Source organism: Cupriavidus sp. 2TAF22, assembly GCF_052115045.1.
In the GTDB taxonomy this organism is placed as follows: Bacteria; Pseudomonadota; Gammaproteobacteria; order Burkholderiales; family Burkholderiaceae; genus Cupriavidus.
This window is the reverse complement of the sequence record NZ_JBFRFX010000001.1, coordinates 450,342-506,320: the sequence shown is the minus strand read 5'-3', so window position 1 is coordinate 506,320 and position 55,979 is coordinate 450,342. Positions and strand designations below refer to the sequence as shown.

Sequence of the window (55,979 nt, the reverse complement as noted above, 5' to 3'; positions counted from 1 at the left end):
TGTTGCCGCCACGGTTATTGGGGTTGCGCAGCAGCTCGAGCTTGAGCAGCGCATCGGCAAGCATACTCTTAAGACGGGTGTTTTCCTCCTGCAACTCACGCAGCTTGCGGCTTTCGCCCCGCGCTTCCCCTCCCGCGCCGTGCGCGTACTTGATACGCCAGCCGTAGAAGGACGCATCACTGAAGCCATAGCGCGCGCACAGTTCGCGCACCGGCACGCCGGTCGCCGCTTCCGCAAGGTAGCCGCGGATCTGCTCCTCCGAGAATCGTCTGTTCACTGCCTGCCTCCGCTAGCAAAGGCCGCTCGCGCCCGGCAGGCGCGTGCGTGGCCAGTTCTACCCCTGCCGCAAAGTTACCACCCGCACCGCAAAAGGCAATTCAGTGTGTTCATGACGCGAGTTAAGCAATTTGGAGAACCACGCCGGCGTGACGCCGGCACATCCCTATCGCCCCAGCCCCACCTGACCCGGGCAAACCTTTAAGAATAACACTACGGAAACGGAAGGCAATTAAACATTTTCCACGAGTGAATTCAGTTCTTTTTAGATCCACCCTTCGCGGCTGGACGCGTGAATATCCGATGACAAAATCGATCTCAACTTAATTGACGAATTATTTTCCCGAATTGCGGAGTGAACCGGGAGTGACATCGCCATCGCCACTGAAAGCGCATGAAAAACAACCGGATAATGAAAGCCTTGCGCTATTTTATGCCGCCACCGGCACCCAGGAGACCCGCAGTTATGATTCGCAGAACACATGCATTCTTTATTGTCTCTATGTCCGAACAACATGAATTAGATGATGTATTTTTTATAATCCCAACGAAAGGACCCCTGGCAAGTTTCAAAGTTATGTATTAATCTTGTCTGGCATTAACTAAATTTCGATCGCCGGTTGCCGGGCTCCATGCCCCGTGCAAAACAGGCGACAGGATCCCTTCGCCAAGCCGGGTCGGCTGCAGTTTTTTCAGCGAACGGGTCTTTATACCGGGCCATCATTCTGGAGAAACACTTCTTCATGGATCCCGCATGCGCCGGGACATCTGGAGAGGCAACGTATATGGCCCAGGCTCCGCTTCATCCCGGTACTGGCTCGGGGCCATGACCGGCCACGGCAACATCACGAACAAGAAAAAACTAAAAAAGAAAAACCAAGTTTCAAATCGGGAGAAGCTACCATGCGGCACGTCAGCACCAAGCTTTTGCACGTCTTCGTTCTGCTGATGGAATATCGAGACCTCAGCGCCGTCGCCGCCTGCACGCAAGGCCGGGTTCCGACCATTGCCTACAGCCTCGCGCGGCTGCGCGAGATCACCGGCGACCCCCTCTTCATCCGCCGCAACGGCACGCTGGAACCGACCGCGCACGCCCTGCGGCTGGAACAGACCGCACGGCAGATCCTGTCGAAATGGTCCCACCTGGTGCGCCCCGCCACGCCAGCCGCCGAAGCAGCCAGCCCGCAACGGCGCATCTCGATCGGGTTTTCGCCTTCGATCGGCGATCCGGTCATCACCGAAATCCTCACCGCGCTGTGCGAGCAGTTTCCCGAAGACCGCTTCATGACGCGGCCGGTCTTTGCCGACGCCGCGCTTGCCGCCCAGCTGGACAGCGGCGAACTGGATTGCGCATTCGTGGTGGACAGCCATTTCGTGCCCGACCAGGTGGCATTGCACAGCATCATGGCCACGCCGCGCCGCCTGGTCAGCGTGATCCGGCCCGGCAGCCCCGAGGAAGCGGAAGGCAGGAACGAATGGATCCTGCTGCAGGAAGACACCGAGCCGGGCAGCCCGTTGCACGGTTTCCTGAACCGGCTTGCCCACGATCCGGCTTACCGGGAAACCGTGGTGCCATCCTGGCATACCCAGGTAGCGCTGCTGCTCGCGGCGGGCGGCACCTGTCCGCTGCTGGACTTCAATGTGCCGCTGGTCACCCGCAACCAGAAGACGCGCTTGCTGGCGCCGCCGAGCAGCTTTCCCGAATGGGCCGCCCTGCATTTCTGGGCGCCGGCGCGGGCCAGCACAGGCAACGCCTTGCGCGGCATCCTCGAGATTGGCAGCGCGGTCCTCCACGATCCGGTCGTCGCCATCGACCGCCGCCACCGGGCCCAGGAAAGCCGCACCGCGTACGCGGCCTGACACGCGCGCAAGCCGCCTGGCAAGCCATCCCCGGATGCCCCGGCGGCTGGCGGCCGGCCAGCGTCAAGCCCGGACTTTTCGGCTCCAAATTGAGAATAGTCTCAGGCCATATGCCGAAAGCGACGCTTATTCTGCCTGGGCACCCGCAGCGCGGAAACCGCGCGCCCGCCCAGGAGCGTTGCCATGCCATTGAAAATCCTGATTGCCGATGACCATCCTGCCATCGCGCTGGCGGTCAGGTGCCAATTGCGGGGCCAGACCGGATGGGAGATCTGCGCCGACGTGCGCGGCGCCGCCGAGTTGCTTCAGGCCACCCGTGTATTCCGCCCCGATATCGTGGTCACCGATTACCACATGCCCTGTGCCAACGCGGGTGACGGCATCCGCCTGCTCGCCAGCCTGCGGCGCCATCACCCGGCGCTGGGCGTGGTCGTCCTCACCATGATCACCAACCCGCTCGTGTTGCGCGCAATCCTCAACACCGGCGCCCACGGCCTGTTGCTCAAGGATTCCCAGCTGGACGAACTGGTCACCGCTATCATCCGCGTCGAGCGCGGGCTGCGCTTCATCGGCGAATCCGCCGCGCGCGTGCTGGATCAGTCTGGCGCGCACTACGCGCCGGGCCGCGCCGGCGCCGTCAATCTGTCGGTACGGGAATCCGAGGTCCTGCGCCTCTATCTCAGCGGCAACTCCGTCACCGGCATCGCCGAACAGCTGTGCCGCAGCGTGAAGACCATCAGCCGCCAGAAGAACAGTGCCATGCACAAGCTGGGAGCCAGCAACGAGCGCGAGCTGTTCGACTTCGCCGCGCAGCAGGGCCTGGTGCTGCCGCTGCACGCCGACGCCGACGGGCCCAGCCATACCGAGTGGCTATAATCGCAGCGCCGCGGCATGCCGGCCACGCACGTGCCCGGCATGCGCGCTCCGCCCTTCGATTTTCCTCACGGCCCTCGTCATGTCTGCCCCCTCACCCGCCTTCGCTGGCAAACCATCCCCCGACGCCGGCAGCCTGCGCGTGCCAGCCCTGCTGGTCGCGGCGCCGGCCTCGGGGCAAGGCAAGACCACGGTCACCGCCGCGCTGGCGTGGCTGCACCGCCGCCAGGGCCGCAAGGTCCGCGTCTTCAAGAGTGGCCCCGACTACCTGGACCCGTCGATACTGGCGGCTGCAAGCGGCGCGCCGGTTCACTCGCTCGACCTGTGGATGACCGGCGCCGAGGACGCCGCGGCGCGCCTGGCGCAGGCTGCGCGAGAGGCGGACCTGATACTCGTGGAAGGCGTGATGGGCTTGCACGACGGTACGCCGAGCAGCGCGGATATTGCGCGTCATTTCGGGCTGCCTGTGCTCAGCGTGATCCAGGCCGGCGCGATGGCGCAGACCTTCGGCGCGCTGGCCTTCGGGCTGGCGGGCTATGGCCAGCCGCTGGTTTCCATGCAGGTGCTGGCCAATGGCGTGGCCTCCGCACGGCATGCCGAGATGCTGCGCGAGAGCCTGCCGGCGCATATCGGCTGGGCTGGCGGGCTGGCGCGCGACAAGGATGCCTCGTTGCCGGAACGTCACCTCGGCTTGCATGCCGCCGACGAGCTTCCCGATCTTCCCGCCCGCCTCGACCGGCTGGCCGACGCACTGGCCGGGCAGCCGATCGCCGCCTTGCCGGCGGCCGTCGGGATTGCAGCCGCACCACCGCTGCCACCGCTGCCGCCCTTGCTGGCTGGCAGGACCATCGCCGTGGCCCGCGACGCAGCCTGCCGCTTCCTCTATCCCGCCAATCTCGACACCTTGCAGGGGCTGGGCGCCCGCCTGGTCTTCTTCTCGCCGCTGGCGGATGAAGCCCTGCCTGCCTGCGACGCGCTTTGGCTGCCCGGCGGCTATCCCGAACTGCACGCGGCGCGCCTCGCGGCCAACGGCGGCATGCTGGCCTCGCTGCGCGCCGCCCACGCAAACGGGTTGCCGATGCTGGCCGAGTGCGGCGGCATGATGATGTTGTTCGACACGCTGGTGGACAAGGCCGGGCAAGCGCACAGCCTGGCGGGCCTGCTGCCCGGCACGGTCGCCATGCAAGCGCGGCTGGCCGCGCTGGGGCACCAGTGGCTGGCGCTCCCGGAAGGCACGGTGCGCGGCCATACCTTCCATTACTCCAGCGCGCAGACGCCGCTGGCGCCGTACTGTCATGCGACCGTGCCACGCGATGGCTCGCGTGGCGAGCCGGTGTTCCGGCATGGCGCGCTGACCGCTTCTTATACGCACATCTACTTTCCGTCCAACCCGCAGGCGGTGGCGCGACTGTTCGGCGCCACGGCGGGGTAGCCGTCGTCAGGCCGCGTCGGCCTTGTCCTGGGCGCCGCGCTGCACGGCAAGGGCGATGCCCGACTCGAGTTGCTCGAGGCCTTTGGACAGATTGCGCATGGTGGTCTCGGAAACGTTCTCCAGCACGTCCTGCAGGAAGGACGCGCGCTGCGGCAGCGCCTGCTCCACGATGCTCAGGCCCAATGCCGACAGCGTGACGTTGGTCACGCGGTTGTCGCGTTCGCTAGTGTTGCGCTCCACCCAGCCCAGCTCCTGCAGGGCCTTGAGCTGGCGCGTGAGCGCGCCCGGATCCATGCCCACGCGATCGGCCAGCGGCTTCTGCGCGATCGGACCGGCATGGCCGTGCAAGGCGTAGAGAATGCGCCAGCGCGGCAAGGGGTGCCCGATGCGTTGCTCGAACGCGGCCGCATAGGCCCGGTAAGTCCGCCCGAACTGCTGTAGCACAGCCAGGCTTTGTCGCTCCAGTTCCAATCCACTCTCCCGTCTGGGCCCGCCGCGCGTTGCGTGCGCACGGCGGCTTCACAAACCATCGGACCTGTCCGGCACCCCGGCATGATCCGGGGCGTTCCCCGGACGGCCCAGGGCAAAATCATTCCGCGGCCATGACCTGCTGCTTCACGGCGCGCTCCAGCTTCACGGGCGGCACGCGGCGCGAGCGCCACAGGCCAACCACGGCAATCACCGCCGCCAGCGCCAGCCCGATATGGATCGCGCCGACCAGCGACAGCCTGGCCTGCTCCAGCAGCAAGGCGCCATTGTGGCCGGCCGCCTGCAATTGCGCCACGAGGCTGGACTGCCCGGCGCGGTCGATCAGGATCTGCGGGTCCGCCATGCGCGCCTGCCATTCGCCGGCACCGGCGCCTTGCAGCGCATCGCGCACACCGCTGATGTAGCTGCGCGTGACCAGCGTCCCGACGATGGCCGTGCCCACCATGCCACCCACCATGCGCAGCGACTGCAGCATGGCCGTGGCGATGCCTAGATGCTCGCGCCCCGCCGTCTGCTGCGCGAACACGGTCAGATTCGGCATGATGAAGCCCAGCCCGAATCCGCCCACCAGCATGATGCCGAGCAACAGCTGGTGCGGCATCCCGCGCGTGGCCTGCGACAGCCCGAGGCAGGCCAGCGCCAGCATCGCGAAGCCGGCATACAGCATATTGTTGGGCTGGCGGATGCGCGTGATGATACGGCCATTCAGGATACTGCCCAGGGTGATGCACACGACCAGCGGCGTCACCAGCACGCCCGCCTCCTTCGGCGAATAGCCGAAGCCCCCCTGGAACAGCAGCGGCGCGTAGAGCAGCAGCGAGAACATCGTGAAACCCACGAACACCGCGAGCACGAACAAGGGCGCCAGGCCAGGATTGCGGAACATCTCCAGCGGCAGGATCGGGTTCGGCGCACGGCGCTCCCATTGCCACAGTCCCACCAGCGCGCACACCGACGCCACCAGCAGCCCCCCTGTCAACCAGCCAAAGCCGCGCTCCGGCATCAGTTCCACGCACAGTTGCAGGCCGCCAAGGCCCGCGCCGATCAGCGCCGCGCCCAGCCAGTCCACCTTGATCGCACCCGCATGCGCCTGCTGGCGCAGGTGCGGCAGATAGCGCCAGGCAAACAGCAAGCCCAGCACGCCCACCGGCAGGTTCACATAAAACACCGCGCGCCAGCCGTAGGCCTCGGTCAGCAAGCCGCCGAGCGACGGCCCCACCGCGTTGGCAATGCCGAACGCCGCGCTCATCATTACCTGCCAGCGCAGGCGCACATGGGAATCGGGAAACAGATCGGGAATGCACGCAAAGGCCGTGCCCACCAGCATGCCTCCGCCGATGCCCTGCAGGCCGCGCGCCAGCACCAGGAACAGCATGCTCGGCGCCATCCCGCACAGCACCGAGGCCGCCGTGAACACCACGATCGACGCCATGACGAATGGCTTGCGGCCGTAGTAGTCACCCAGCCGCCCGAAGATCGGCACCGTGATCACCGAGAACAGCAGGTAAGCCGTAGCCACCCAGGCGTAGTACTCGAATCCCTGCAGTTCCGCCACCACGGTAGGCAGCGCGGTACCGACCACGGTCTGGTCGAGCGCCACCAGCATCACCACGAACGCGATGCCCAGCATCGCCAGGAGGGACTCCCGGAACGGTAGCACTTGCCCGCTGCTATGCGGCGGGTGAGGCTGCGATATCATTTTTGTTGCCCAATCAATGATTGTAGTGTCAACCATTATAGGACAGCACCGGGGAAATGGGGGCCGGGTTGGTGCGGCGACAAGAGAGAGGCCGAGATTTCACCGTCGTCGTCGAACACGATGCGCGATGGGCAAATTCCTGCGCGGAGCGGATATCAAACAGCCGAGTGGCGCGGTGCGCGTCGTCCAGCCATTGCTGCGCCTGGGCGGCGTTCCCTCAGCGCTCGGCCGGAGCCTCCGCGATTGTCCGGGCATAGATCGCGTGCAGCGCCGTGGCGTCGAGCAACTTCACGCTGCGATGGCGAATTTCGATCAGGCCGGCATCGGAGAGCCGCGAGAACAGTCGACTGACGGTTTCCAGCTGCAGGCCGAGATAGCGCCCGATCTCCTCGCGCGTCATGCGCAGCCGGAACTCGCTCGACGCAAAGCCGCGCGCCGACAGGCGGACCGACAAATCAAGCAGGAAGCAGATCAGCCGCTCCTCCGCGCTCATCACGCCAAGCGTCGAGAGCATCCGGTGGTCGCGCTGCACCTCGGTGGAGAGCAGGCGCAGGATATTGTTGTGCAGCGACGGCAGGTTACTGGCAAGGGCCCGCAGTGCCGGCACATTGATGCGACACAGCGTGTTACCCAGCAGAACGCTGCATTGGTGGAAGAATCCGCAGCCGCAGCGCAATCGCTGGAGGAACAGGCGGAGCGGATGAGCGACGCCGTCTCGGTCTTCCACGTCCCGGCCACACGCGGAGCATTGAGTGCATATTGAGGCCGTCCGGCCAGACTCGACACATTCTTGACCTCAAGCAAATCACCACCTGGTCATCTCGATCAAAGAAGTCGATATTGGAGGAACTGATCCTTCTGACCCCCTTTGGGATCAGCTTTTTCCCGGGGACCGCGGCCGCGGTCCTTTTTTTTGCGTGGGCGCCGAACGCGGAGGTTGACAGTGCCTTCATGCCGGCGCGCTCCCCATCTGCGAATCCACAAATCCCCGGCCCGGCACAGCCCTACGGCTTTCTCTTTCCGCGCGGCGGGCTGGCCGGCCTGGTCCATGGCACCTTGCTCCCCAGGATATCTTTCGCACCAAGCAGATTTGGCGTCTGGTCATATTTCATGACGGCGAGCCGGGTACTCACATCGTCCATGAGTTGCGTGAAAGTCGGATTCTTGTTCTTGGCGCGGGCAGCCCGGAGGCTGGCCGCAAGGCAGAAGGTAAATGCGCCATAGGATTGCGCGCCGTCGCGATACTCGTAGGAGAGCTGGCTCTCCTGGCAAGCTTCCATGAGGACGGGAAGGTATGGGCCGTGGTGTTTGAGCTTGCTGCGCACGCTGTCATAGGTCTTCTGGGGCAGCGTGCGCAGGCGGATCGCCCGCCCCATCCGATAGGTGGCGCCGTCGGAGCCGAGGAAGTCGACCCCCTGCCTGCTGTCCGTCAGCGACGGATTTGGACTTGGCAACGGACGGTCCTCCCACACCTGAAGACTGGGGTTCCAGCGCAGCGCACGGTGGCGGATGTCGTCGGGCGGCGTGAGGCCTCGCACCCGGCGTCCGCCTTCGCGGGTCATGCCGCCGGCGTGGCAGCAGTCGAAGATGGCGGCGAAGTAGGCATCGTAAGGAATCTGGCTGTAGAGCTCCGCGAACTGCTTGTCGGTGACGGCGTGCTGGGGGGTCCAGTCGAAATCGTAGGGAACCAGGCATTCGTCCATGTGGTCGACCTCGTCACTGGGCCCGTAGACCGGCATCTGCGCGCCATGCCCGGAGTAGAAAAGCACGCGCTCATCCCCGGCCTTGATGCCATCCAGCAGCCACTTGAGCCGATCGAGGATCGACGCCGCCGTGGCACGCTCGTTCAGGACGATGCGAATGTCTTCCGCGGCCAGGCCGCATTCCTGCAGCACGGCACTCATCAGGAATACGTCATTGACGCAACCTTCGAGCCGGTTGGCGGGGTCCGGGTAGTCGTTGATGCCGATCAGCAAGGCACGGCGAGTCGGTTTGACGCTGAGGCTGCGATACTCCTTCCCGCCACGGGCCAGTGTCCTGGCCACCTTGGCGCCGGAGATGTTTCGCCACACCGTCGCGCGCGTGTTCTGATGCCCCAGGTACCAGATGGCACTATGGTTGAGCACGTCGTTGGGGATGTCGAACTTCGTCCCGATTTCCTCGAAGTTCTCCGCGGAGAGGCGGATATCGGCGGTCAGCACGTGATCGTCCGGGTTGAACAGATGGAACCACGTAGTGGCCTGGGGCAACGCCACGATTCGTCCGGCGAAAATGTCGCGCACAAAGGGATTGCCAATCTGCGAGCCAAAGGAGACGAAGTACATGTCCTTTACCGCGGCCGGATTCCTGATGAAGGCGTCATAGCAGATCAGCGATCCCAGGCTATGGGCACAAACGACGTCATAGCTGCCCGCCTTTAGCTTTGCGAGGACGCTATCGCGCGCGTCGGCTCTGAGTTGCTCGTCACTCACCCACTGCGCTGTCATGCCGGCGGTCCAACGCAGCGTTTCGGGGATGTCGAACAGGCCACGGTCGCGCGTGAACAGGTCACCGATGCCGTGGACGACGCCGCTTTCCAACAGGCCGGCAAAGGCTTTTGCGTAGGCGACCGGATTCTGAGGCGCCTTTTCGAAAAGCGAGTCGTACAGTAGAAAGTCGCAGGTGACGGCGCCATCCAGCGCCGGGTTCCACGCTACCAGTCCGTCGTGTATCGCGCTGGTCCAGCCACCTTGCAGGTCCGGATCGGCGTCGCCATGACCGACGCCATGCACACATAGAACAGAGATCGTCTTGGCCATCTGTTGTCCCTTCCTGCTCTGCGTGGATTCGCGATAAGAGGCATGAGTGCGAACCAGCTTAGGCCGGATGCGGGCGCACAGAATCAGCCAGAAGGCGGATGCGGCGTATCAATATATTTATGGCTGATTTAAACGCCGCTGAATACGCAAGGAAAGTCGAGCCCGGCATCGCGGAAGCACAGGGTGAAGTGCCACCAATCCTTGCATGGGTTTCCTTCGGCGTCACCCACCAGCTCAAAACTCAAACTGCGTACATGCGGCAGCATCCGGAAGCCTTGCATCGCATCGAGGGCGACATCCCCCAGCGCGAATACTTGCGTGCGGTGCTTGCCCCGATCGCTCAGCAGTGTTCCGCCTGGATCGAGCGAACAAGGCTCACACGCTGGCCGGCCGATCCAGGAACACGGAGAAGTTCTTCTCGATTTCCGTCAGCAAGCGGTTGGCCGCCACCGACAGCGGCCGTCCCTGGCGCACGAACAGCCTCACCTGTGCCGTCTGGCAGAGTGGGTGCGCGAGTTCGAGCGCGACCATCTGGCCTGCCTCGATTTCGTTGGCCGCGGCCAGTCCCGCGCCGATGAATGTCACGCCATCGGTCGATCGCACGAAGCGCTTGAGCGCCGTCACCGAGTTGCTGCGCAGCGAGGGGCGCAGCTTCACGTGCTCGGCGTACTCGAGCATTTCCACCAGCCGCTCGACGCCGTAGCCGGGCGGCATCAGTGCCAGCGGAAAGTCGAGTATCTGGCTTAGATGCAGCGGAGCGGCGATCCGGGTCAGTGGATGCCCGGCCCTCACCATGAGCTTGGCCGGCGCCGGCGCGCTCATCACAAAATGGAGCAGCGGATCGGGTTCGGGATTGTAGGCAAGGCCGATGTGCGCCGTGTCCTCGATCACCGCATTGTTCAGATCGCTCGCGGGCTGTGCATCGAGTTCGACCGATAGTTTCGGATGCGCTTTGCAGAACGGGGCAACGATCTGCTCGGTAAGGCCGTCGATAAACCCCTCGCTCACGACGATCCGGACCATGCCGGCATCCATGGACTCGATCGCGCGCAAGCGCTCGGCAAGCTGCTCCTGATGGGCCTGGCAAGCGCGCCAGTACTCGAGCAGATGCTCGGCGGCGTCGGTGGGAACCACGCCGCGCGCCCGCCTCTCGAACAGCGTGAGGCCGATTTCCTCCTCTAGCAAGGCGACCTGCCGCGTGATGACCGAGGGCGCCGTATTGAGCGCTTCCGCGGCGCCACGGATCGAGCGGTGCACCAGCACCTCATGAAAGTACTTCAGCCGCTTCTGATTGATTTCTCGCATGGTGTGCCGTCCGCGTTCCGTTGCCCATATAGCAACGATTTGTCTGATTAATTGCTGTTGCTCGAACGAATATTACAGCCAACAATGGTCCTCACCAACCAATTCGCGTCATGCGCGCGATGCCAATAAGAGAGCCGAGGACGACATGCAAGACCAAGGACTATCCCCCCTCAGACACTGGGTGGCGCTTAGTGCCGCCCTCCTGGGGATTGCGCTGGCCAGTGCGCCGGCGTCCGCCGCCGACGCGTTTCCCACCAAGCCGGTATCGATGCTGGTCGCATTCCCGCCGGGGGGACCCGCCGACGTGCTTGCGCGGGCCATGCAGCCAACCATGGCCAAGGTGCTCGGCCAGCCCGTGGTCATCGAAAACCTGCCCGGCGCCGGCGGCGCGCTGGCGGTGCAGCGGCTGCTGAGCCGCCCGGCCGATGGCTACACGCTGATCATGGGTTCGCCCAACGAAGCCATCCTGACGCCGCTGGCGCTCGCCAGCGCCAGGTACAAGTCGGAGGAACTGGCGCTGCTGGCCCCGGTCTCGATCCACCCGCTCGTGGTCATGGTTCGCAGCGACCTGCCGTACAACTCACTCGAACAGATCATTGCGGCCGGCAGGCAGCCGGGCAGCCCGAGCCTGACCTTCGGCAATCCGGGCTACGGGACCATGTACCACATCGTCGCCGAGTACATGGCGCAGCTGACCGGCGCCAGGATGCTGCAGGTGCCGTACAAGGGCGCCACGCCGATGCTGGCGGACCTGACCGGCCGCCAGATCGACATGACGATCCTGCCGAACCTCGGTGCCTCCACCCAGTTGCTCGAGGCACACAAGATCAAGGCCGTCGCGGTGCTGGACACGCAGCGCATGCGAACCTTGCCCGATGTGCCAGCGATCTCCGAAACCAGCGTCGCGCGCAAGTCCGAGTTCGTCTATTCGATCTGGCTGGGGGTCATGGGCAGGACCGGCATCCCCGCAGAACGCGCGCGCCTGTTGCTGGAAGCATCGCAGCAGGCGCTGCGCTCCGCCGAACTGATCAAGGCGCTTGAGCTCTCCGGCGTGCAGCCGATGAAGCCGCAGACACTCGAGGCCTCCGCGGCGTTCTACGTCGACGAGACTCAGAAGTTCAGGAAGCTGGCCCACTCGATCAAGCTGACGCCGCAATAGTTTCCTCCGTCACGGCAATGCCCATGGCGGCGCCAGTCCCGGCGTCGCCATGGGCATTGCTTCGTTCCAGCACTCCGATCCAGGAAGGTCTCCCTTGAATATCCTAATAGCCGGTTTCCAGCACGAAACCAATACGTTCGCGCCAACCATGGCCACCTACGAGAGTTTCGTCCGTGGCGAGGATTTCCCCGCCATGGTCCGCGGCGAAGCGATCTATGACCTGCTGACGGTGAATGTGCCGATCAGCGGCTTCATCCACCACATGCGCGAGTACGGTCACACCGTCACGCCGGTGATCTGGGCGGCCGCCGGCGCCTCGGCCCACGTCGCGGCCGATGCCTACGAGCGCATCGCAGGCGAGATCGTGGAGGCGGCAAGGACAGCCTCGTACGACGCGATCTATCTCGACCTGCATGGCGCCATGGTGGCCCGGCACCTCGACGATGGCGAGGGGGAATTGCTGGCGCGCATCCGTGCCGTGGCGGGCCCCGACATGAAGATCGTTGTCTCGCTGGACCTGCACGCCAACGTCACCGGGCAGATGCTCGCCCTCGCGGATGGCGTGGTGGCATACCGCACCTACCCGCACGTGGACATGGCGGCCACGGGCAAGCGCGCGGCCGAACTGCTGCTGGAACTGAGCACGCGGCAGACGCGCGCGCATCTGGTGGCACGGCGCGTGCCGTTCCTGATCCCGGTCAACAGCATGTCCACGGAGATGCAGCCCGCCCAAGGCATCTACGCCTTGCTCGAAGAACTGGAGCAGCAAGGCGTGCTGTCGCTGTCGTTCACCCCGGGCTTTCCCGCGGCCGACTTCGCCGAGTGCGGCCCCGTGGTTTGGGGCTACGGATTCGACAAGGCGCGCATCGAGCAGGCCGTCGACACACTGTTCGCGCGCATCTGCGAGCCCGAGAGCCAGTGGGCCGTGCAGTTCGAGGAGCCGGATGCGGCTGTGCAGCGTGCCATGCGGATCGCGCAACAGGCCGTGCGGCCGGTGATCCTCGCGGACACGCAGGACAACCCCGGCGTCGGCGGCGATGGCAACACCATGGGCATGCTGCGCGCGCTTCTCAAGGCTGGCGCGCAGGACGCCGCGATCGGCATCATCTGCGATCCCGCCGCGGCCGCGGCCGCGCACCAGGCCGGTGTCGGCGCGAAGCTCGATATCGCGCTTGGGGGCTGCCCGCAGGTGCGCGAGGATGCCCCGCTGCGGGCGACCTTCGAGGTCGAAGCGCTGTCCGATGGCAAGTTCGTCTACGGTGGGCCGATGATGCATGGCAAGGCTGCCGACATGGGGCCGATGGCGCGACTGCGGATCGACGGCGTGCTCGTCGCCGTCAGCTCGACCAAGGCACAACTGCTAGACCGCAACATGTACCGCGCGGTCGGCATCGAACCGGCGCAGATGAAGATCCTCGTGAACAAAAGCTCGGTGCATTTCCGCGCCGACTTCGCCGCGATCGCGGAAGACATTGCCGTGGTGCGTGCGCCCGGTCCGTTCATGGCGGATCCGGCGGACCTGCCGTGGAAGCATCTCAAGCCCGGCATGCGCCTGAAGCCGGAGGGTCCGGCATTCGCGCCGGCGCCGGGAGTCTACGACAAGCTCGCGCAGCTCGGCATCGAACTGCCCAAGGCTTCCGGCCCGGCGGCGGCCTACGTGCCAAGCGTGCGATCCGGCAACCTGATCCATTTGTCCGGCCATCTGTCTCGCCTCGATGGCCAGGTTCGCACCGGCCGCTTCGGCGACGACCTGCGCACCGCCGACGGTATCGCGGCGGCACGCCTGGTCGCCATCGACTTGCTCGCCACGCTGCATGCCGCCACCGGCGATCTCGATGCGATCGTGCGGATCGTCAAGCTGACGAGCCTCGTCCATTCGACTGCCGACTTCACCGAGCAGCACCTGGTGACCAACGGCGCCAGTGAACTGTTCGCCGAGGTGTTTGGCACGCGCGGCCAGCACGCGCGCAGCGCGTTCGGCGTACCGCAGCTGCCGCTCGGCGCCTGCCTGGAAATCGAACTGATCGTTGAAGTGGCGTGATTGCATGGCACGGCGCGAGCGGCGCCGTGCCATGCTTTCTCTTTCTATGACGAGGGGATTCGCCGGGCTCAGGCCCGGCGCGCCGGTCGCCAGCGCGAATCGCGCTGGCTCATGCGCTGGCGCACGCGCACGGCCCGACAGAACCGGGCCACGGCGAGGACCTCACGAAGGTAGCGCAGGGGTTGCCGATCGACCTCACGCATCGAAAGATGCAGCCTGGTCTCCCGGCAATCGGCAGAGTGGCCGGCGCGCAACAACCGTCAGGAACATGCGGGTGCGCTCGCCACGGAAACGGATATCGGTAAAGCCGGCATCCCCGCGCAACGCGCCAGGATGCCTTGTCGTCGTGACGAGTCAGTCCGGTAGCGGCTCACGGCTAAAGGCATCCAGCTCCCTTGCCAGGCTCGCCGCCGCCATCTTCACCAGTTCAGCGCCTTTTTCCGGCGTCGCCTGAGCAGGGTCGGAACCCATTCGTCCGTCCGGGTAGCGCGCGCGAAAGTCGAGCGCCTCGCGGATCGGGCCCGAGGCGGCAATCTGCGGCGTGTAGCTGGCCGATTTGATGGTGTCGGGAAAAGCCCATTGCGTGACTGCAATCTCGGAAGGCGTGGCGTGGATGCCATGACCGGTTGGAAATTGCTCGCGCGCCAGCTCGCTGACGCCATCCAGGTCCCACCAATTGCACAGCTTCAGCGCGACCCCCGATCGGCGCCTGGCGAAGCTGGCCTCGGCGTAGATCTCGGAGAAGGCCGCTTCAATCGACGCGATGTTGCCGCCGTGGCCGTTGAGAAACAGGATTCTCTCGAATCCATGGACGGCCAGTGAGCGCGTCCAGTCGCCAATGGCGGCGATAAAGGTCGAAGGGCGAAGCGAAATGGTGCCGGGAAAGCCCAGATGATGCTGGGCCATGCCGATATTGAAGGTGGGGGCGATCAGGATATCGGCGGTCTTCTGGGCTTCGTGCGCGATGATCTCCGGGCACAGCCAGTCGGTACCCAGGAGGCCGGTGGGGCCGTGCTGCTCGTTCGAACCGATCGGCACCACGATTGTGCGGCTGCGCTCCAGAAATTGCCCTATTTCAGCCCAGGTGGATAAGTGTAAAAGCATTTGAAGTCCTCTGTTCAGCCGGTTCCCACTGAAACGCGGCGCATTGGTTTTCCGGCGGCAGTGAACGGTTCACTGCCTTTTTGGCAGCCGGTTGGCGACGAGCAGGATCGAGCCGATCATGGACATGCACGCCAGGACCAGCAGGCCGAGATGCATGTTGCCGGTCGCTGTCTTGGTCCATCCGATGATCGCTGGCCCCCAGAAGCCACCGGACAATCCAATGGTATTGATGAGGGCGATACCGCCCGCTGCTGCGTCACCCTTGATGTACTCGGCGGGAATGGCCCAGAACACCGTGTACGCCATGAACAGCATGGTCGTGGCGAGTGTCAGCAGAACAAGAGTCACCAGCAGATTGCCGTCCGACAAGATCGACGAAGCGAGCAGTATCGCGGCGAGGATTGCCGGCACCGCGCTGTGATAACGCCGCTCGCCGTATCTGTCCGACCGGCGGCCGATGAAATACATCCCGAGGGCGGCCCCCACATAGGGGATGGACGAATACCAGCCGAGTTGAATCGTATCGTTGATGCCCTGCGCTTTCAGCATCGTCGGCAGCCAGAAGCTGATGGCGTAGATGGCCGCAATGATGCAGAAGTACGCGAACGCAAGCATGTAGACTCTCGGGTCCCGCGCAACCGCCTTGAAGGAATGGCCTCGTGCCGCCGACGTCCCGAGTTCGGCCGCGAGCATGCGCTTCTCGTCTGCGCTCAGCCAGGCGGCATCCGCGGGTCGATTCGACAGAAGGAAGAGCGCCAGTATGCCGAGCAGTATGCATGGCAGTCCCTCGATCAGGAACATCCACTGCCAGCCGGCGAGAGCGCCACTACCGGAGAGCGTGGTCATCAACCACGCCGAGACCGGCCCGCCGACAATGCCGCCGATCGGACCCGCGAGAAATACGATCGCGATGGCACGGGCCATGCGCGCCGGGCCGTACCAGCAAGACAGGTAATAGATCATGCCGGGCGCGAAACCCGCCTCGAAAACGCCAAGCAGGAAACGCATGGCATAGAACATCGGCACGTTGCGTACGAAAAGCATGCACGCCGAAGTGATACCCCACAGGATCAGAATGCGGCTGAACGTCTTCCTTGCCCCGACTCTCGGCAACATCAGGTTGCTGGGCAGTTCGAACAGCACATAGCCCAGGAAGAAGATGCCGGCGCCAACCCCGTAGGCGGCATCGGAAAAGCCCAGGGCACTCTGCATCTCCAGCTTGGCAAAGCCGACATTGACGCGATCAAGGTAGGCGAAGAGGTAACAGATCAGCAGAAATGGCAGCAATCGCCAGTTGAGCTTGTCGTAGAGGGCCACGACATCGTCCCGTCCATTCGCGGTCTGAATTGCTTGCATGCCTGTCTCCAATCATCAATGTTCTTCTGGGCCCTTCGGGTCCATCCATATTGGCAAGGCCGGGTTGATCCAGCAAGAGCAACTATGCTTACGTTTCGTTGCCCGACGAGCAACGCAGAAGGGGCGTGCGGAAGAGAAGTGCAGCAGGCGGAGCGTGAGGGCGGGACCGCGCGTTTCCGTGACGCCATTCTTGCCGGACGACTCGACGGCGGCCAGAGCGCCGGTCACTAAGGCGTTCCCGGGCGCCGCTGTCCGGCGCCTGTGCATCCCGCCTCGATAACGGAGCCTGCGATGTCCGTCGAAAAGGCGCTCTGCGGTGGCAGTGCTGCGGCAACAGGAGGCCGTGATGGCCGTGCCATGGTCCCGGGGCGCGCTCGACGATAGCCACGCATGGGGAGGCCCGCCAGCCGGCGGCTTCCCGCCAGGGCACCATCTCTGCCGCGCGGCAGAGACTCCCGCCGTGCCCCGAAGGCCAAGGCCCTAGAACCGGTGGCGCACCCCGACCACGGCGCCCAGCTGGCTCATGCCGGGCTGCACGTTATAGACCGCCGTCGCGCCGGAGCCGCTGTTGTAGCCGTTGACGCCCAGGTACGATTTGTCCTTGTTGAGGGCATACGACACCGACGCGTAGAGGTCGGTACGCTTGCTGAATGCGTAGTCGCCCGTCACCACGAACTGCCACGGGTCCGATCCGGTCTGGCGGAAATCCTGGTAATAGGCCGCGCCGGTCACCGAGAATGCCGGCGTCAGCTTGTACCCCAGGCCGAGCCAGTAGAAGCTCGAGCCGGCATTGGCCGCTTGCGCGCCGGGCAGGGTGGCACCATTGAATGCCTTGGCGAGGCGATACCCCGCGAAGACCTTGGCGGGGCCCGCCGCGTACGTACCGGCCACCGCATAGCGCCGCAGGACCGGCGCCTGATTGCCCGGGGTGCCCACATGCGCGTCGTCATAGGCCACGCCCACGGAAACGGGGCCCTCGGCATAGCTGAGGTAGGCGCCGTAATCGCGTCCGAATACGGCGCTGCCGCCCACCTCGCTGCCATTGGACTGGAACGAATACAAGGCGGAGGCGGTCAGCCCCCCGAACCGGCCGACATACTTCACGGCATTGTCCGCGCGCGCGCCGAACTCGGGCGCGATCCCCAGGATGCCGTAGTGGTCGGCCAATGATGCCGGGTCATAGAGGTTGCCGAAGTCGCGCAATGCCGTCTGCTGCCGGCCCAGCAGCAGCGAGCCATACCGGCTTTCGGTGCCGACGTAGGCATTGCGGCCGAACAGGCGGCCGCCCTGGCCCCCGTTGCCGGTATCCAGGTCGAAGCCGCTCTCCAGCACGAAGACTGCCTTCAGCCCGCTGCCCAGATCCTCCGCGCCGCGCACGCCCCAGCGCGATCCCGACTGGTTCCCGGAACTCAGCCGCCAGAGACTGTCTCCCGCGCGTCCTGCGTGGCTGTTGTACTCGATACCGGCATCGGCGACACCGTACAGGGTGACGCCGGATTCGGCGTATGCGGCGCTGGCTACCGCGGATGCGGCGACTACCGCGAGTGTCTTCTTCATCGGATTTCCAATTGTCGTCTGTGGCTCTTCATTTCGGGAAAAGGCGATAGGAATCGCCGGCAGGAATCGCGGCCATCCGGCTCCGGATGGCCGCGGCGGTGCATGCCCGCCCTGTTCCTGCCCGCCGGCCACGCGGCGGCCAGGCAGGCGCGAGCCATGCCGTGCGCGCGTGCCGGGGCACGTGCAATTTGACGGCGGGCGTGTATCCGCCCTGTTTCCGCAAGCGAGAGAAATTGAAACCTTGTTTGTCTGTCGGCCCGGTAGATACAAGGCGATACAAGGCGATACAAGAAGACGTGCCGGCGCGGGCCTGGCAGAAAAATGGCGTGGAAACGGCGGACCCGACCTCAATGGCGAGGACTATCGGCGACGACTGGCCACCCGCGAAAGCCTCGACACGCTGATCCTCGCTGCGCGCCAGCGAGAGCGGCGCGCAGCGCCTTCGACGTCCGAAGTCCCCAGTTCGGTCGCCGGGCGAGCGCCCGGCCGGCGCATGCCCCTCGCCAGACGCCGCGGGCGCTGCCGGCATCGCGACGCATGCCGCGTCGTGTCAGACAAGCACCGATGGCAAAGCCGCGGCACCTGCGCAAAATGGAGCCATCGCGGTTTCCGGGAGACGCAATGTCAACGCACTACCTTCATGTCAGGCCCTACGGCGATGGCTGGGACGTGATCCACGACGGCGCCCGCTACGCGAATTCCCACCACGACACGCAGGAAGCCGCCATCCGCGCTGGCACGCGGGACGCGCGCCGCGAGCACGTGGAATTGCTGATCCATGAGATGGACGGCCGCATCTGCGACCAGTGCCTGCTCTACCAGGACTACCAGGACTATCAGGACTACCAGGAGGCGTTCGCCCCGGCTTGAGCCTTTCCCTCGCCGTCATCTGGCTGCAGGCGCCAGGCGCCGGCAGGCGATCACTCCGCCAGCCGCGCTCCGGGCCACAGCCGCACGGCCAGCGCGGCGCCCGCGGTGGCTGTGGACAGGGCCGTGACGGCCATCCATCCCCAATGCGCGAGCAGCATGCTGCCCAGCGCGGCGCCGGTAGCCATCCCGACGAACATCCCCCCGAACAGCACCGCATTGAGACGGCTGCGCGCGCCCGGCTCGATGCTGTAGACGATGGTCTGGTGCGCAACCAGCGTCACCTGCACGCCGAGGTCGAAGCCCAGCGCGCTGACTGCGATCAGCCAGAGCCGCGCATGCGGCGCCAGCAGGGGCGAGAACAGCATCCCGGCGAAGGACACCGCGGTCAGCACGGCGCCCAGGCGCGTCACCAGTTCCGGCCCCTTGCGGTCAGCCAGGCGCCCGGCCAGCGGCGCGGCAAGCGCCCCGGCCGCGCCGGCCAGGCCGAACGAGCCGGCCGCGGCGCTGCCCAGGTGGAACGGCGCGCCGTGCAGCATGACCGCCAGCGTGGACCAGAACGCGCTGAAACCCACGGATAGCAGCCCCTGCGCCAGCGCCGCCCGGCGCAATGCGCCGTGCTTGCGCCACAGCTTGCCCAGCGAGCCCAGCAGCGCGCGGTACGACAGGTGCGTGGTGGGCTTGAAACGCGGCAGGGCGCGCCAGGCCACGGCGCCGATCACCGCAATGCTCGCCGCCGCCATCACGAACATGATGCGCCAGCCGAAATGCTCCGCCACGAAACCGCTGGCCACGCGCGACAGCAGGATGCCCAGCAGCAGCCCAGTCATCACGGTGCCGACCACCTTGCCGCGATGCGATTCGGGCGCGAGCGTGGCGGCGGCCGGCACGATGTCCTGCGCCATGGTTGCGGCCAGGCCCGTCGCCAGGCTGGCCGCCAGCAGCAGCCAGATGCCCGAGGCCGCGCCGCTGACCAGCAACGCGGCGCTGAGCACCGCCGCCTTGGCCAGGATGATGCGCCGGCGGTCGTAGCGGTCCCCCAGCGGGGCCAGCAGCAGGATCCCCAGTGCATAGCCCAGCTGGGTCAGCGTAGGCACCAGGCCCACCATGGAATCGGACGCGCCGATATCGCCGCTCAGGACCCCCAGCATGGGCTGGCTGTAATAGAGCGATGCCACCGCCAGCCCGGCGCCCGCCGCAAGCAGCAGGATCAGCCTGGCCGGAAGTTGTGGCGTATCGCTCGTTTGATGGGGGGCGGCGCCGTCTGCCGCGCGGCTGGTGGCGCTTGCGGGCATGGCTTGCGTGGAGGACATGGTGTTTACCCTTGACTTGAAATCGAGACCCGAGTTTGCCGTTGCGGCGTGTCCCGCGGTAGTACCGCCCTCCGCACAACTGATATACGCTTCGCGTATGACAAAAGCCGCCCTGCCCGCATCTCCCCGCGCTGCCACGCCCGCGGCCGCCATGGACCGCATCGAACTGATGCAGACCTTCGTGCGCATCGTGGAGGCCGGCAGCCTTTCCGCCGCCGCCGCGCAGATGGGCACCACGCAGCCCACCGTGAGCCGCCGCCTGCAGGTGCTGGAGCGCTCGCTCGGCGTGCGCCTGCTGCACCGCTCCACGCATGCGATGAAGCTGACCGAGGACGGCGTGCGCTGCTATGACCGCGCCAAGGAACTGGTAGCCGGCTGGGAGGCGTTCGAGGCGGACCTGCGCGGCGCGCGTGACGAGCCGGAGGGCACGCTGCGCGTGGTGGTGCCCCATGCCTTCGGCCAGGAACAGCTGGTGGGCCCGCTCGCGCAGTACCTGGGACGCCACCCGCGCGTGAACGTGGAATGGCTGCTGCACGACCGCACCCCCGACTTCATCGCCGACGGCATCGACTGCGCCATCCATGTGGGCGAGGTCGGCGACCCGTCCCTGGTGGCGATCCGGCTGGCGGAGGTGCCGCGCATCGTGGTCGCGGCGCCATCCGTGCTGGCGGGTGCCGCGCCGCCAACGCAACCGGACACGCTGGCCGCGCTGCCGTGGCTGTCGATCCGCACCTTCTATCGCACCGAGGTGTCGCTCACCCACGTGAGCACCGGCGAGACCCGGCGGCTGTCGTTCCGCCCTCGCGTAAGCACCGACAGCCTCTATGCGCTGCGCAACGCCGCGGTGACGGGCCTTGGCGTCTGCATGGGCTCGGCGTGGATGATGGCGGACGATATCGCCCGGGGCCGCCTGCTCCACCTTGTGCCGCAATGGCAGCCTCCCCCGCTGCCCTTGCAGCTGATCTATCCGTATGCGCGCTTCTATCCGGCCAAGCTGCGCCGCTTCGTCGAAACCATGCGCGAGGCGGTGCCGCAGGCCATGGCAAGCTCGGCATCGCTGACCAGGCAGGCGGAATAGCGAACAGCGAATAGCGAGCGCGATGGCGCAGCGATGAGGCACGGAGCGGAACCACGGGTCCGAGACCCGCATCATGCAGCGGCAGCCTGACGCCCGTGCCTGGTCGCGCATCGATTTGCGCGGCCGCCAGGCGCGGGCATCGGACGAAATCCACGTCATGTAGGACGCCGCCGGATTTCAGCGCAGGCCTGGCCCGCCTAGGCTTCATGCATGACGGACTCGCCCGCAAAGGGCATGCAGAGGCCAGGCAATGCTCCGGGATTTCATAGTGCTGCCCACGCAGACCGGCTGGGTGCTCAAGGTGGCAGGCGCAGCCACCGCGATTCTGCAATACGACACGCGCGAAGAAGCGGCGCAAGCCGGGGCCGTGCTGGCGGCGCGGCACGCGGTCAGGCTGATCCTCGACGAGTCCGGCAACTGCGCGGACATGGTCCTCGCCGCCAGGCCATAGCGCCCCGCCCGTGCGTCAGACCGAATCCGGCACCTTGTCCAGGTCCCTGAGCCACACCACGGATTCGGAATCGCTCGGCGCGCGCCAGTCGCCGCGCGGCGAGAGCGAACCGCCGGAGCCCACCTTGGGCCCGTTCGGCACGCAGGAGCGCTTGAACTGGCTGGTGCGGAAGAAGCGGTCGAGGAAGATGCGCAGGTTGCGCTTGATGTCCGCCACCGTGTACTCGTTGCGGGCCACGTGCTGGCCCTCCGGCCAGTTACCCTGGTCGCGGTCGCCCCAGGCGCTGAGCGCCAGGAAGGCGATCTTGCTCGGCGTGAAGCCGAAGCGCAGCGTGTAGTACAGGTTGAAATCCTGCAACTCGTACGGGCCGATGAAATGCTCGGTCTTCTGCTGCGGCGCATTGGCCGAAGCGCCCGGCACCAGCTCCGGACTGATCTCGGTCTCGAGCACGTCGATCAGCACACCGGAACCGGCATCGCCGATCTGCCCGGTCTCCGCCACCCAGCGCACCAGGTGCGAGATCAGCGTCTTCGGCACGCTGCCGTTTACGTTGTAGTGCGACATATGATCGCCCACGCCGTAGGTGCACCAGCCCAGCGCGAGTTCGCTCAGGTCGCCGGTGCCGATCACGATGGCCTGGTTGTGATTGGCGAAGCGGAACAGGTGGTTGGTGCGCTCGCCGGCCTGCACGTTCTCGAAGGTCACGTCGTACACCGGCTCGCCCGCCGCGTAGGGGTGGCCGAGGTCCTTGAGCATCTCGATGCAGCTTGGACGGATGTCGATTTCCTTCGACACGCAGCCCACCACCTCCATCAGCTTCCTGGCCTGCACCAGTGTGCGGTCGCTGGTGGCGAAGCCTGGCATGGTGATGCCGATGATATTGGTGCGCGGCAGCTTGAGCCGGTCCATCGCCTTGGCGCAGACCAGCAGCGCATGGGTCGAATCGAGCCCGCCGGATACGCCGATCACCACCTTGCTGATGCCGCTGGCGGACAAGCGCTGGGCCAACGCCTGCACCTGGATGTTGTAGACCTCGTGGCAGCGCTCGTCGCGCCGCCGCGCGTCGGACGGCACATAGGGAAAGCGCTCGAGCTTGCGGCGCAGCGGCAGCGCGTCCTGCGCGCCGATGCCGACCGCATAGCCGATGACCCGGAATTTCTCCACCTCGCCGGCATGGCGCCGCACCGAATGGCCGAAGGTGGTCTGGTGCATGCGCTCGCGCGACAGGCGCTCGAGATCGACATCCGCGAAGGTGAGGTGCGAATCGTCGGCGAAGCGCTCGGACTCCGCCAGCAACTCGCCGTTCTCGTAGATCAGCGCCTGCCCGTCCCAGGCCAGGTCGGTGGACGATTCGCCCTTGCCCGCCGAGCTGTAGAGATAGGCGGAGAGACAGCGCGCCGACTGCTGGCTGACCAGCTGGTGGCGATAGCCCGACTTGCCCACCACGATATTGGATGCCGACAGGTTGACCAGCACGGTCGCGCCGGCCAGCGCCGCGAACGACGAAGGGGGCACCGGCACCCACACGTCCTCGCAGATTTCCACGTGGAAGCGGAACCCGCCGATGTCCTCGGCTTCGAACAGCAGGCCTGCGCCGAACGGCACCTTCCTGCCCAGCAAGGTCACCTCGCTGGCCGTGGCGTTGTCCGCCGAACTGAATTGCCGCGCCTCGTAGAATTCCCAGTAGTTCGGCAGGTAGGTCTTGGGCACCACGCCGAGGATGCGCCCGCCGGCCACCACCGCGGCGCAGTTGAACAGCAGGTGCTCGACCCGCAGCGGCAGCCCCACCACCAGCGTGGTGGCCAGGGTGCGCGAGGCCTCGACGATCTCGCCGAGCGCCGCCTCGCAGGCATCGAGCAAGGCGCGCTGGTGGAACAGGTCGTCGCAGGTGTACGCGGACAGCCCCAGTTCGGGGAAGGCCACCAGCGCCGCGCCCTGGCCCGCGGCCTGGCGGGCCAGGGCGATCGTCCCGGCAGCGTTGAAGGCGGGGTCGGCCACGCGGCAGACGGGCACGCCCACCGCCACGCGCGCAAAGCCGTGGGAATAGATATTCAGGAAGTTTTCGGTCATCTCGTTGGTCCTTGCGCCGCCGCGTAGCAGCGGCCCGGCGCTGGCGAATGCGCGGCGGCGCGCGCGGCCGCCGGCATGGTAACAGTGCAATTCTACGATGCGCGCCGTACCCGTGCGGCCTGCCGCGTCGGCAGGCCGCACGCGGATATCGGGCGCCCCTTCGCGCAGCCCCCGCAGATCCGCATGCATGGCAGTCCTGCGCGGCGGCGATGCCAGCCAGGCCACATGGCGCATGCCACGGGTCCTGGACGCGAGGACGACATGCCGGGCTGGCGGCAGCGAAGGGCGATACTGTATATTCATACAGTCCCCCTCTGCCATGCCCGTACCGCCGTGATCTCCGTCCATAAGTGCGCCCCGCCGCGCCTGCCACGCCGATGACCTATGCCATCGCCGTGCGTGCCCTGTGCGAGTTCACCGCCAAGCAAGGCGATCTCGACATCCGCTTCACGCCCTCGCCCACGGCGGCCGAAGGCCAGGCCGCGCACACCCTGGTGCAGGCACGCCGCGGCGCCGGCTACCAGGCGGAAATCCCCTTGCAGGGCGAGTACAAGGGCCTGCTGGTGCGCGGCCGTGCCGATGGCTACGACGCGCACGCCAACCAGCTCGAGGAAATCAAGACCGTGCGCGGCGACTGGGCCGCGCTGCCGGAGAACCACCGGCAGCTGCACCTGGCGCAGGCCAGGATCTACGCATGGCTGATGTGCTGCAGGCTCGGCCTGCCGGCCATGCGCGTGGCCGTGGTGTATTTCGAGATGACGAGCCAGCGCGAGTCGGTGTTCAGCGAAGACCGCGATGCAGCCGAGCTGCAGGCCTTCTTCGAAGACAAGTGCGAGCGCTTCGTCAAATGGGCCGCGCAGGAAGCCGACCACCGCGCGGCGCGCGACACCGCGCTGGCCGCCATGGCATTCCCGCACGCCGCCTTCCGGCGCGGGCAGCGCGAGCTGGCCGAGGCGGTCTATCGCGCCGGCCGCTCGGGCCGCTGCCTGCTGGCACAGGCGCCCACCGGCATCGGCAAGACCGGCGGCACCCTCTTCTCCACCCTGAAAGCGGCGCCGCAGGGCCAGCTCGACAAGGTGTTCTACCTCACCGCCAAGACCACCGGCCGCCAGATGGCGCTCGATGCCGCGCAGGGACTGCGCGCCGCGAACCCCGGCCTGCCCCTGCGCGTGCTGGAACTCGCCGCGCGCGACAAGTCCTGCGAGCATCCGGGCCAGGCCTGCCACGGTGAAGCCTGCCCGCTCGCGCGCGGCTTCTACGACCGCCTGCCGGCCGCGCGCGAGCAGGCCGCCGCGCAAACCCGTCTGGACCGCGCCGCGTTGCGCCAGGTCGCGCTGGCGCACGGCATCTGCCCCTACTACCTCGGCCAGGAGATGGCACGCTGGTCCGACCTGGTGGTGGGCGACTACAACTACTACTTCGACCGCGGCGCCATGCTGCATGGCATGGCCGCCGCCGGCGACTGGCGCGTGGCGGTGCTGGTGGACGAGGCCCACAACCTGCTCGAGCGTGCGCGCAAGATGTACTCGGCCGAACTCGACCCGGCTGTGCTGCCGGAGCTGCGCCAAGGCGCGCCGAAACCGCTGGCGGGCGCGCTGCGCCGGCTGGGCACGCAATGGAGCCGGCTGGCAAAGGACCAGGAGGGCGCCTACGCCGCCTATGCGGAAATCCCGCCGGCATTCATGGCCGCGCTCGAGCGCGCCGCCGCCGCGATCCTGGACCAGCTCACCGATGCGCCCGCCAGCGTCACCCCGGCGCTGCAGCGCTTCTATTTCGATGCGCTGCATTTCTCCCGCCTGGCCGGATCGCTCGACAAGCATTCCGTGTTCGACATCAGCAGGGACGACGCCGGCGCGCCCGCCGGCATCGCGAAGGCCCGCCCCGCCAGGGCGCGCCTGGCGGTGCGCAACATCATCCCCGCGCCCTTCCTCGCGCCGCGCTTCGCCGCGGCGCGCTCCGCCACCCTGTTCTCGGCCACGCTCTATCCCGCACGCTTTGTCTGCGACACCCTGGGCCTGCCTCGCGACACGGTATGGCTGGAAGTGCAGTCGCCGTTCAGCGCCGGCCAGCTCGCCGTGCACATCGCCGGCGGCATCTCCACGCGCTACCGCGACCGCGCGCGCTCGGTGCGCCCCATCGCCGAACTGCTGGCCGCGCAGTACCTCGCGCGCCCGGGCAACTACCTGGCGTTCTTCAGCAGCCACGATTACCTGCGGCAGGTGGCCGATGCCTTCGAGCTCGGCTGGCCCGATATCCCCGTGCGCAGGCAGGCACGCGCCATGACCGAGGCGGCACAGGCCGAATTCATCGGTGCCTTCGAGCCGGGCGGCCGCGCGCTCGGCTTCGCCGTGCTCGGCGGCGCGTTCGCCGAAGGCGTCGACCTGCCCGGAGACCGGCTGGTCGGCGCCTTCATCGCCACGCTCGGCCTGCCGCAGTTCAACGAGGTCAACGAACTCACCCGGCAACGGATGGAAGCCGAGTTCGGCAGCGGCTACGAGTACGGCTACCTCTATCCCGGCTTGCAGAAGGTCGTGCAGGCCGCGGGCCGCGTCATCCGCACCGAGGCGGACCGCGGCGTGGTCCACCTGATCGACGACCGCTTCGCGCGGCCCGAGGTGCTGGCGCTGTTGCCGGGCTGGTGGGACGTGGCAACCGCCGGGCGAGGGCCCTAGCGAGGGCCCTGGCTAGGCGCCTGCCGGCTGCCGCGCGGCGCCGCCCGCGCCTGGCGGGGCCCAGGCGCATCGATGCACGCGCGCTTGCCCCGCCCGCGCGGCATCAGGCGTCGGCCATGGCCGCCCACTCCGGCCTGGCGCCGCTGGCACGCGAAGCGCGCACATCGCCCGAGCGGGCATGCCCCTCGAAGTTCTCCGCGCGCGAGGCGCGCGCGCACAGCGCCCCCATCGCGGCGCTGGCCTCCAGGGAGGTGATTTCCTGGTACGTCACCGTCTTCAGGAACTTGCCCACCCAAAGCCCGCCCGTATAGCGGCTCGCGCCGCGCGTGGGCAGCACGTGGTTGGTGCCGATCACCTTGTCGCCGAACGACACGCAGGTGTTCTCGCCCATGAACAGCGCGCCGTAGGTGGTCAGCTTCTCCAGCGCCAGGCGCGGCTCCCTGATCAGCGCCTGGACATGCTCGCTGCCGTATTCGTCCGATACCGCGAACGCTTCGTCGAGCGTATCGGCGAGAATGATCTCGCCGAAATCGCGCCAGGCCGCCTGCGCGACATCGCGCGTCGCCAGGTTCGAGAACTGGGTTTCCATCTCCTTGAGCACGGCTTCGCCCAGCGCCCTGGACGTGGTCACCAGCACCGCCGGGGAGTCCGGGCCGTGCTCGGCCTGGCTGATCAGGTCGGTGGCCACCACGAAGGGATCCGCGGCCTCGTCGGCGATGATCAGTACCTCCGTCGGGCCGGCAAACAGGTCGATGCCGACCTCGCCGAACAACTGGCGCTTCGCTTCGGCGACAAAGGCATTGCCGGGTCCGGCCAGCATGTCCACGCGGGCGATGGTCTCGGTACCGATGGCCATGGCCCCGACGGCCTGGACGCCGCCCAGCAGGTAGATCTCGTCGGCGCCGGCGAGGTGCGCCGCCGCCACCGAAGCGTCCGGAATGCGGCCGCGGTTCGGCGGCGTGCAGGCGACCACGCGCCTGACGCCCGCGACCTTCGCCGTGGTGATGATCATATGGGCCGAAGCCAGCAGCGGATAGCGCCCGCCGGGGATGTAGGCACCCACGGAGTTGATCGGGATGTTCTTCTGGCCCAGCACGATGCCGGGCTGGACTTCCGCCTCGAAATCGGTGATCGACGCCTTCTGCAGTTGCGCGAAGCGCTGCACATTGGCCTGGGCCTCGCGGATATCCGCCAGCGTCTGCGCTGGCAGCCTGGCGATGGCGTCCTCGATCTGCGCCTGGCTGAGACGGAACGAGGCCGGCTCCCAGCTATCGAACTGCTTCGAGAGATCGCGCACCGCGGCGTCGCCGCGGGCGCGGATCTGGCCGATCGCGTCCTCGACCACCTGGCGCACCTGCGGCGAGGACGATTGGGAAATATTCGTTTGGATGGCGGCTTGCTTCAGGTGGGAGATCACGTTCGCTCCAATTTTGTCAGTGGAGGCCGCCGCACGCCAGCCGGTGGCCGGCGCGCGAGGCGACCAGGTTGTTGCCGGGCGGAAAGCCTTCCGCCCCGGGTTTTCAGGACGAGCGCCGCCCTTGCCGGTGGCGGGCCACCGGGCACCGGTTGCTGCTATTCGTTGTTGCCGCCCGTGCTGTCCAGCGTCATCGGAGCGGGTCCGGTGCCGGGAGACAGCCAGCGTCGATGACGTGGCCGGACCGCGCCATGCCCGGCCAGGGGAATGTCAGGCGGCCTGTTGCTGCGCGGCGAGCGCCGCGACCACCACGATCTCGATGCGCCAGGCGGGATTGGCCAGCTTCGCCTGCACGGTGGCGCGGCACGGACACTTGCCTTGCGGCACCCAGGCGTCCCAGGCGGTGTTCATGCGCGCAATCTCGCCGATGTCGGCCAGGAAGATCTGGCACGACAGGATGCGCTCCTTGCCCGACCCCGCGGCGCCCAGCAGGCGGTCGATGGTGGCGAGGACTTCCGCGGTCTGTTCCTCGATGGTGCCCTCCAGCGTGCCGCGGGGCACCTGCCCGGCCAGGTAGACCAGGCCATTGTGGATGGTGACGTCCGACAGGCGCGGGCCGGTGTTGATTCGTGTGATGGAAGACGTGCTCATTTCCTGCTCTTTCTCCATGGCTAAGCCGTTGGTAAAAACTGGTTCTGCGCAAGGCAAGGATCGTTCAGACGAAGATCCTGCCTTCGTGCTGCCTGACGATGTCCATGACCGACTGGCGGCTGCGCCTGATGCCGGCCAGGGTGCGCGCCGCTGCCTCTTCCGCGTCGCCCGAGACGAGTACGTCGATCATCGACTCGTGCCCGTGGCGCCAGGACGCCGAGCGGTCGCTCGCGCTGATGCTCAGGTACAGCACGCGCAGCGCCTGCTCATGGAGTTGCTCGAGCATCAGCGCCAGCCGGCCGTTGCCGCATGCGCGCCCGATGCCGATATGGAACGCCGCGTTGGCCAGCAGGAACTGCCGCTTGGCTTCGGTGTCGTCCAGGTCGTACTCGCGCGTGCAGGCGTCGTTGAGCTTGACCAGCGTGGCGCGCGACACATGCCCCGCGGCCAGCCGCGCGGTATGCGGCTCCACCAGCTCGCGCGCATCGAAGATCTCCATCACGTCCTTGACGGTCAATGGCGAGACCACATGCCCCTTGCGCGGGGCGCTCACCAGCCAGCCGGACTCGGTCAGCCGCGCCAGGGCGCTGCGGATCGGGGCCTTGGTGACGCCGTACTCGTCGGCCAGCGCCTTTTCCGTGACCTCGGCGCCGGGAAGCAGGTCGCAGGTGATCACGCGGCGCTTGATATCGTCGAAGATCTGGTGCTGCAAGGGCTTCTTGCTGTCCCCGAGTTCGGGGTCCAGCAGGGGATCGCGAACGTTCATATTGTGTTTTCCTTGTAGTGGATCGCGTGCCGTCAACCGAAGCGTGCGATCGAGAATTCCTGCCAGGCATCGGACATCGACGCGTTGGCTGCCGCCATGCCGATCACGCGGCCCGTGAACGAGGCGGCTGTCAGCCCGACGTGGCCATGGCCGAACGCGCAGATCACGCGCTCCGCGCCGGGCAGCGGCCCGAGCACCGGCAGCGAATCCGGCGTGCAGGGCCGGTGCCCCATCCATTCCGAGCGCTGCCCGATATTGGCACGCGGATAGACTTCCTGCAGCGTGCGCGCCAGCTGCGTGAAGCGCGCCGGCGTCGGCGGCGCGGCGAGCCCGCCGATCTCGGCGGTCCCGGCCACCCGCAAGCCGCCGCCGATCGGCGTCACCAGTGTCTTGCGCTCCGCCCACATGACGTTGCGCGTGACGTTGACGCCCGGCTGCGCTACCTGGAGATGGTAGCCCCGATGGCTTTCGAGCGGCACCTTCCAGCCGAACGGGCGGATCAGCGCATTCGAATGGATGCCCGCCGCCACCACCACCTGGGCCGCGCGCCGCTCGCCATTGGCCGTGAAGACGCGGATGCCGCCGTCAGCACCGGCGATACGCACTACCTCATCGCGCACCAGGCGCGCCCCGCCGGCGCGCACGCAGGCATCGGCGATGCGGGCGACGAACTGCTGCGGGTTCGAGCAATGCCCGTGCCCCGGGAAAAAGATGCCGTGCCGGAACACGGGCGACAACTCGGGCTCGTACTCCGCCAGCGCCTGCGCGGACAGCAGCGTCTGCGCGATTCCCAGCCGTTCCCGCGCCGCGACGGCGGCGGCCTCCTCCTCGAACGCGGCATCGGTGCTGTAGAGGTACAGCTGGCCGACGCGATGGATCAGGTCCTGCGCTTCGGCGAATGCGATGATCGGCGCATAGTCCTCCAGCGAATTGCGCATCATCTTGCGCATGCCGGCCGCCGCCGTGTGCGACCGGGCCGGCGTGCCCGCGAAAAGAAAGCGCGCCAGCCAGGGCAACGCCGCGGGCAAGCGCCGCCAGGACACGGTGACGGGGCTTTCCGGGTCCAGCAGCCAGCCGGCCAGGTGACGGTACATGCCGGGGGTGGCCAGCGGAAAGCTGATGCCCGGGCTCAGTCCGCCGGCGTTGCCGAACGAGCAACCGAAGCCAGGTGCCTGCCGGTCCAGCAGCGTGACCTTCCGGCCTTGCAGGATCAGGTTGTAGGCGGCGGTGACGCCGATGATGCCCGCGCCGATGACCAGCACGTCGTCCTGCTCGATGGTTTGTTCTTTCATCATGCCCTCGCGGCGCCGGCAGCCTTGCGGCGCAGCAGGTAAGACACGGCAATGATCGCCAGCACCGCGCCGAACAGCAGCACGGATACCGCGGCGAGCGACGGGCTGACCTTCAGCAGTGCGTCGTCCCACATCTGCTTGGGCAGCGTGGTGAACAGCCCGCCGCTGACGAAGAGCGCGAGCGTGAGATCGTCGAACGACGTGACGAAGGCAAAGATGAAGGCCGACAGCACGCCCGGCGCGATGATCGGCAGCGTGATGCGGCGCAGCCGCGTCAGCGTGTTGGCGCCAAGGATGCTGGCTGCGTCGTCGAGGCGGCGGTCATACGACCGCAGGGACGCCGAAACGGTGATCACGACGTACGGCAGCGCGAGCGCCGTGTGGCCGATCACCAGCGCCAGGGAGGACCCCAGCCAGCCCAGGCGGGACAGCACGTAGAACAGGCCCAGCGCAACGATGATGCGCGGCAGGATCATGGGCGCGAGGATGGCGCCGAGCACGAGCGAGCGCAGCGGCAGTCGCTGGTGCGCAAAGGCAAAGGCCGCGGGAATGCCGATCACGCTGGCCAGCACCGCGGTGCCGGCCGCCACGCCGAGCGAGCGTTGGATCGCGCCCATCCACAGCGGCGAGGCGAAGATCTCCTCGTACCAGTGCAGGGTGAAGCCGGTGGGCGGCCAGTCGATGAACGCACTGGACGTGAACGACTCCGGAATCAGCAGCAGCACCGGCAGGCTGAGCGCGACGATGACGATCACCGCCACGGTGGCCGACAACCGGCCCCGGCCATCGGCGGCACCCTTGCGCGCTTGCGGCAGCGCCTGCGCCAGCGGCACCACCACGCGGTCGAGCGACTTGCCGAGGAACCAGCAGACTGCATAGGCGGCACTGCGAAGCCTGCCCCCGGCACGCGCGCCGGCCTTCGGCGCGGCGGCCTCGCCCGCCACCGTGGACAGCCCCACCAGCTTGTCGTAGCACCAGTAGATGATCAGCGTGGCGACCAGGGTCAGGACCGACAGCGCCGCGGCCAGGCCCCAGTCGAGCATCTCCTGCACCTGCTGGATGATGAGCTGCGCCATCATGGTCTGCCTGGGCGAACCCAGCAGCGACGGCGTGATGAAGAAGCCCAGCGCGGAGATGAACGTGGTCAGCCACGCCGCCGTGACGCCGGGCGCGCTCAGTGGCAGGTACACGGTGAAGAACGTCACGCCCGGCTGCGCGCCGAGCGTCTGCGCGGCCGACAGCAGGCGCCGGTCGAGCGACTCCAGGATCGGCAGCATGGTCAGGATCGCCAGCGGCAGCAATACATGCACCAGTCCGACGATGACGCTGAAGTTGGTGTAGAGCAGTTCGAGCGGCTCCTGGCTGATGCCGCTCGACGTGAGCACGCTGTTGACCACGCCGGTGCGGCCGAGGATGACGATCCAGGCGATGGTGCGCACCAGGAAGCTGGTCCAGAACGGCAGCAGCACGCCGAGCCAGAGCAACTGGCGCCATCCGCCCGACGCCCGCGAGATCGCCGCGGCCACGGGGAACCCGGCGATCACGGCAACCGTGGCCGCGACTGCCGACAGGTACAGGCTGTGGCCGAGTACCTGCATATAGACCGGCGTGCTCGCCAGCCGCGTGAAGGCGGACGAGGAGAATCCGCCGGCGCCGAACAGCGACGCGCAGAGCAGCAGGACCACGGGAACGAACACGGTGGCGGCCAGGAACAGCAGCGTCGGCGTGACCAGCGCCGGGCCGGTCCATTGCCGCGCGGCAAGCGATTGACTAGCCATGCTGGGCTCCGAAGATCATGGCATCCGCCTCGTTGAAATGAACCGCGCTGCTGCTGCCCGCGCCCTCGGCCCGGCCCGCGCGCGTCAGGCCCACCGCCACCAGGCGCTGGCCATCGGCGAGCACGACGTGCTGGCGCGACAGCGAACCCATGACCACGCTGTCCTCGATGCGGCAGGGCAGGTGGTTGGCGCTGCTGTCGGCCACGCTCATGGAGACGCGCAGCGACTCCGGTCGCACCAGCATCACCGCCTCATGGCCCGGCTCGACCGCTTGCGCCAGCCGCCCGCGCAGCTGCTGCCCCGACGCGGTGCGCAGGCAGGCAAGCTGCCGCTCGCCGTCGACCGATTCAAGCACCCCACGCAGGCAGTTCGACTCGCCGAGGAACTGGCCGGCGAACAGGCTCTGCGGTGCGAAGTAGAGCGATTCCGGCGTGCCGATCTGCTCGATCCTGGCATTGTTCATCAGGCAGATGCGATCGGACATGGTCATCGCCTCTTCCTGGTCGTGGGTGACGTACAGCACCGTGATGCCGAGCTGCTTCTGCAATTGCCGGATCTCCGCCTGCATATGGATGCGCAGCGACTTGTCCAGCGCCGCCAGCGGCTCGTCCATCAGCACGATCGACGGCTTGTGCACGATCGCGCGCGCCAGCGCCACGCGTTGCTGCTGCCCTCCCGAGAGCTGCGCCGGGAAGCGGTCGCGGATGCCCGGCAGCTTGATCAGGGCCAGGATCGCATCGACCTCGCGGGCGATGGCCTCCTTGCCCATATTGCGCATGCGCAGCGGGAAGGCGATGTTCTCGCCCACCGTCATGTGCGGGAACAGCGCATAGCTCTGGAACATCATGCCGATATCGCGCCGGTAGGGCGGTGCGCGCGTGGCGTCCTTCTGCTCGATCCAGATGCTGCCCGAGGTCGGCGGCACAAGGCCGGCGATCATCATCAGCAGCGTCGTCTTGCCCGAACCCGACGGCCCGAGCAAGGTCACGAACTCGCCCTGCCGCACGGCGAGATCGGTCGGCTCCAGCGCACAGGTATCGCCGTAGTGCTTGGACAGGCATTCGATGCGCAGCTTTTCCGCGCGCTGCGGGCACGCCTGCGGCGGCGTGGCGCCGGCCTCGGCCTGGCCCGGTGCCTGATGGTCGTGCGCGGCGTCGCCGGCGTCTTTCCTGGCTACCATTTTCATGCTCTGCATCCTTTGCTCGCAGCCGGGTTCATGCCAGCAGCCAGGTGTTGAACGATTCCGTCATCCTGTCCTTGTTGTTGCCCCAGTAGCGCGCATCGATCTGGATCGCGGTGGCCAGGTTGTCGGGATGGGTGGGCAGCGACTTTGCGCGCACCGGGTCGATGTACTTGTAGGCGTTGGGGTTGGAAGGCCCGTACGCGAGGCGCCTGGTGTATTCGGCCTGCCGCTGCGCGTCGCAGGTGAACTTGATGAACTCGCGGCACAGCTCCGCCTTGGGCGAGCCCTTGAGAATGCAGAAGCCTTCGGTGCTCCACAGGCCCTGGTTCCAGATGATCTTGACGGGCGCCCCTTCATCGATGGCGGCCTGCGCACGGGCGTTCCAGGTGGGGCACATGTCGACCTCGCCGCTCTTTAGCATCTGCGAGGTCTGCGCGCCGCTGGTCCACCACACCTGGATATCCTTCTTGATGCGCGCCAGCCCCTCGAAGGACGCCTTCGCATCGATCGGGTAGACCGACCCGGCGTTGCCGCCCATGCCGAGGAAGGCTTCCTCCAGCGTGTCCTGCGGATGGCGGCGCAGCGCGCGGCGTCCGGGGAAGTTCTTCACGTCCCAGAAGTCCTTCCACGATGCGGGCACGGCGCGGCCCTTGAACTTGTCGGTGCGCACCGCCAGCACGGTCTGCAGCAACAGCGTCGCGATCATGTACTGGCTGTTGTACTTGTCCGGGATCTCCGGCGCCTTGACCCTGACCTCTTCCAGGAAGACTCCGGTCCTGGGGTCGGTCAGCACTTCCTGCGACTGCCGGTTCAGGAGCGCCAGGTCCCACGCATAGTTCCTGGCCTCGACCATGCCCTTGATCATCGCGGTGGGATCGGACTGCGCCACGATCGGCACGACCTCGATGCCCGTCGCGGCCTTGAAGGGCTTGTAGAAGGCTTCGGCGAACGCGTCCGCATACGGGCCGCCCGGGTCCCGGACGACGATGCGCTTTTCCTGCGCACGCGCCGTGCCTCCGATATAGGGAAACGCCAGGCCGGCAACGGCCGCCCCGGCGAGTTGGTGGATGACTTTGCGTCGGGCTCCGTCAACTTTCCCCGACTTCATTTTGCGCGCGGCGACCATTTCGGCTCCTGGGATGGGATCATCAGCGCCAGCGTTTGCTGACATGTCACGATCATAGTAGACATGTCACAGAGGGACGTCAAAGAAAAATGAGGCGGGGTAAACGCTTAGTGYGCCCCCCTCGCCCACTTGCATTCCACGTCACCCCGATCCGCGCGGGCGGGCTATGCCCGGACCTGCCGCGCCAATGCAAAGGGGCCGCACGCGCGGCGTGCAGCCCCTTGTCCCGCCTCGCCAGCCAGTCCTTCGCCGTCGGGCAGAAATGTGATCGTCGCCCCCCTCGCCTTGCCGGGCGGCCCCTCCTTCGTGACACCACGACGTACCGCTGCCCCTTCTTGCCGGGGGCGTGCGTGTCGTCTTGGTCATCTCCCCGCGATCTGCGCCTTGTGGAAAAAAACCATCCGCGCTTGCCTCGCGCGGCGCTCCGCTAGTCCTCGCTGCTACCGCTCGCCGGAGCCTGGCTAGTGCCAAGCATGCGGGCAATGGCCACCGCCTCGGCCGGCGCGAACTGCAGCACGCATTCGCGCGTGAGCGCCAGCGTGTAGGAGAAAGCCATGGCGCGATCCCCGAAGGTGCGGTTGAGCATGAAATGGGCCGCGGGCGCGCCGCGGTCGGCCAGCTTCGACAACCGCACCAGTGCCCCCCACGAGCCGTCCTCCACCCGCATGATGTCCACCTCGATGGCGTAGCCCGCCTCGACGTGGATCCTGGCCGTTCCTGCCGGCCGGCGTTCCTCTTTGTCCACCACCATTTCCAGTTTCCTCCATGAATCGGCTCCAAGAATCAACCTCGGACAACCACCGCGCGCACGGCATGGCGCGCGCGACCTGCGTCCCGCGGCGCGCGGCTCCCCCGCGTGCCTCGAGCGTAAAAACCGTTGTGCCGGCCACCCGCTCCCTGCGTCAGCGCCGTGGCGCCAGCGGCGGCGCGGTGGACTGGCGCTGCACCAGGCCGCTGGGGAAACACATGCGGGTCGGCGCCAGTTCCGGCTGTGCCAGCCGCATCACGACCCGGCGCACCATGGCCTCGGCCATCTCGCCGAAGGGCATGGCCACCGAGGTCAGCGCGGGATTGGTGTAGGCGCACATGCCGATATCGTCCATGCCGATCACGGAAACGTCGGCCGGCACCGACAAGCCAGCCTGGTGCAGGCCCGACATCAGCCCGATGGCCATCATATCGTTGACCGCGATCAGCCCGGTGGGACGCGATTTGCTGCGTGCCAGCCGCATGCCCTCGAGCTGGCCGAGCTCGGCCAGCTCGGCGTCGCCATAGTAAGCGCTTGGCGGGCACTCGAGCACCTCCGCGCCGTCTCCAATGCCGGCCTCGCGCGCGGCGGCGAGAAAACCATCGATCTTGCAGGCGCGGCTGACGGTGCGCCCGGCAGGCATGACGAAGGCAATGCGCCGGTGGCCCAGGGCAATGAGGTGCGAGGCGGCGAGATGGCCCGCCTGGAAGTTGTCGGGCTGGACGTGGTCGATGCGCGCCGGCACCCTGGGATCGACGCCGCCGTCATAGCTCACCATCGCCAGGCCCTGGCGCGCGGGCGCCTCGAAGTGCAGCTCGTCGGTCAGGGAGGAGACGATGATCACGCCGTGCACGCCGAAGGAGAGCAGGTCGTCGAGCATGCTCGCTTCCTGGTCGCGGTCGCGGTTGGTATTGCCCAGCAATACGCGGAAGCCGGTCTGGCGCTGCGCCTCGGCTTCGATCAGGACCGCGAACTGCCCGTACATGGGATTGGCGGTGGACGGCACGAGCAAGCCCAGCATCGGCGTCTGCCCGGTCTTGAGCTGGCGCGCGACCTGGCTGGGGCGAAAGCCCAGCGTGCGGATAGCCTGCTCCACGCGCGCGAAGGTGGCGGGATTGAGCCGCTCGGTACGGCCGTTGAGCACGTTGGAGACGGAGCTGACGGATACGTTTGCCAGCCTGGCCACATCTTGTATGGTTGCCATGTTCGGGTTCTCAGGCCAGCTTCCATGCGTTGCTGGCCGGCGTGCTGGTGTTCCGCGAACTCGATGCGCGCGCGGTGGTGCGGCTGTTCGTGCGCGCCGCGGCCATGGCCGGAGGCATCCTCTTCGTGTTTGCCACTGCCTCGAGCCTGGCCTTCTCGCTTTCGGTGCAGCAGCTGCCCGCGCTGATGCAGGCGGCCCTGACCGGGCTGGCCGCCCACGACGGCAGTGGCGCCTTCGTCCTGGTCGCGGCGCCGCTGATGATCTTGTTCGGCACCTGCCACGCTTCTTGCTTATGGTGCGCCGCAACGGCCGTGGGTGGAATCAAGGTCTTAAGTGTTTCAGTAAAACGGTTTACTAAAACGATTTACAGGATGATAGGCGAGTGCGGGGCAAATGCAAGTGCCCCGCCGAAATCGCACCACCGCACCGGCGCGGCGGCGCGCCGGCATGGAATTCGACAGCAAGACACGGAGTGATCGGCGAGGAATCCTGGCCTAGAGTTGGCTTCATCGCCATCTATGCAAAGGAGTCCGCCATGCAAGGCATGCCATCCACCTCACAAGGCAAGATCGCCGGTCCTGGCCTCGCGCCAGTCCGCTACGCGATCGGCGCCTGCGCGCTTGGCTACGTGCTGGTCGCGCAAAGCGAACGCGGCGTCTGCGCCTTGCTCCTCGGCGAGGATGAGCAGGCGCTGCACGGCGAACTGCGCGCGGCCTTCCCCGCCGCCACGCTGCGGCGGGCGCAACCAGACCTGGCGGGGCTTCTGGCGCGGGCCGCCAGCCTGGCTTCGTCGCCCGGAAGTGCCTGCGACCTGCCCCTGGACATTGGCGGCACCGCCTTCCAGCAGCGGGTATGGCAGGCGTTGCGCGCGGTACCGGCAGGCAGCACGGCAAGCTATGCCGACATCGCCGCACGCATCGGCCGGCCCGCAGCGGCGCGCGCCGTGGCCGGTGCTTGCGCAGCCAACCTGCTGGCCATCGCCATTCCCTGCCACCGCATCGTGAAGCAGGACGGCGCGCTCTCCGGCTATCGCTGGGGGGTGCAACGCAAGCGCGAACTGCTGCAGCGCGAGGCGCGGGCATGAAGGCAGACCATGCAATGGCAGATAGCGGCGGCGCATTGACGGGCGGCGCGCAGGCGGCTGGCCGGCATGCCGATACGTTGCCCTGGGATGCCATCGGCGAAGAACTGGAGCGCCAGGGCTGCGCCGTCATCGCCGGGCTGCTCGCACCGCAGGCCTGCGATGCGCTGGCCGCGCTCTACCCGCGCGAGGACCTGTTCCGCTCACGCGTGGTCATGAGCCGCCACGGCTTCGGCCGTGGCGAATACAAATACTTCAGCTATCCGCTGCCCGGCCTGGTCGAGGCCTTGCGCGGCGCGCTCTATGCGCATCTCGTGCCCGTGGCCAACCGCTGGAACGCCGCGATGGACATCGGCATCCGCTATCCGGCACGGCACGCCGATTTCCTGCGCCGCTGCCACGATGCCGGCCAGGCGCGCCCCACCCCGCTGATCCTGCAATACGGGCCGGACGACTACAACTGCCTGCACCAGGACCTGTACGGCGAGCATGTGTTTCCGCTGCAGGTAGCCATCCTGCTGTCCGAGCCGGGCAGGGATTTCACCGGCGGCGAATTCGTGCTGACCGAACAGCGCCCACGCATGCAGTCGCGCGCCGAGGTGGTGCCGCTGCGCAAGGGCGACGCCGTGGTGTTCGCGGTGAACCAGCGCCCGGTGCAGGGCACGCGCGGCAGCTATCGTGTCAAGCTGCGCCACGGCGTGAGCCGGCTGCGTTCGGGACACCGGCATGTGCTTGGCATCATCTTCCACGACGCCGCCTAGCGGCATGCGGCATGCGGCACAAGCCACGGCGTGCGCAACGCGCGGCATCGGCATACAGTGAGCATCATGAAAGCAAAGAAGGCAACGGCGGCAACGAAGGCAACGACCGAACACGACCCGCGCTGGGCCCGCGTGCTGGCGCGCGACCCGGCGGCGGACGCCGACTTCGTCTATGCGGTGAAGACCACCGGCATCTACTGCCGCCCGAGCAGTCCTTCACGGTTGCCGCGCCCGGAAAACGTGGAGTTCTTCGATACACCGGCAGCCGCCGAGGCTGCCGGCTACCGCCCGAGCAAGCGGGCCGCGGCGGACCAGTCAGCAATGGCGGCCCAGCATGCCGCGCTGATTGCCGAGGCCTGCCGCCAGATCGAGAACGCGGACGAGCCGCCCGCGCTCGACGCACTCGCCAGCCAGGCCCGCCTGAGCCCGTTCCACTTCCACCGCGTGTTCAAGGCCGTCACCGGGCTTACGCCCAAGGCCTATGCCGGCGCCCACCGCGCACGCAAGCTGCGCGACCGGCTGGGGCGCGCCGGCTCCGTCACCGAAGCCATCTACGACGCCGGCTTCAACTCGAACAGCCGCTTCTACGAAACCTCCGGCCAGATGCTCGGCATGACCGCAAGCCGCTACCGCGCCGGCGGCGCCAACACGGATATCCGCTTTGCCGTGGGCGAGTGCTCGCTCGGCTCCATCCTGGTGGCGCAGAGCGAGCGCGGGGTCTGCGCGATCCTGCTCGGCGACGACCCCGATGCGCTCGCGCGCGAGTTGCAGGACCAGTTCCCCAAGGCCAACCTGATCGGCGGCGACGCCGGCTTCGAGCAGTTGATCGCGCAGGTGGTCGGGCTGATCGAAGCGCCGTCGCTGGGCTTCGACCTGCCGCTCGATGTACGCGGGACCGCCTTCCAGGAGCGCGTGTGGCAGGCGCTGAGGGAGATCCCGCCCGGCTCCACCGCCAGCTACGCGGAGATTGCCGCGCGCATCGGCGCGCCGAAGGCGGTGCGGGCGGTGGCGCAGGCATGCGGCGCGAACCATATCGCCGTGGCGATTCCCTGCCATCGCGTGGTGCGCAGCGACGGCCAGCTATCGGGGTATCGCTGGGGCGTGGAGCGCAAGCGGAGCTTGCTGGAGCGCGAGGGGCAGGCTTGACCGCGGCGCGCAACTGGACCCTGGTCGGGCCGGACGGCAAGCCATACCAAAGTCCGGCGCCCGGCACGCTGGGCGGCCACCGCGGCGGGCGCCTGTACGGCCGGCTCGATTGCCGCAGCGCGCTGCGCGCCATCGCCCGCGGCGGCTATGCGCCGCAACGCGTGTTCTTTCTCGACGAGGCACATGCCATCGCGGCAGGCTACCGGCCGTGCGCGGCGTGCATGCCAGTGGCGTACGCCCGCTGGAAGGCAGCCGCTCTTCCGCCCATTCCACCGCCTTGAACAGGATCACGCCTGGCGCGCAGCAGCGCCAGCGCGACGAACACCGCAGCTGCCGGCTTTGACTCGACCACCGGTCCACCACGCCCACCACGAAACCAGCGAGGCCACAATGCCGTGGCCGCCCGACCCGGTAACGGCAGATGCCCGAACAAGCAGTGCACCAGCGCTCAGGGGCATCACCACGAAACAAGCACCTCTCGCAGTGTAGTGGCCGTCAGCGCCGGTACCGGCAGATTCCAGCAGAACCGACACACCCACCACGAATCCGCAAATCCCGTAACCCCTGGATGCTTCTGCCCCTCCGGCCAGGAGTCCGCTTTCTTGGCCTACTTTCTTTTCGGACAAAAGAAAGTAGGTCGCGCCGGGGGCGCGAAAGCCTTTGACGTTGACGTTGACGTTGACGTTGACGTTGACCTTAAGATTTTGCCTTTGATGTTGACGTTGACTTTGAGAATTCGCCTTCGAAGTTGTCTTCGACATTAAAACCAAAGCCTTTACGCCCTAGACGTTGACCCTGAAGCCAAGACTATCCCTCCCCCCAAGAAACCAATAACAAACCCGATAACAAACCATTTCCCCCACCCACAGCACATCAGGCATACCATAACAAAACCCCACCTCCCCATGCTGCAACGCAATACAGCAACGGCGCATGAGGCGCCACACGCCATCGATCCACCACCTCAGGGAATCCCATGCGCGACCGCTATCTCTCCCATCTCCGCGACACCCTCGACACCATTCGCGCCGACGGCTTCCACAAGGCGGAGCGGGTCATCGCCAGCCCGCAGGCGGCCGATATCCGGCTGGCCGGCGGCGAGCATGTGCTGAATTTCTGTGCCAACAACTATCTCGGCCTGGCCGACGACCCGCGCCTGATCGAGGCGGCGCGCCGCGGGCTGGAGCAGGACGGCTTCGGCATGGCGTCGGTGCGCTTCATCTGCGGCACGCAGTCGGTGCACAAGACGCTCGAGGCGGTGCTGGCGAAATTCCTCCACACCGGCGACAGCATCCTGTACTCGAGCTGCTTCGACGCCAACGGCGGCCTCTTCGAGACGTTGCTCGACGACCAGGACGCGGTCATCAGCGACGAGCTCAACCACGCCAGCATCATCGACGGCGTGCGCCTGTGCAAGGCGAAGCGCTACCGCTACCGCAACAACGACATGGCCGACCTGGAAACCCGCCTGCGCGAGGCGGACGCGGCCGGCGCGCGCTTCAAGCTGATCGCCACCGACGGCGTGTTTTCCATGGACGGCATCATCGCCGACCTGCGCTCGATCTGCGACCTGGCCGACAAGTACGGCGCCCTGGTGATGGTGGACGACTCGCACGCGGTGGGATTCGTCGGCGAGCACGGGCGCGGCACGCCGGAACTGTGCGGCGTGGAAGGCCGCGTGGACATCATCACCGGCACGCTGGGCAAGGCGCTGGGGGGCGCCTCCGGCGGCTACGTGGCGGCCCACCGCGAGATCGTGGAACTGCTGCGTCAGCGCTCGCGCCCCTACCTGTTCTCCAACTCGCTGGCGCCCAGCATCGCCGCCGCCACGCTGAAGGTGCTCGATCTGCTGGCCAGCGCGGAAGGCGCCGCGCTGCGCATGCGCGTGCGCGAGAACGGCGAGCACTTCCGCCGCGAGATGACCGCGCTGGGCTTCACGCTGGTGCCCGGCCAGCACCCCATCATCCCGGTGATGCTGGGCGACGCCGCGCTGGCCACCGGCATGGCCGATGCCTTGCTGGCCGAGCATGTGTACGTGGTCGGCTTTTCCTTCCCCGTGGTGCCCAAGGGCCGCGCGCGCATCCGCACGCAGATGAGCGCCGCGCATACCGCCGAGCAGATCGATCGCGCGGTGGCCGCCTTCGCCAAGGTGGGCAGGAAATTCGGCGCCATTGCCTGAAGCCGCAACCCGCGCCAGCACAGGAACCCAGCCATGAAAGCCCTCGCCAAACTCGAACGCGCGCCCGGCCTGACACTGACCGACGTGCCCGAGCCGGAAGTCGGCCACAACGATGTGATGATCCGCATCCGCCAGACCGCCATCTGCGGCACCGACATCCATATCTGGAAATGGGACGAGTGGGCGCAGCACACCATCCCGGTGCCGATGCAGGTGGGACACGAATACGTGGGCGAGATCGTCGCCATCGGGCAGGAGGTGCGCGGACTGTCGATCGGCGACCGCGTCTCCGGCGAGGGACACATCACCTGCGGCTTCTGCCGCAATTGCCGCGCCGGACGCCGGCACCTGTGCCGCAATTCGGTGGGCGTGGGCGTGAACCGCCCGGGCGCCTTTGCCGAATACCTGGTGATTCCGGCCTTCAACGCCTTCCGCATCCCCGACGACATCCCTGACGAGATCGCCGCCATCTTCGACCCGTTCGGCAACGCCACCCATACTGCACTGTCGTTCAACCTGGTGGGCGAAGACGTGCTCATCACCGGCGCCGGCCCGATCGGCATCATGGCCGCCGCCATCGCCCGCCATGTGGGCGCGCGCAATGTGGTGATCACCGATGTCAACGACTACCGGCTCGAGCTGGCCCGCAGGATGGGCGCCACGCGCGCGGTCAACATCGGGCAGGAAAACCTGAAGGATGTCGCGGCCTCGCTGCACATGACCGAGGGCTTCGACGTCGGCATGGAGATGTCGGGCGTGCCGAGCGCCTTCGCCACCATGCTCGAGCACATGAACCATGGCGGCAAGATCGCCATGCTCGGCATCCCGCCGTCGAAGATGGCGATCGACTGGAACCAGGTCATCTTCAAGGGCCTAGAGATCAAGGGCATCTACGGCCGCGAGATGTTCGAGACCTGGTACAAGATGGTCGCCATGCTGCAAAGCGGGCTCGACCTGACGCCCATGATCACCCACCGCTTCCGCGCGGACGACTTCCAGGCCGGCTTCGCTGCCATGCTCTCGGGCAACAGCGGCAAGGTGGTGCTGGACTGGACCGGCGGCACGGGCGCACCCGCCGCGCCCCCGGCTTCCTCTCCCGCCGCTTAATAAATCACAAGACCGACAGATAACAGGGAGGGCAGGAAAGCCTGCTCGCCCGGGCTACCCGCGTCCGGCGCAAAGGCCAGCGGCCACAGCGCCGGCCATTTCTGCGCCCAGCAGCAGGCATGGGTGGCGCCTTCCACCAGATGGACGGGCGGTCGCCGGGCGGCGGGAAAGCGCGCGGCATAGGCCGCGGCCACCTCGCGCGTGACATTGGTGTCCTGCGCGCCCACGAAGTGCAGCTGCGGAATGTCCTGCAGCCGGCGCCAGTCGTCGGCGGGGTTGAGCGAGCCTTCGAGTGCCGGCACGCCGTGCAGGGTGGTCCACGCCAGCGGCTCCAGGTTGCCCGCCACGGTCACCAGGCGCGCGACATCCTGGCGCCGTGCCGCCACCAGCGCCGCCACCGCGCCGCCGCCCGAGTAGCCCACCAGGACGATCCGGCGCGCGCCGAAGCGCTGCTTGAGCGCGTCGATGGCCTGGCCGGTGGCCTCGACCACCTCGGTGGAGAAGCGCCGCCCGGTCCACCAGGCCGTGCCGCAGCCGCGCAGGTCTTGGTCGTCGACGAATTGGCACGGACGCGCAAGGTATGCCGCGGCGCCCCGGACATGCGCCAGGGCGAGTTCGAGGGCCACCGGGCGCAGCGGGGTCGGATCGTCGGAGGGCTGCGTCGGGCTGAGCCAGGCCAGGCCGTCGCCTTCGATGTAGACGGCCAGCGTATCGGCCGCGGCGGCCGCGACGGCCGGTGCCGGCGCATAGGCGGTCAGCACGAAATCCCGTGTGGGCAGGCGGAGTTTCTGCCAGCCATGGGTGAGCGCCAGCGCGTCGGCGGCCTGCCGGCGCCCGGCAGGAGAGAAATGGGTACAGGCGGCCAGCAGCAGGGCCGCCAGCAGGATCAGGACCTTGGTCCGCACGAATGAAAGACCAGGCGAATAACGGGGAGGCGACACACGCAAAGACACACGGATTGAAGTAAGGAAGAAATCAAGGCGGTACCGGTTCCCCGGCACCTTGAGCACCACATAACAACAAGAAAGCAAGAAAGCAAGAAAGTCGCGAACACAAACAAGCGGCAAGTCTACTTCAGCGGCTTGCCTGACACTGAGCAACGAAGGCACCTACGGCAACTCGCCGGTGGCGGCGCAGAGCGCCAGCGTCGACGGCTATCGCCTGATCGGCTACGGCAGCTACAGCCTGGATGCGCGCACCGACGTCAGCGTGCAGGCAGACTTCGGCACCGGCCACAACGAAGGCCAGCGCAAGAGGTGCGTGACCGCTTCACCAACCAGACCGCTTCGGTGAAGCTCCGCCTGCCGTTCTGAGGCGCCCGGGGCAGTCGGCGCAGGCAAGGCTGACAAGGCTGGGCTGACAAGGAGAAAGGGGAGGCACGCCGGGAGGCGTGCCTCCCCTTTTTTACGTGGCGCGGATGCCCTGCCGTGCGTGCCTGGCGCGCTTGCGCCGCCGACAGGCGCGGCATTCGCCGCCCGTCGCCCAGTCACGCCGGTGTAACACCGCGACATGTTTTCCACCGCGATTATTTCGCGCCCCGCTCCTATAGTTCGTCCCGTTGCCACGTCGCAGTGCGCGGCCAGACCCGAACCTGAAGGACATCCCATGACATCCCGTTACGTCTTCGCAGCCACCGCCTCGCTGATCATCCTTGCAAGCACCCCGGCCTTCGCGGGCTGGTCCGGCCACGGCACGGCCTACACGCCGCACGGCACTTATAACGGCGCGCACTTCGGATCGTGCTCAGGCGGCAGCTGTTCGCACGCCGGCGGTGTCGTCGGCCCCTACGGCGGGCTCGCGACCAACACCGGCACGGTGACCCGTACCGCGCCGGGGCAGTTCTCCAACGCCGGCACCGCGACCGGGCCGAACGGTCGTTCGGTCCAGCATGCCGGCGACACCAGCTGCGCAGGCGGCACCTGCTCGCACACCGGCGATGTCACCGGGCCCAATGGCCAGACCGCCGCCACGGCGGGCAGCGTGACGCGCGAGGCGCCGGGCCAGTATTCCTCATCCGGCACGGTCACCCGTTCGAACGGCAACACTGTCAGCCATGCGGCATCGACCAGTTGCGCCGGGTCGACATGTGCCCGCTCGGGCACGGTGACGGGTGCGGACGGCGGCACCGTCACGCACGGCGGCACCGCGACCCGCGTGGCGCCGGGTGTCGTGACGACCACCGGCGGCACCACGGTCGTACACGGCAGCACGGTAACGACCGGCGGTACGGTGACGACGGTAGGGGCCACGGTTGCAGTCGGTGCCGCGCCGGCGGTCATCGCCCCGGCGCCCGTGGTCGTCGCGCCCGCCCCGGCCGTGGTCGCCCCGGCGGCGGTGGTAGTCGCCCCGACGCCGGTGGCGGTCGCCCCGGCGCCGGTGGCCTATGTGCCGCCGCCGCCCCCGCAGCCGGTCTACGTCGCGCCGGCGCCCAAGGTGGTGTATGTCGCGCCCCCGCCGCCCAAGGTCGTGTACGTCGCACCGCCGCCGCCGAGGGTCGTCTATGTCGCGCCGCGCGCGGTCTATTTCGCGCGGGCGCCGCGTGCGGCGGTATGGGTACCGGCGCACTGGGCTGGCGGCGTCCTGGTACCCGCGCACTGGGCGTAACGGCACCATCATCCACCCGGTATCCGGTCCTTCCGGTCCTTCCGGTCCTTCCGGTCTTTCCAGCCCTTTCAACCCTTCGGCATCCATCACCAGGCCGGCACCGAGTGTCGGCTACACCACGGAGTCCATCATGAAGAAGATGATCGCAGTTCTTATCTTGTGTATTGTTTCTGCAGGCGCGTCCGCTCAGGTCGCCGCGCCGCCCGCGGGTGGCGGTGCCCGGATCGAGCGTGCGATGCAGCAATTGCAGGCGCGCTTCGCCAGCGCCAACACGACGCACGACGGCAAGCTGACCCGGGACCAGGCGGCGGCCGGCATGCCGATGGTCGCCAGCCGCTTCGACGAAATCGACACGCAGCGCGCCGGCTACGTCACGTTGGCGCAGATCGAGGAATTCATGAGACAGAAATCGATGGCCCGCTGATTCCCCGATCATCGCCGGAGACGCACCATGGAGCAGTCGAACAGGATCATCGTGCTCGATGATGAAGCCGAGTTGCGCAATATGCTGCAACGGTTCCTGACCGGGCACGGCTTCCAGGTGCGCGTGGTCGCCGACGGCAAGCGCCTCGACCGCTACCTGCAGCGCGAGCCGTACGACCTGCTCGTGCTGGACCTGATGATGGAGCCGGAAGACGGCCTGACCATCTGCCGCCGGCTACGCGCCGAAGGACAGACACTGCCGATCCTGATGCTGACCGCCAAGGGCGATCCGGTCGACCGGGTGGCCGGGCTGGAGACCGGCGCCGACGACTACCTCGCCAAGCCGTTCGTGCCGGACGAGCTGGTCGCGCGCATCCGTGCGCTGCTGCGCAGGCAGAGAATGGCGGCCGGCGAGCCGACCGTGACCTCGCAGACCCTGCGCTTCGGCGAATTCCAGTTCGACGTCGGCAAGCAGACGCTGATGCTGCGCGGCGAACCGGTCGAGGTGCATTCCGCGCAGATGCTGCTGTTGCACGCCCTGGGGTCGTCGCCGAACCGGCCGGTGAGCCGCGAGAACCTGCTCGCGCGCGCCCGCGGCCGCGACCACGACGCGCTCGACCGCAGCATCGACGTGCAGATCCTGCGGCTGCGCCAGATCCTCGAAGAAGATCCTTCGAAGCCGCGTTTCATCAAGACCGTGTGGGGCGTAGGCTATATGCTGATCGCCGGCATCGAGTCGTGATGCGGCTCGCGCTGCCCCGTTCGCTGCTCGCGCGCAACATCGCCTTGCTGGTGGCGCTCGTTGCGCTCACCCAGGTCTGCTCGCTCACTGTCTTGCTGCATTTCGTGCAGCGCCCGCACATCGAACGCGCGGCGGTCATCTTTTCCAACTACGTGAAGACGCTCGATGGCGTGCTTGCCGCCATGCCGGCCGACGAGGGCCGCGCGGCGGCCGCGCGGCTTGGCGCCATGGCGCAGCCGCCCGGGCAAGTCGCACTCGAGCCGCCGCCCAGTCCGGTCCGCATTTTTCGTACGTACCAGCGCGATGTCTTCATGGAAGCATTGCAGCGCTATCTGCCGCCGGACATGCCGGTACGATGGCAGACCGGCGAGGGGGACGCGGAGCGGCTATGGATCCGCGTGCATGTGGCCGGCGCGCCCAGCTGGATCGCCTTGCCGATGACCGAAGACGCGCGCGCGAGCGGCATCGCCGCCGCGCTCGCGCTGTCGGCGGCCTTTGCGTTGCTCGCGGCACTCACGGGCTACCTGATCCAGCTGCACATCAACCGTCCGCTGCAGGACCTGGCACGGGCGGCGCGCCACGTCAGCGCCGGCGAAGCCCCGGTGCCGCTGCCCACGGACGGGCCGACCGAGATCGCCCAGGTGAGCGGCGCGTTCAACCAGATGACGCAGGCCTTGCAACAGGCCGAAGCGACCCGCACGCTGATGCTGGCCGGCGTGTCGCACGACATCCGCACGCCGCTGACCAAGCTGCGCCTCGCCATGGCGATGGCGATCCCGCGCGGCGCCGACGACACCTTCGTGGCATCGGTGGAGGGCTATCTCGACCAGATCGACACCATCCTCCAGCAGTTCATGGACTACGCGGGCAGCGGCGAGCGCGAGGTCCCGCAGCCCGGCGATGTCGATGCGCTCATCAGCCAGCTCGCGGCGGATTTCGCGGGGCTCGGGCACGAGTTCGAGCTGTCGCTCGGCGGCATGCCGGTGTTCCCGTTCAGGCCGGTAAGCCTGATGCGCCTGCTGATGAACCTGATGCAGAACGCGGTCGTCTACGGACGGGCGGGTTTTGCCGTGCGCACCTGGGCCGAAGGCGATACGGCGTACGTCGCCGTGTGCGACCGGGGCAACGGCATCGGCGCGGAGGAACTGGAACAGCTCAAGGCGCCGTTCAGCCGCGGCAGGAACGCGCGCGGCCATTCGGGCGGCACCGGGCTCGGACTCGCGATCGTCGAACGCATCGCGCGCCTGCATGGCGGCTCGCTGCGGTTCCGCGCGCGCGACGGCGGCGGTCTCGAAGCGGTGGTGGCACTGCCGCTGAAAGGGCATTCCGCGTAGAGGCGGGACACGCCGCCCCCAATCCCCCCCTTATTCCCTCGATTGCCCTGCGCCCCACCGCACTATCATCGCGGGCGATCCCGCCGTGCGGTCCCCGCCGGCAAGCCATCCCCGACAGCGTTCACCCATGACCGACAACCTGCCACACACGCACGGCGCAACCACCCTGCCTCTCTACGCGCTCCCGGCCCGCGGCCTGGCCGTGGGCGTGTTCGATCTCTTCCATGTCGGCCACCTGCGCTACCTGCAATACATCCGCGCGCGCTGCGCCACGCTGGTGACGGTGGTCACGCGCGATGCCACCGTGCTGGCCAGGAAGGGGCGCACGCCGGCCGTGCCGGAGGCCGAGCGGCTGGAAATCGTGCGGGGGCTGGGGTGGGTGGACGAGGCCTTGCTCCAGCCGGGCGGGCTGGATGACACCGAAGGCGCGGTGCGCTGGGTGGCGGACCTGGGAGTCGATCACGTCTTCATCGGCGAGGACTGGCGCGGCAGCGCGCGCTGGGAGCGGCTGGCGCCACGGCTGGCGGCGCTCGGCATCGGGCTGAGCTGGACGCCGCGCGCCAGCGAGGTCTCGACCACGGCGCTGCGCGAGCGCATTCTGGCCAGCCTGGAGCGCGCCGCTTAACGGTGCGTAGCGGTGCGGGCGCGGCGCTTCAGGCTGGCGGGCGCAACCCGGCCAGCCGGCCTTCGAGCACCCCGCCGATGCGCAGCAGCAGCCTGTCTTCCGGCGTATGGCGCTCCAGCACCAGCCGCACGAGCCGCAGCGCCTTCTCCCAGTAGCCGTTCAGGCAGGCATTGGCGATGCGCGAGTAGGCATACCACTGCGTCAGGGCGGAGAAGCCAAGCAGGTTATGCGCGCCGATGATGGTGTCGAAGGCCGGATCCGGCACGCGCCAGGCCTTGCCATAGACCGCCTCGAGCCAGCCATGCGGATCCTGCAGCTGCCACACCTGACCGGCGGGGCTGCCGGCTTGTTCAAGTTGCAGCGGGCCGGGGAAGCGGGTCACGCGCTGGTGGCTGGCGGGCGTGCCGCCGCCGGTCCAGAAGCCGCCCAGCAGCGTGGCACCATCCGCTTGCGGCTGCAGGCCGCAGAGGTCCAGCACCACGTCCAGGCGCGGATGATGGTAGGTCGCCATATTGTCGATGGCGAAGACAGGCTGCGGGCGCTGCCAGCCGTGGGCGCTCAGGATGGCGTGCGCGGCCGGCAGTTCCGCCACCAGCAGGCCCAGGTCGAGGTCCTTGTCGAACGGAAGCAGGCGGCCTTCGCGCACCAGCCCGAGCAGGGTGCCGGCATGCGCGAAGGCGCGCACCCCGCTGCCCGCGAGTTGCGCCAGCACCTGCCACAGCAGAGCCTGTACCTGCGGATCGGCAAGCTTGCGCATGGCGGGCTGCGGATTGTGGACCAGCGGCGCCGCGCACAAGGCTTCGAGCGCCTGCCGCTCCACCAGCACGCCCTCTTCGATGCGCTGCTGATGCAGCAATGCGGTGCCGAGGAAGAACAACCAGTACGGCAGGAGCGCCGGATGCGCCTGCGGCGCCGCCAGCAGGTTCTGGCAGACCTGCTGCACGGCGGCGGCGTAGCCCTGTTCGAGGCCGAGCTGGCACCATTGGCGAATATCGTCCGGCGGCAGCACGCCGCCTTGCTGCAGGCGTGCGGTCAGCGCGCCAAACTGGGCGGCGGCCTGGGCGGCGCCCTGGCCGGCCGGATGTGGTGCCGGTTGTGTGTCCATGCTGCTGCGTTGTCGATGCGGAGCCGCCAGTCTAGGCGCAATGCGCGGCGGGCAATCGCCGGATCAGCGGGCAGGCTTGCACGCAAACTTCACGCAAGGCGCGTCCCCTACTCCACCGTCACCACGATGGCAACCCGCCGGTTCTCCGCGCGGCCCGCGGCGGTGCGGTTGTCCGCCACCGGGCGGCTCTTGCCCAGCCCGCGCACCTCGATGTCCTGCGCCGCGAAGGCATTCACGGCCAGCACCCTGGCCACTGCCTGCGCGCGCCGCACCGAGAGTTGCTGGTTGTAGTCGGCCGGGCCGGAGTCGTCGGTGTGGCCGTCGAGCCGGACACGGCCGATGCCCGCGCTCTTCAACGCCATGCCGATGCGCAGCACGATCGCCTCGTGGTCGGTGCCGATGGTGTCTTCGTTCAGGCCGAACAGCACTTTCTCGGACAGGTTCAGCTCCCAGCCGCTCTCGGTCTGCGTGAAGCCTTGTTCCTTGAGCGTCTCGATCTGCGGAACGCTGAGCCCGGCGCCGCTCGTGCTCTGGCAGGCGCCCAGGGCCAGCGTGGCGGCGGCCAGGACGGCGGCCAGGCATCGCCTTGCGCTTCCCGACAGGTTCGATGACACGATGCTTCTCCTATCCTCTTTGCGATTTGTACGGCGCCCATGGCGCTGCTTTCGCGCCGGCGCCGGCGCACCCTGCTCCCGGCACTGGCCTATTGCGGCTCGGCGACGGGCTCGCCGGCAACCAGTCCCGGCTCCGCGATCTGCCAGCGTCGCCCGCGGCCGCGCTTGGCCTCGTACATCGCCTCGTCGGCCTTGTGCAGCAACTCGGCGGCGCTCTGCCCATGCTGCGGGAACACCGACAGGCCGATGCTGAGCGAGGCCTCGATGCTGGTGCCGCCGCTGAGCCGGACCGGATCCTTCATGCGCTGCAGGATGTGCTCGGCCACCTGGACGATGTCGGCGGGCCGGCGCAGGGGCGTGACCAGCACCGCGAACTCGTCGCCACCCAGCCGCGCGACCAGGTCGCCCTCGCGCAGGCAGGCACGGATGCGCTGGGCGATGCCGGCCAGCACTTCGTCGCCGGCGGCATGGCCAAAGGTGTCATTGATCTCCTTGAACGCATCGCTGTCCAGGTAGAGCACGCCCACGTGCGAGCGGGAAATCGCGGCAAAGCGCACGGCGCGGTGCAGCGCATCCTCGAACGCGCCGCGGTTGAGCAGCCCTGTCAGGCTGTCGTGGCTGGCGCGGTGCGCCAGCGAGCGATTCTCGTGCTGCAGCTGGTCCTGCCAGCTTTCGAGCTCGTCGAGCAGGCCGTTGAAGTCCTCGCCCAGCGCATTGAGCTCGGCAATGCGCGCCGGCGGCGTGCGCTGGTCGAACGCGCGCCCGGAGCGCACCGCGTGGGCCACGCGCATCAGGTTGCGCACCGGCTCGATGATATGCACCAGCATGCGGCTCGACATGTAGTGCGCGCTCACCGCGGTCAGCAACAGGCAGGCCAGCAGGCCAAGCAGGCCGCTGAGCACGAACTGGAACAGCTTGGCGGGATCGGCCGACAGGCGCACGGTGCCTACCACCTGGGTCTCGTGCAGGATGACCTGTTCCACCGGGCCTGGCGCCATCAGCCTGCTCGCCATGCGCTGCAGGCCGGCGAGGCGCTTGTTGGCCGGGTGATGCCATTCGGCCAGCAGCCGGTTGTCGCGGTCGTAGACGCTGGCCTGCGCCACCTCGGCGGTGGCGATGGCCACCAGCGCTTCGCTTGCCGCCGCCGGGTCGCGGAACACCACCGGGGCCTCCAGCGTGTAGGCGAGCGAGCGTGCGATCAGGTGCAGGTTGTGGTCGGCGTAGACGCGCAGTGCGGCCAGGCCGAGCGCCGTGAGCGAGAGCCCCGCCGTGCAGACGGCGATCAGCGCCACGCTCAGGTGGATGCGGCGCAGCGTGTGGTAGAGCGTGGGGCGCGCGGCCGCCGCGCCGGGGCGGGAGCGCGGCCTCATGACGCCGCCCCCCGCCGGCGCCCGAGCTGCAGCACGCCGGGATGGATATGGATGCCGCTGCGCGCGACGGAATCGAGGTTGACGCGGAACGAGACGCGGTTGTCCGCCACGCTCAGGCAGAACATGCTGCCGACCTCGCACTCGAAGTCTTCTTCGGTGATGACCAGCACGGGGCGCCCGCCCAGATCGGCCGCGACCTTCTTGCGGCTGGCGTCGGTCATCGCGGCCAGGTAGACCGAGTCGCAGCCTGTCATCGAGCCCGCGGCCATGACATCGATGCGCCGCGACTGTATCGGGCGCCCGCTGGCCAGCGTGCCGCCGTCGGACAGCTTGCCGGCGTAGCGCGCCGAGCTGTCCACGCACAGGCGCAGCACCTCGCGTTCGACGGGCCAGCGCGCATAGCCGAGCAGGCTGTACACGGTGCGCATCACCGCCTCGGAGCGCGGCTGGGCCGTATCGGCCGCGGCGCCGGGCGGCTGCACGCACAGCAGCGCCGCGAACAGGGCCGGCACGATGCGCAAGAGAAGAAGCCGGCGCAAGCGCTTCGAGCGGTTGCTCGCATCGCCTGGGTCAGTAGCCATGGAATGGGGCAAGGAGGGGTGCCTGCCAATTGTCTTGTTCGGGGCAGACCAGGTCGCAGCATGCGCGCCGGTCTGGCTCTGGCTAGAAAAACGGCAGCGCGCCGATGCAACGCACCCGCAAGCCTTGCTAGCCCACTCCCTATATCGGCGCGCCGGCAGCGATATTTACCCCGGCGCACGGCCGGGACGGAGGCGGGGGCGGAGGCTTAGGCGGACTTTGCCTACAATGCCTGGAACATCCAGGCACGACCCCGCGCCCCAATGAACGAGACCGAAACCCCGCCGCCCGCGCGCAAGCGCCTGACCCTGCCGGCCCGGCTCTACCTGCTGGGCGCCGTCATCCTCGGCGCGGGCTGGATCGGTGCTGCGCTGATCTACCTGAACGCCGCGCGCGAAGAGGCCTCCGCCGACTTGCTGTACGGCCCGGGCTGGCAGCGGCAATACGATTTCCAGCTCGAGCGCATCGGCGGCAAGGCAGCGGTGCTGGCGGCCGAGTTTTCGCAGTGGTTCGGCGGCCTGTGGCACGGGAGGCAACTGGCGATCACGCTGGCGATCCTGGCCACGGCGGCGGCCCTGCTGTGCTTCGCGGTGGCGCGCGAAGTAGCGCTGGCGGCCCGGCATCGCGGCGGGGACAGCGAGGGCTGAAGGGCGCCCCGCCTGCCTTCAGAGCAACGGCAAACCCGCGTTGCGCTTGACCTCGCGCAGCGACAGCATCGACTCGACGGCCGTCACGCCGGGCAAGGTGCGCAGCACATCGCGCATGAAGATGCCGTAGTCGTCCAGGTCCCGCGACACCACCAGCAGCAGGTAGTCCGCGCTGCCGGAGACGTTATGGCAGGAAATGATGCGCGGAATCGCCTGCACCTCGCGCTCGAAGCGGTCGGACAGTTCGCGGCTGTGCACGCCGAAGCGCACCTGCGTGAACGCCATCACTCCAAGCCCGAGCGCCTGCCGCGACAGCAACGCGCGATAGCCCTCGATATAGCCCTCCGCCTCCAGCCGCTTCAGCCGGCGCGCGCAGGGCGTCTCGCTGAGCCCTGCGGATTCCGCCACGCTGGCGTTGGTGGCGCGGCCGTCGGCCTGTACCGCCATCAGGATCGCGCGATCCACTTTATCGAGTTCCATCGTCCTGCCTCCACGGAATCCCGGAAGATTAGCGCATTCCCCCAATTTCCATAACTTTTCCGTGGAAAAACGCCAAAAATCCCTCCGCGCCGTGCGTCATCATGACGCCATCCCCGACAGGAGTGCATCATGGTTTCGCTTCACCTGCTGCTCACGTTCATTGGCGCGCTGGCCGTGGTCTACGCCTTGCCCGGCCCCGACATGGCGCTGGTGCTGCAGACCAGCACCAGCCGCGGCGTCCGCCATGGCCTGGCCAACGCGGCCGGGCTGGCGCTCGCGCGCGCCACCCATGTCACGTTGTCTGCCTGTGGCGTGGCCGCGCTGCTGCGCGCCGCGCCGTGGCTTTACCAGGGCGTGCGCGTGGCGGGCGGGCTCTACCTTGCCTGGGTGGCCATCCAGATCCTGCGCAGCCCCGCCTTCGGCATCGACACCGGCGCGGGCGGCGCCGGCGCGGCCGCGCCCCTGCGCGCCTCGGTCGCGCGCGGCGCGCTGAGCAGCCTGCTGAACCCGAAGGCGCTGTTGTTCTGCTCGGTGCTGCTGCCGCAGTTCGTCGATCCGCACGGCGCGCCGGTGTGGTCGCAGGTGGTGGAACTTGGCGTGGTGCTGGTGCTGACCGGCATCGCCTTCGACCTGGCCTGCGTGTTCGGCGCCGCGCGCATGGCCGCCTGGCTGCGCGGCAGCCCGCGCGCGCAGGCGGTCCAGCGCTGGTCGTTCTCGGCGGTGCTGCTGGCGTTTGCGGCACGGCTGTCGATGGAGTGAGTGCCTGCCTCCGCCCGCCCCGCCGGCGCGCATCGGGCGGTCTGCCGCGCCGCCGAGGCTGCCATCATCGAACGGGTTCCGGGCCGGGCGGCGGCCGCGACACCAGTTCGATATAGCGCCGGATCGCCGCACCCCGTTCGTGCCTGCGCGACATCAGCGAGAGGTAGGAAGTCACCCCGAGCCCGGCGATCTCGCGGTACACCAGGCTGGGCAGGCTGATATGGCCGGCCACCGCGTTCGGCACGATCGCCACCCCTTCGCCCAGCGATACCAGCGTCAGCACCGCGACCAGCCCGCCGGGCTGCGGCCCCAGCCGCGGCGCGAAGCCGCCCTGCTCCGCGGTGGAAAGCGTGCCCGAGACCTGCTCGGGCAGGATAAACGTCTCTTCCTTGAGATGCGCAGGCTGGATCTCGGGCAGGCCACGCAGCCAGGACGCGGCATGCAGCGCCAGGATGAAGCCTTCGGGGGCCAGCGGCAGCGCGTCCACGCCCTCGGGCACGCGCACCGGCGAGCGCACGTAGGCAATATCGAACCGGCCATCCCTGACCTGGTCCGGCAGGCTGTCCATCGGCGCCTCGCGCACCAGCAGGCGTACATCGGGGCAAGCGGCGCGGAAGGCCTCCACCTGCCGCTGCAGCACGCCCGAATACGCCGCCGAGGCCACATAGCCGATATGGATCTCGCCGGTTTCGCCGCGCGCCTCGCGCTGCGCATGCAGTTGCGCTGACTCGAACTGCGCCACCACCGCGCGCGCTTCCACCAGCAGCACCTCGCCGGCCGGCGTCAGCGCCACCGACCGCTGGTTGCGCTCCAGCAGCCGGATCCCTAGCGCGGACTCCATCTCCTGGATCTGCCTGGTCAGGGTGGGCGTGGAAATGCCAAGCCGGGCCGCGGCCCGCGTGAAATGCAGGTCCTGGGCAACGGCGATGAAGTAGCGGAAATGACGCAGTTCCATTGGTTGCCAACCACTCCCAAGGCTTTGTTAGCTAGTAGGCAACAAAATAGCATGGCCAGCGCAACAACGCCGGCCACGGCCAGACGTATGCTGGCGCTCCTCTAGACAGGAAGCAACGACATGCGGTATACGGCGAACCAGCGGCGAAAAGGCCGCCTGCGCGGCACAAGTGGCGCAATTGTTTCATCGGGGGCAATAGCATGAGCGGCGGCACCGGCTCCCGCGCGGCGCTCCTGACGGCGTCCGGCGCCTGCGCCCTGATCGTGCTCGACACCAATATCGTGGCCGTCACGCTGCCGCGCATCGCGGCGGACCTGCATGCCACGTTCTCCGATATCGAATGGGTGGTCAGCGCCTATATGCTGACCTTCGCCGGCGGCCTGCTGCCGGCGGGCAGCCTGGCCGACAAGTTCGGCCGCAAGCGCATGCTGCTGGTGGGACTGGCGGTGTTCATGCTGGCCTCGCTGGGTTGCGGCCTTGCCGCCACCAGCCTGCAGCTGAACCTGGCGCGCGCGGCCAAGGGCGTGGGCGCGGCGCTGCTGCTGACCTCGGCCCTGGCCACCATCGCGCATGCGTTCCACGACGAGCGCGAGCGCGCCCGCGCCTGGGCGTTCTGGGGCGCGTGCATGGGCATGGCCACGCTGGTGGCGCCCGGGCTGGGCGGCATCATCAGCCAGACCATGGGCTGGCGCTGGGTGTTCCTGCTGAACCTGCCGGTGGGCTTGCTGCTGGGCGCCATGGTGATCCGGCATGTGGAGAACTCGCGCGATGCCGGCGCCGCGCGCATCGATGCGAGCGGCGCCCTCACCTTCAGCGGCAGCCTGTTCCTGATGATCTGGGCCCTGATCGAGGCCAACCGCATCGGCTGGGGCGATCCGCACACGCTGCTGCGCGTGGCCGGCGGCG

The 55,979-nt window shown here is 67.7% G+C and carries 52 protein-coding genes and 1 pseudogene (2 of these 53 cut by a window edge); 25 read left to right on the top strand and 28 right to left on the bottom strand.

All coding sequences use genetic code 11. The annotated features are described in order from the left end of the window. Positions 1–277: the 5' portion of a transposase gene (locus AB4Z48_RS02270; RefSeq protein WP_441612208.1), read on the bottom strand. Its footprint begins 17 nt before the window's first position; 277 of the gene's 294 nt are visible here — the first part of the coding sequence; its start codon is at positions 275–277; the stop codon falls past the left edge of the window. A 902-nt stretch (positions 278–1,179) separates the two neighbouring features. Here AB4Z48_RS02270 and AB4Z48_RS02265 point away from each other — a divergent pair. From AB4Z48_RS02265 to AB4Z48_RS02255, 3 genes are all read left to right on the top strand, one after another. Then, entirely contained in the window at positions 1,180–2,136 is a 957-nt protein-coding gene (locus tag AB4Z48_RS02265) for a LysR substrate-binding domain-containing protein (RefSeq protein WP_441612281.1), read from the top strand. A 183-nt stretch (positions 2,137–2,319) separates the two neighbouring features. After that, positions 2,320–3,012: a response regulator gene (locus tag AB4Z48_RS02260; RefSeq protein ID WP_441612207.1), complete on the top strand. Its 693-nt coding sequence runs from the start codon at positions 2,320–2,322 to the stop codon at positions 3,010–3,012. Positions 3,013–3,091: 79 nt separating this feature from the next. Then, entirely contained in the window at positions 3,092–4,441 is a 1,350-nt protein-coding gene (locus tag AB4Z48_RS02255; protein WP_441612206.1) for a cobyrinate a,c-diamide synthase, read from the top strand. 6 nt (positions 4,442–4,447) lie between these two features. Here AB4Z48_RS02255 and AB4Z48_RS02250 read toward each other — a convergent pair whose 3' ends face one another. The 5 genes from AB4Z48_RS02250 to AB4Z48_RS02230 form a co-directional block, all read right to left on the bottom strand. After that, entirely contained in the window at positions 4,448–4,912 is a 465-nt protein-coding gene (locus AB4Z48_RS02250; protein ID WP_441612204.1) for a MarR family winged helix-turn-helix transcriptional regulator, read from the bottom strand. A 118-nt stretch (positions 4,913–5,030) separates the two neighbouring features. Then, a complete protein-coding gene (locus AB4Z48_RS02245; RefSeq protein WP_441612203.1) occupies positions 5,031–6,629 on the bottom strand; it encodes an MFS transporter in 1,599 nt (532 codons plus the stop codon). A 217-nt stretch (positions 6,630–6,846) separates the two neighbouring features. Then, positions 6,847–7,356, bottom strand: coding sequence for a helix-turn-helix domain-containing protein (locus AB4Z48_RS02240; RefSeq protein WP_441612202.1), 510 nt, complete (start codon positions 7,354–7,356; stop codon positions 6,847–6,849). Between the two features lie 277 nt (positions 7,357–7,633). Next, a complete protein-coding gene (locus tag AB4Z48_RS02235) occupies positions 7,634–9,427 on the bottom strand; it encodes a caspase family protein (RefSeq protein ID WP_441612201.1) in 1,794 nt (597 codons plus the stop codon). 375 nt (positions 9,428–9,802) lie between these two features. Further along, positions 9,803–10,732, bottom strand: a complete 930-nt coding sequence (locus tag AB4Z48_RS02230; protein ID WP_441612199.1) for a LysR substrate-binding domain-containing protein — start codon at positions 10,730–10,732, stop codon at positions 9,803–9,805. Between the two features lie 145 nt (positions 10,733–10,877). On the opposite strand from AB4Z48_RS02230, the gene AB4Z48_RS02225 reads away from it, so the two are divergent. Both AB4Z48_RS02225 and AB4Z48_RS02220 read left to right on the top strand, forming a co-directional pair. After that, the gene (locus tag AB4Z48_RS02225) at positions 10,878–11,891 is read left to right on the top strand and encodes a tripartite tricarboxylate transporter substrate binding protein (RefSeq protein WP_441612198.1); all 1,014 of its coding nucleotides are present in this window, start codon (positions 10,878–10,880) and stop codon (positions 11,889–11,891) included. 94 nt (positions 11,892–11,985) lie between these two features. Continuing rightward, positions 11,986–13,932, top strand: a complete 1,947-nt coding sequence (locus AB4Z48_RS02220) for an Atu1372/SO_1960 family protein (RefSeq protein WP_441612197.1) — start codon at positions 11,986–11,988, stop codon at positions 13,930–13,932. 354 nt (positions 13,933–14,286) lie between these two features. On the opposite strand, the gene AB4Z48_RS02215 is transcribed toward AB4Z48_RS02220, so the two are convergent. The 3 genes from AB4Z48_RS02215 to AB4Z48_RS02205 all read right to left on the bottom strand — a co-directional run bounded on the left by AB4Z48_RS02215 (position 14,287) and on the right by AB4Z48_RS02205 (position 17,949). Continuing rightward, positions 14,287–15,036, bottom strand: a complete 750-nt coding sequence (locus AB4Z48_RS02215) for a creatininase family protein (RefSeq protein ID WP_441612196.1) — start codon at positions 15,034–15,036, stop codon at positions 14,287–14,289. Positions 15,037–15,105: 69 nt separating this feature from the next. Then, positions 15,106–16,392 carry an MFS transporter gene (locus AB4Z48_RS02210; RefSeq protein ID WP_441612195.1) on the bottom strand — a complete coding sequence of 429 codons (1,287 nt, stop codon included), beginning with the start codon at positions 16,390–16,392 and terminating at the stop codon, positions 15,106–15,108. A 480-nt stretch (positions 16,393–16,872) separates the two neighbouring features. Beyond that, positions 16,873–17,949, bottom strand: coding sequence for a porin (locus tag AB4Z48_RS02205; protein ID WP_441612194.1), 1,077 nt, complete (start codon positions 17,947–17,949; stop codon positions 16,873–16,875). Between the two features lie 621 nt (positions 17,950–18,570). On the opposite strand from AB4Z48_RS02205, the gene AB4Z48_RS02200 reads away from it, so the two are divergent. Then, complete coding sequence (locus AB4Z48_RS02200) at positions 18,571–18,819, top strand: DUF2188 domain-containing protein (RefSeq protein WP_441612193.1); 249 nt, start codon at positions 18,571–18,573, stop codon at positions 18,817–18,819. Between the two features lie 50 nt (positions 18,820–18,869). Here AB4Z48_RS02200 and AB4Z48_RS02195 read toward each other — a convergent pair whose 3' ends face one another. Further along, a complete protein-coding gene (locus AB4Z48_RS02195; protein WP_441612192.1) occupies positions 18,870–20,129 on the bottom strand; it encodes an MFS transporter in 1,260 nt (419 codons plus the stop codon). A 97-nt stretch (positions 20,130–20,226) separates the two neighbouring features. Here AB4Z48_RS02195 and AB4Z48_RS02190 point away from each other — a divergent pair, with 97 nt between their 5' ends. Continuing rightward, positions 20,227–21,207 (top strand): LysR substrate-binding domain-containing protein, encoded by a 981-nt coding sequence (locus tag AB4Z48_RS02190; RefSeq protein ID WP_441612190.1) that lies wholly within the window; start codon positions 20,227–20,229, stop codon positions 21,205–21,207. A gap of 250 nt (positions 21,208–21,457) precedes the next feature. After that, positions 21,458–21,658: a DUF2188 domain-containing protein gene (locus tag AB4Z48_RS02185; RefSeq protein ID WP_441612189.1), complete on the top strand. Its 201-nt coding sequence runs from the start codon at positions 21,458–21,460 to the stop codon at positions 21,656–21,658. 15 nt (positions 21,659–21,673) lie between these two features. On the opposite strand, the gene AB4Z48_RS02180 is transcribed toward AB4Z48_RS02185, so the two are convergent. Further along, entirely contained in the window at positions 21,674–23,728 is a 2,055-nt protein-coding gene (locus AB4Z48_RS02180; protein ID WP_441612188.1) for an NAD(+) synthase, read from the bottom strand. 377 nt (positions 23,729–24,105) lie between these two features. Between AB4Z48_RS02180 and AB4Z48_RS02175 the strand changes: the two genes are divergently transcribed. Continuing rightward, entirely contained in the window at positions 24,106–26,400 is a 2,295-nt protein-coding gene (locus AB4Z48_RS02175) for a helicase C-terminal domain-containing protein (RefSeq protein ID WP_441612187.1), read from the top strand. A 103-nt stretch (positions 26,401–26,503) separates the two neighbouring features. Here AB4Z48_RS02175 and hisD read toward each other — a convergent pair whose 3' ends face one another. From hisD to AB4Z48_RS02130, 9 genes are all read right to left on the bottom strand, one after another. Continuing rightward, on the bottom strand, positions 26,504–27,817 hold the full coding sequence (gene hisD / locus AB4Z48_RS02170) for a histidinol dehydrogenase (protein ID WP_441612186.1): 1,314 nt from the start codon (positions 27,815–27,817) through the stop codon (positions 26,504–26,506). 267 nt (positions 27,818–28,084) lie between these two features. Beyond that, positions 28,085–28,465, bottom strand: coding sequence for a RidA family protein (locus tag AB4Z48_RS02165; protein WP_441612185.1), 381 nt, complete (start codon positions 28,463–28,465; stop codon positions 28,085–28,087). 64 nt (positions 28,466–28,529) lie between these two features. Next, complete coding sequence (locus AB4Z48_RS02160) at positions 28,530–29,231, bottom strand: GntR family transcriptional regulator (RefSeq protein ID WP_441612184.1); 702 nt, start codon at positions 29,229–29,231, stop codon at positions 28,530–28,532. Between the two features lie 32 nt (positions 29,232–29,263). After that, positions 29,264–30,526 (bottom strand): NAD(P)/FAD-dependent oxidoreductase, encoded by a 1,263-nt coding sequence (locus tag AB4Z48_RS02155; protein ID WP_441612183.1) that lies wholly within the window; start codon positions 30,524–30,526, stop codon positions 29,264–29,266. Further along, positions 30,523–32,301: an ABC transporter permease subunit gene (locus AB4Z48_RS02150; protein ID WP_441612182.1), complete on the bottom strand. Its 1,779-nt coding sequence runs from the start codon at positions 32,299–32,301 to the stop codon at positions 30,523–30,525. The genes AB4Z48_RS02155 and AB4Z48_RS02150 overlap by 4 nt, the downstream gene beginning before the upstream one ends. Further along, a complete protein-coding gene (locus AB4Z48_RS02145) occupies positions 32,294–33,487 on the bottom strand; it encodes an ABC transporter ATP-binding protein (protein WP_441612181.1) in 1,194 nt (397 codons plus the stop codon). The genes AB4Z48_RS02150 and AB4Z48_RS02145 overlap by 8 nt, the downstream gene beginning before the upstream one ends. Positions 33,488–33,515: 28 nt before the next feature. Further along, entirely contained in the window at positions 33,516–34,610 is a 1,095-nt protein-coding gene (locus AB4Z48_RS02140; RefSeq protein WP_441612180.1) for an ABC transporter substrate-binding protein, read from the bottom strand. 427 nt (positions 34,611–35,037) lie between these two features. Beyond that, the gene (locus AB4Z48_RS02135) at positions 35,038–35,361 is read right to left on the bottom strand and encodes a hypothetical protein (RefSeq protein WP_441612179.1); all 324 of its coding nucleotides are present in this window, start codon (positions 35,359–35,361) and stop codon (positions 35,038–35,040) included. A gap of 151 nt (positions 35,362–35,512) precedes the next feature. Beyond that, entirely contained in the window at positions 35,513–36,562 is a 1,050-nt protein-coding gene (locus AB4Z48_RS02130; protein ID WP_441612178.1) for a LacI family DNA-binding transcriptional regulator, read from the bottom strand. Here AB4Z48_RS02130 and AB4Z48_RS02125 point away from each other — a divergent pair. From AB4Z48_RS02125 to AB4Z48_RS02105, 5 genes and pseudogenes are all read left to right on the top strand, one after another. Beyond that, entirely contained in the window at positions 36,529–37,038 is a 510-nt protein-coding gene (locus tag AB4Z48_RS02125; RefSeq protein ID WP_441612177.1) for a TRAP transporter large permease subunit, read from the top strand. The two genes, AB4Z48_RS02130 and AB4Z48_RS02125, sit on opposite strands and share 34 nt — an antisense overlap. Positions 37,039–37,157: 119 nt before the next feature. Continuing rightward, a pseudogene (locus AB4Z48_RS02120) lies at positions 37,158–37,646 on the top strand (methylated-DNA--[protein]-cysteine S-methyltransferase); the annotation flags it as partial. After that, positions 37,595–38,404 (top strand): 2OG-Fe(II) oxygenase, encoded by an 810-nt coding sequence (locus AB4Z48_RS02115; protein WP_441612280.1) that lies wholly within the window; start codon positions 37,595–37,597, stop codon positions 38,402–38,404. The pseudogene AB4Z48_RS02120 and the gene AB4Z48_RS02115, both read left to right, overlap by 52 nt. A gap of 66 nt (positions 38,405–38,470) precedes the next feature. Next, positions 38,471–39,550 (top strand): bifunctional DNA-binding transcriptional regulator/O6-methylguanine-DNA methyltransferase Ada, encoded by a 1,080-nt coding sequence (ada, locus tag AB4Z48_RS02110; RefSeq protein ID WP_441612176.1) that lies wholly within the window; start codon positions 38,471–38,473, stop codon positions 39,548–39,550. Continuing rightward, on the top strand, positions 39,547–39,831 hold the full coding sequence (locus tag AB4Z48_RS02105; protein ID WP_441612175.1) for an Ada metal-binding domain-containing protein: 285 nt from the start codon (positions 39,547–39,549) through the stop codon (positions 39,829–39,831). Before ada ends, AB4Z48_RS02105 begins: the two co-directional genes overlap by 4 nt. A gap of 6 nt (positions 39,832–39,837) precedes the next feature. Here the strand turns inward: AB4Z48_RS02105 and AB4Z48_RS02100 are convergent, their stop codons facing one another. Next, positions 39,838–40,311: a hypothetical protein gene (locus AB4Z48_RS02100; RefSeq protein ID WP_441612174.1), complete on the bottom strand. Its 474-nt coding sequence runs from the start codon at positions 40,309–40,311 to the stop codon at positions 39,838–39,840. 215 nt (positions 40,312–40,526) lie between these two features. Here AB4Z48_RS02100 and AB4Z48_RS02095 point away from each other — a divergent pair, with 215 nt between their 5' ends. Both AB4Z48_RS02095 and tdh read left to right on the top strand, forming a co-directional pair. Next, complete coding sequence (locus AB4Z48_RS02095) at positions 40,527–41,729, top strand: glycine C-acetyltransferase (RefSeq protein WP_441612173.1); 1,203 nt, start codon at positions 40,527–40,529, stop codon at positions 41,727–41,729. A 33-nt stretch (positions 41,730–41,762) separates the two neighbouring features. Next, the gene (tdh, locus tag AB4Z48_RS02090; RefSeq protein ID WP_441612172.1) at positions 41,763–42,836 is read left to right on the top strand and encodes an L-threonine 3-dehydrogenase; all 1,074 of its coding nucleotides are present in this window, start codon (positions 41,763–41,765) and stop codon (positions 42,834–42,836) included. Here tdh and AB4Z48_RS02085 read toward each other — a convergent pair. Then, complete coding sequence (locus AB4Z48_RS02085; protein ID WP_441612171.1) at positions 42,833–43,741, bottom strand: alpha/beta fold hydrolase; 909 nt, start codon at positions 43,739–43,741, stop codon at positions 42,833–42,835. The genes tdh and AB4Z48_RS02085 overlap by 4 nt on opposite strands. Before the next feature lie 220 nt (positions 43,742–43,961). Between AB4Z48_RS02085 and AB4Z48_RS02080 the strand changes: the two genes are divergently transcribed. The 6 genes from AB4Z48_RS02080 to AB4Z48_RS02055 all read left to right on the top strand — a co-directional run bounded on the left by AB4Z48_RS02080 (position 43,962) and on the right by AB4Z48_RS02055 (position 48,564). After that, on the top strand, positions 43,962–44,129 hold the full coding sequence (locus tag AB4Z48_RS02080) for a hypothetical protein (RefSeq protein WP_441612170.1): 168 nt from the start codon (positions 43,962–43,964) through the stop codon (positions 44,127–44,129). Positions 44,130–44,441: 312 nt separating this feature from the next. Continuing rightward, complete coding sequence (locus tag AB4Z48_RS02075; RefSeq protein WP_441612169.1) at positions 44,442–45,440, top strand: hypothetical protein; 999 nt, start codon at positions 44,442–44,444, stop codon at positions 45,438–45,440. Positions 45,441–45,570: 130 nt separating this feature from the next. After that, positions 45,571–45,864 carry an EF-hand domain-containing protein gene (locus AB4Z48_RS02070; protein ID WP_441612168.1) on the top strand — a complete coding sequence of 98 codons (294 nt, stop codon included), beginning with the start codon at positions 45,571–45,573 and terminating at the stop codon, positions 45,862–45,864. 27 nt (positions 45,865–45,891) lie between these two features. Then, the gene (locus AB4Z48_RS02065) at positions 45,892–46,605 is read left to right on the top strand and encodes a response regulator (protein ID WP_441612167.1); all 714 of its coding nucleotides are present in this window, start codon (positions 45,892–45,894) and stop codon (positions 46,603–46,605) included. After that, positions 46,605–47,939 (top strand): ATP-binding protein, encoded by a 1,335-nt coding sequence (locus AB4Z48_RS02060; protein WP_441612166.1) that lies wholly within the window; start codon positions 46,605–46,607, stop codon positions 47,937–47,939. Before AB4Z48_RS02065 ends, AB4Z48_RS02060 begins: the two co-directional genes overlap by 1 nt. 127 nt (positions 47,940–48,066) lie before the next feature. Beyond that, the gene (locus tag AB4Z48_RS02055; RefSeq protein WP_441612165.1) at positions 48,067–48,564 is read left to right on the top strand and encodes an adenylyltransferase/cytidyltransferase family protein; all 498 of its coding nucleotides are present in this window, start codon (positions 48,067–48,069) and stop codon (positions 48,562–48,564) included. A 28-nt stretch (positions 48,565–48,592) separates the two neighbouring features. On the opposite strand, the gene AB4Z48_RS02050 is transcribed toward AB4Z48_RS02055, so the two are convergent. The 4 genes from AB4Z48_RS02050 to AB4Z48_RS02035 form a co-directional block, all read right to left on the bottom strand. Then, entirely contained in the window at positions 48,593–49,669 is a 1,077-nt protein-coding gene (locus AB4Z48_RS02050; RefSeq protein ID WP_441612164.1) for a hypothetical protein, read from the bottom strand. A gap of 107 nt (positions 49,670–49,776) precedes the next feature. Continuing rightward, positions 49,777–50,283: an OmpA family protein gene (locus AB4Z48_RS02045; protein WP_441612163.1), complete on the bottom strand. Its 507-nt coding sequence runs from the start codon at positions 50,281–50,283 to the stop codon at positions 49,777–49,779. An 89-nt stretch (positions 50,284–50,372) separates the two neighbouring features. Then, positions 50,373–51,653 (bottom strand): diguanylate cyclase domain-containing protein, encoded by a 1,281-nt coding sequence (locus AB4Z48_RS02040; RefSeq protein WP_441612162.1) that lies wholly within the window; start codon positions 51,651–51,653, stop codon positions 50,373–50,375. Continuing rightward, positions 51,650–52,234 (bottom strand): YfiR family protein, encoded by a 585-nt coding sequence (locus tag AB4Z48_RS02035; protein WP_441612160.1) that lies wholly within the window; start codon positions 52,232–52,234, stop codon positions 51,650–51,652. The genes AB4Z48_RS02040 and AB4Z48_RS02035 overlap by 4 nt, the downstream gene beginning before the upstream one ends. A 261-nt stretch (positions 52,235–52,495) precedes the next feature. Between AB4Z48_RS02035 and AB4Z48_RS02030 the strand changes: the two genes are divergently transcribed. Further along, positions 52,496–52,879 (top strand): hypothetical protein, encoded by a 384-nt coding sequence (locus AB4Z48_RS02030; RefSeq protein WP_441612159.1) that lies wholly within the window; start codon positions 52,496–52,498, stop codon positions 52,877–52,879. Between the two features lie 18 nt (positions 52,880–52,897). Here AB4Z48_RS02030 and AB4Z48_RS02025 read toward each other — a convergent pair whose 3' ends face one another. Then, positions 52,898–53,359, bottom strand: a complete 462-nt coding sequence (locus tag AB4Z48_RS02025) for an Lrp/AsnC family transcriptional regulator (protein WP_441612158.1) — start codon at positions 53,357–53,359, stop codon at positions 52,898–52,900. Positions 53,360–53,488: 129 nt separating this feature from the next. Between AB4Z48_RS02025 and AB4Z48_RS02020 the strand changes: the two genes are divergently transcribed. After that, on the top strand, positions 53,489–54,118 hold the full coding sequence (locus AB4Z48_RS02020; RefSeq protein WP_441612156.1) for a LysE family translocator: 630 nt from the start codon (positions 53,489–53,491) through the stop codon (positions 54,116–54,118). Positions 54,119–54,182: 64 nt separating this feature from the next. On the opposite strand, the gene AB4Z48_RS02015 is transcribed toward AB4Z48_RS02020, so the two are convergent. Then, positions 54,183–55,073 carry a LysR family transcriptional regulator gene (locus AB4Z48_RS02015; RefSeq protein WP_441612155.1) on the bottom strand — a complete coding sequence of 297 codons (891 nt, stop codon included), beginning with the start codon at positions 55,071–55,073 and terminating at the stop codon, positions 54,183–54,185. A gap of 200 nt (positions 55,074–55,273) precedes the next feature. On the opposite strand from AB4Z48_RS02015, the gene AB4Z48_RS02010 reads away from it, so the two are divergent. Further along, a protein-coding gene (locus tag AB4Z48_RS02010; protein WP_441612153.1) for an MFS transporter crosses the window boundary here: on the top strand, positions 55,274–55,979 show its 5' end (the start). 863 nt of this gene lie beyond the right edge of the window; only the first 706 of its 1,569 coding nucleotides appear in the window; the start codon lies at positions 55,274–55,276; its stop codon lies off the right edge, out of view.

Bases quoted from the DNA above. Each gene is read 5' to 3' on its own strand.
- AB4Z48_RS02265 (WP_441612281.1), top strand. From the start codon at position 1,180: ATGCGGCACGTCAGCACCAAGCTTTTGCACGTCTTCGTTCTGCTGATG.
- AB4Z48_RS02260 (WP_441612207.1), top strand. From the start codon at position 2,320: ATGCCATTGAAAATCCTGATTGCCGATGACCATCCTGCCATCGCGCTG.
- AB4Z48_RS02255 (WP_441612206.1), top strand. From the start codon at position 3,092: ATGTCTGCCCCCTCACCCGCCTTCGCTGGCAAACCATCCCCCGACGCC.
- AB4Z48_RS02245 (WP_441612203.1), bottom strand. From the start codon at position 6,629: ATGATATCGCAGCCTCACCCGCCGCATAGCAGCGGGCAAGTGCTACCG.
- AB4Z48_RS02235 (WP_441612201.1), bottom strand. From the start codon at position 9,427: ATGGCCAAGACGATCTCTGTTCTATGTGTGCATGGCGTCGGTCATGGC.
- AB4Z48_RS02230 (WP_441612199.1), bottom strand. From the start codon at position 10,732: ATGCGAGAAATCAATCAGAAGCGGCTGAAGTACTTTCATGAGGTGCTG.
- AB4Z48_RS02225 (WP_441612198.1), top strand. From the start codon at position 10,878: ATGCAAGACCAAGGACTATCCCCCCTCAGACACTGGGTGGCGCTTAGT.
- AB4Z48_RS02215 (WP_441612196.1), bottom strand. From the start codon at position 15,036: ATGCTTTTACACTTATCCACCTGGGCTGAAATAGGGCAATTTCTGGAG.
- AB4Z48_RS02210 (WP_441612195.1), bottom strand. From the start codon at position 16,392: ATGCAAGCAATTCAGACCGCGAATGGACGGGACGATGTCGTGGCCCTC.
- AB4Z48_RS02205 (WP_441612194.1), bottom strand. From the start codon at position 17,949: ATGAAGAAGACACTCGCGGTAGTCGCCGCATCCGCGGTAGCCAGCGCC.
- AB4Z48_RS02200 (WP_441612193.1), top strand. From the start codon at position 18,571: ATGTCAACGCACTACCTTCATGTCAGGCCCTACGGCGATGGCTGGGAC.
- AB4Z48_RS02195 (WP_441612192.1), bottom strand. From the start codon at position 20,129: ATGTCCTCCACGCAAGCCATGCCCGCAAGCGCCACCAGCCGCGCGGCA.
- AB4Z48_RS02190 (WP_441612190.1), top strand. From the start codon at position 20,227: ATGACAAAAGCCGCCCTGCCCGCATCTCCCCGCGCTGCCACGCCCGCG.
- AB4Z48_RS02185 (WP_441612189.1), top strand. From the start codon at position 21,458: ATGCTCCGGGATTTCATAGTGCTGCCCACGCAGACCGGCTGGGTGCTC.
- AB4Z48_RS02180 (WP_441612188.1), bottom strand. From the start codon at position 23,728: ATGACCGAAAACTTCCTGAATATCTATTCCCACGGCTTTGCGCGCGTG.
- AB4Z48_RS02175 (WP_441612187.1), top strand. From the start codon at position 24,106: ATGACCTATGCCATCGCCGTGCGTGCCCTGTGCGAGTTCACCGCCAAG.
- AB4Z48_RS02165 (WP_441612185.1), bottom strand. From the start codon at position 28,465: ATGAGCACGTCTTCCATCACACGAATCAACACCGGCCCGCGCCTGTCG.
- AB4Z48_RS02160 (WP_441612184.1), bottom strand. From the start codon at position 29,231: ATGAACGTTCGCGATCCCCTGCTGGACCCCGAACTCGGGGACAGCAAG.
- AB4Z48_RS02155 (WP_441612183.1), bottom strand. From the start codon at position 30,526: ATGATGAAAGAACAAACCATCGAGCAGGACGACGTGCTGGTCATCGGC.
- AB4Z48_RS02150 (WP_441612182.1), bottom strand. From the start codon at position 32,301: ATGGCTAGTCAATCGCTTGCCGCGCGGCAATGGACCGGCCCGGCGCTG.
- AB4Z48_RS02145 (WP_441612181.1), bottom strand. From the start codon at position 33,487: ATGAAAATGGTAGCCAGGAAAGACGCCGGCGACGCCGCGCACGACCAT.
- AB4Z48_RS02140 (WP_441612180.1), bottom strand. From the start codon at position 34,610: ATGGTCGCCGCGCGCAAAATGAAGTCGGGGAAAGTTGACGGAGCCCGA.
- AB4Z48_RS02135 (WP_441612179.1), bottom strand. From the start codon at position 35,361: ATGGTGGTGGACAAAGAGGAACGCCGGCCGGCAGGAACGGCCAGGATC.
- AB4Z48_RS02130 (WP_441612178.1), bottom strand. From the start codon at position 36,562: ATGGCAACCATACAAGATGTGGCCAGGCTGGCAAACGTATCCGTCAGC.
- ada (WP_441612176.1), top strand. From the start codon at position 38,471: ATGAAAGCAAAGAAGGCAACGGCGGCAACGAAGGCAACGACCGAACAC.
- AB4Z48_RS02100 (WP_441612174.1), bottom strand. From the start codon at position 40,311: ATGTCGAAGACAACTTCGAAGGCGAATTCTCAAAGTCAACGTCAACAT.
- AB4Z48_RS02095 (WP_441612173.1), top strand. From the start codon at position 40,527: ATGCGCGACCGCTATCTCTCCCATCTCCGCGACACCCTCGACACCATT.
- tdh (WP_441612172.1), top strand. From the start codon at position 41,763: ATGAAAGCCCTCGCCAAACTCGAACGCGCGCCCGGCCTGACACTGACC.
- AB4Z48_RS02075 (WP_441612169.1), top strand. From the start codon at position 44,442: ATGACATCCCGTTACGTCTTCGCAGCCACCGCCTCGCTGATCATCCTT.
- AB4Z48_RS02070 (WP_441612168.1), top strand. From the start codon at position 45,571: ATGAAGAAGATGATCGCAGTTCTTATCTTGTGTATTGTTTCTGCAGGC.
- AB4Z48_RS02065 (WP_441612167.1), top strand. From the start codon at position 45,892: ATGGAGCAGTCGAACAGGATCATCGTGCTCGATGATGAAGCCGAGTTG.
- AB4Z48_RS02060 (WP_441612166.1), top strand. From the start codon at position 46,605: ATGCGGCTCGCGCTGCCCCGTTCGCTGCTCGCGCGCAACATCGCCTTG.
- AB4Z48_RS02055 (WP_441612165.1), top strand. From the start codon at position 48,067: ATGACCGACAACCTGCCACACACGCACGGCGCAACCACCCTGCCTCTC.
- AB4Z48_RS02050 (WP_441612164.1), bottom strand. From the start codon at position 49,669: ATGGACACACAACCGGCACCACATCCGGCCGGCCAGGGCGCCGCCCAG.
- AB4Z48_RS02040 (WP_441612162.1), bottom strand. From the start codon at position 51,653: ATGAGGCCGCGCTCCCGCCCCGGCGCGGCGGCCGCGCGCCCCACGCTC.
- AB4Z48_RS02035 (WP_441612160.1), bottom strand. From the start codon at position 52,234: ATGGCTACTGACCCAGGCGATGCGAGCAACCGCTCGAAGCGCTTGCGC.
- AB4Z48_RS02030 (WP_441612159.1), top strand. From the start codon at position 52,496: ATGAACGAGACCGAAACCCCGCCGCCCGCGCGCAAGCGCCTGACCCTG.
- AB4Z48_RS02025 (WP_441612158.1), bottom strand. From the start codon at position 53,359: ATGGAACTCGATAAAGTGGATCGCGCGATCCTGATGGCGGTACAGGCC.
- AB4Z48_RS02020 (WP_441612156.1), top strand. From the start codon at position 53,489: ATGGTTTCGCTTCACCTGCTGCTCACGTTCATTGGCGCGCTGGCCGTG.
- AB4Z48_RS02015 (WP_441612155.1), bottom strand. From the start codon at position 55,073: ATGGAACTGCGTCATTTCCGCTACTTCATCGCCGTTGCCCAGGACCTG.